The following is a 55,948-nucleotide window of genomic DNA, read 5'->3' as shown; positions in this document are numbered from 1 at the left end:
GTGTATGTAGCAGAGTTACTGGCCGACTTCCGTCGCGCTAGTCTGTAAGGGGTATCAATGGCTAAGCAAACGATCCTCGTTCCGGACATTGGCGATTATTCAGATGTGCCAGTGATTGAAGTATTGGTCAAAGTGGGTGATGTTATTGAAAAAGAGCAGCCCTTATTAGTTTTGGAGTCTGATAAAGCAACTATGGAAGTTCCTGCTGATAGAGCGGGAACGATTACTAGCATTGCTGTAAAACTAGGTGACAAAGTTGGTAAAGGTACTGTGATTGCCGAGATTGAGGCAAGTGGTGAAGTAACTAAAGTTGCCCCTACCAGCGCCCCAGCTGTAGCTCCCGTAGCAACTGCTATTGCACCTGCTCCTCAAGCAGGGCAGTTCATCGGTAAAGTTGATCATGAGTGCGAGCTACTAGTTTTAGGTGCAGGTCCTGGGGGATATAGCGCTGCCTTTAGAAGCGCTGATTTAGGAATGAGCACCATTCTCATTGAGCGTTACCCAACTTTGGGTGGTGTTTGTTTGAACGTGGGTTGTATTCCCTCAAAAGCGCTTTTGCATACCGCCTCAGTCATGGAGGAGGTAAAGACTATGGCCCAGCATGGCATTTCATTTGGTGAGCCAAAGATTGAGATTGATCAATTACGAGGATATAAAGAATCTGTCATCGCAAAGTTAACTGGCGGTTTGGCTGGCATGGCTAAAGCACGCAAAGTTAAGGTAGTGCGTGGCTTAGGAAAATTCTTAGACGCAAACCATGTTGAAGTTGAGTTAACTAATGGCACTGGTCAAGATTTAACTGGTCAAAAAGAAGTAGTGCGCTTTCAGAAAGCCATTATTGCAGCGGGTAGTCAGCCTGTGAAGTTGCCATTTCTTCCTGATGATCCTCGTATTGTCGATAGTACGGGCGCATTATTGTTAAAGAATATTCCAAAGCGGATGCTCGTGATTGGTGGCGGCATTATTGGTTTAGAGATGGCCACAGTCTATAGCGCTCTAGGTTCACGGATTGATATTGCTGAGATGATGGATGGTCTCATGGCTGGTGCTGATCGTGATTTAGAAAAAGTCTGGGAGAAATTTAATGCCGGACGTTTTGAAAAAGTCATGCTGAAGACTCGCGCAGCTAAAGCAGAAGTAAAGCCGGATGGTATTCAAGTCACTTTTGAAGGTGAGAATGCCCCTGCAGAACCACAAACCTATGATTTGGTATTGGTTGCTGTGGGTCGTACGCCAAATGGTAAAAAGATTGACGCTGGACTGGCTGGTGTACAGGTTGATGAGCGCGGCTTTATTCCAGTGGACAACCAAATGCGCACCAATGTGCCAAACATTTTTGCGATTGGCGATCTCGTTGGTCAACCGATGCTGGCCCATAAGGCAGTTCACGAAGGTCACGTAGCAGCTGAGGTGGCTTCTGGAGAGAAGTCTTTCTTTGATGCGAAGCAAATCCCATCAGTCGCGTATACCGATCCTGAGGTAGCTTGGGCTGGTTTGACAGAAGAGCAGTGTAAGGCACAAGGGATTGCTTATGAAAAGGGTCTCTTTCCATGGGCGGCAAGTGGACGGGCGATTGCGAATGGACGCGATGAAGGTTTTACCAAGCTCATTTTTGATGCAACTACTCATCGTATTATTGGTGGTGGAATTGTGGGCACACATGCTGGTGATTTAATCGGCGAAGTGTGTTTGGCTATTGAAATGGGGGCTGATGCAGTCGATATAGGCAAAACTATTCATCCACATCCAACCTTAGGCGAATCTGTTGGTCTAGCTGCAGAAGCGGTGCATGGCCATTGCACAGACTTACCACCAGTAAAGAAGAAGTCTTAAGTAGATCTCATCGTATTAGTTTAAATAAAAAACCCCGATTAGTCGGGGCTTTTTATTTAACAACAAATGTAAATTACTTCTTCTTGGCAGCCTTACTTGCAGTGCTAGCACTTTTCATTGCAGCGTCTGTAGCACTACTTAAGTTGGTTTGGGTAACCTCAACAGCATGCTTTACAGCCTTTTGGCTGGTTTCAAAAACAGTATTAGCAGAGGCTATGGCTTGCTTCATTACTTGAACGGCAGTATCTGAGCCTGCTGGAGCATTTTTAGTCCAGTCTTCAACTAAAGCATTGACTTTCTTTTGCCCCGCTTGGAATTCTTTTTCGGCTGATTGGGTAAAGCTTGCTTGAGTTTCATGGGCTAAGTCATATAAGTGGCGGCTATAAGCCATGATCTTTTCTGCCATCGGTTGAACTGCTTCGGCTTGATGGGCAAGAAGTTGTTGAATATCTTTTACTTCGAGGGCTTTCTTAGCGCTATTCATACTGTCGCTCAAGCTTTGTTTGGCGATATGCATATTTAACTCAACTAATTTTTCAATGCTTTGAAGTGCTTGGTTGGTGAGACCGCTCAAGGTTTCTAAATTTGCTTTTTGAGCAGCTGCAATTTGTTCAGGCGTTAAGTTCATATCAATCCCTTTCGATTGGATCTAATGCTTGTTTGTACTCTTACTAGGTAAGGGTGTAAATAGCATGCAAAATATTTTAAGGCTCTAAAATAATGCATCGCATCATTAATAATCCCCCTAAAGCCAATATCGCTACTTTCTTTATAAGGGGGATTATCAAAATCAGCCTAAAATCAATGATCCCAGAAAAAATCTCAATAATTTCAGTAAGTTATCCATGACGCTCCCCCTAGACAAGGTTATTGCACCCATATTTGTATTGATATGGAGTACAGGGTTTGTGATTGCCCGACTTGCAATGCCTTATGTAGAGCCAGCTACCTTCTTATTTTGGCGGTTTGCAGGCGTTCTAGCGGCAATGGCAGCTCTGAGCTTGATTTGGAAAATTACCTGGCCTAGCTGGCCTCAGATGAAGCACATTGCAATAGCGGGAATTTTGCTGCAATTTGGATATTTACTGGGCGTATGGTTTGCAGTTCGCTTAGGTATGACGGCAGGCCTGGCAGCCATTATTGTTGGATTGCAACCGATTTTGACTGCGTGGTTTGCTGCCTGGGTATCTGAAAAGGTAACCCCACGTCAATGGATTGGCTTGGGCTTTGGGTTTGCTGGCGTAGCCCTAGTGGTGGCTGAAAAAATAAGCTTTGCCCATATTCCTTTCGTGAGTTACGTATTGGCATTTATAGCTTTGCTATCGATTACCTTTGGCACGCTTTACCAGAAGAAGTATTGCCCTGTATTTGATTTACGCGCAGGATCTTCAATTCAATTTGGGGTATCGGCCATTCTGTGTTTCATGTGTATGTACTTCTTTGAAACCGGTGTCATGGTTTGGAATGCTTCTGTCACTGTAGCTTTATTGTGGGCAATCTTTCCCCTCTCTATAGGTTCAATCAGTTTGTTATTTATGATGATTCGCAAGGGTGCTGCAACTAAGGTCACTAGCTTGCTATATCTCACGCCACCGACTACTGCGCTGATGGCATGGCTCTTATTTGATGAGCCTTTTACTGCAATGATGGCAATGGGCTTGGCATTGACGATGACTGGTGTAGTGTTAGTTAACTCCCGTCAAGCCAATACTGTGGCAACGATTGCTGAATAGGATGAGGTGGAATATCCAGGATAAGGTGAATAAATCGCCTTGTTCACCAGAAATTAATTATCATCTCGTATGTTGAAAGTTTTGGAAGGTATTTTTAGGATGTATTTGAATCGACTTTGGATTTGTCTTTGTGCAGCACTATTCACCAGCGGTGTCTTTGTCAATACACCTGTGTTTGCTGCTAGCAAGGACAAACAGAGTAAAACCACCAAAGTTGTCATCAAATCAGTAAAGAAGCCTAAATCCGTTCGAGTGACTGTTACTCGTCCAACTGAGCCTGTTGTAGCCGCAAGACCATCACTCGCTTCAGCACTAGGTATGCGGGGTCAACACGATGACTTGAGTTTGAAATCAAGCGTGGCTATGGTAGTGAATCAAGATACTAAAGAGGTGTACTTTGAAAAGAACTCTTCAGTCAGCTTACCAATCGCTTCAATCACAAAACTCATGACAGCAATGGTAGTGCTAGACTCTAAATTGCCATTAGACGAGTCGCTTGTGATCAATGCTGATGATGTGCATATTTACCGCACTTCACGTCTTTCTGGCGGAACCGTATTGACACGAGAAGAAGCACTTTTGCTGGCACTAATGTCCTCTGAAAACCGTGCTGCATATACCTTAGGTAGAAATTATCCAGGCGGTGTACCGGCATTTGTGGATGCCATGAATCGTAAGGCAAAAGAATTAGGTATGGAGCACTCGCGTTTTGCAGATCCCACAGGATTGCTCAGTGAAAATGTTGCTACAGCAGAAGACCTTACCCGGATGTTAAGCGCTGCATACCAATACAAAATGATTCGTGAGTTTTCCACATGGCCTGATCTCACGATGGTGATCGCAAAACGTCCACAAAAATTCTTGAACACTAATCGCTTGGTGCGTGCTGGCGATATGAATATTGGTTTGCAAAAAACAGGATTTATTAATGCCGCAGGTAAATGCTTGGTAATGCAAGCAAGGGTTAATAACACACCATTACTGTTAGTTTTCTTAGACTCGGTTGGAACGCAATCCCGTTTTGCTGATGCTGTACGTGTGCGTGACTGGTATGAGCGTATGCCTTCAGGTGCTCAGCCGATTAGACGCTTAATGTAACGCGTCTCGTTAAGTAGCAGTACCTGGTTCTACTAATTTAGGCTTATAGCCCATTCCCTTGGAAATTTGCAGAGCAGTTTCTTGTAAGGCTCTTAACCAGTCTGCTTGAATACGATCAGTTGGCGCGCTCAGTGAAAGTCCAGCCGCCAATTTTCCAGTGTCGTCTAAAATGGCTGCAGCAAGACAACTCACACCAAGTTCTAGCTCTTCATTATCACGAGCATTGCCAACTTTTCTCACTTGATTTAGTTCTGTTTCCAGTTTGTTTAAATCCGTAATGCTATTTCGAGTGTGGCCTGAGAGTCCAGTACGGGTGACATAGGCACGAACTTGATTCGTATCATCGCTTGCTAAAAAGAGTTTTCCAACGGATGTGAGATGCAAAGGGGCTCTACCCCCAATCGCACGGACTACTTGCATACCAGAGCGTTCGCTGTAGGCGCGGTCAATGTAGACAATCTCATCACCTTGACGAACCGATAGATTCACTGTTTCACCAGTTAGCTTATGTAGGGTACGCATTGGAACCTGAGCAGCTTCTCGCACAGAGAGGCGAGCTTTGACTAGATTGCCTAGTTCTAAAAGCTTCAGTCCTAAGCGATAGGTGCCGCCATCGCCACGTTCAACTAAGCGGCAAGCAACCATGTCATTTAATATGCGGTGAGCTGTAGAGGGGTGTAAACCCGTTTCCTCAGCCAAGAACTTGAGACCACTCGATTCTTCTTGCTCAGCCAAGGCTTCTAGTAAATTCATCATGCGCTCCACCACCTGGATTGCGGTTTTACCAACTTCACCAGTACTTTTGGAGGATTTGACGATTTTGCTATTGCTCATGGGGTTTATTGTAGCGATTCCCGCGGCAATTGCATATTATGAAACGGGATTTTATAGATTCCCAGGAAAAAACTGGTTTAAATCTAACGTCTTAGAGCCTTAGCGCAATCGTTGACTAGCTCGGGTCCGCGATAAATGAGGCCGCTGTAAAGCTGAACCAGGCTAGCTCCAGCCATGATCTTTTCACGGGCATCTGCACCTGACATAATCCCGCCGACGCCAATAATGGGCAAATCATTTCCTAGTCTGGCTTTGAGTGTTTTGATAACCCAGTTTGAGGCTTTTCGTACGGGGGCGCCCGAGAGACCACCAGCTTCATTACCGTGATCCATCCCTTGTACAGCTTCACGCGAGATAGTGGTGTTGGTGGCTATCACAGCATCGATCCCAAATTCTAATAAGAGGTCTGCAATCAGGTGAAGGTCGCCTTGATCGAGATCAGGAGCAATTTTTAAGAAAAGAGGCTTGTGAACGCCGTAACGATCACTGAGTTTTTTTCGCTCTTCACTCAGTTCTCGTAAGAGCTCTCGCAGCATTTCCTCGCTTTGTAGTGAGCGCAGATGCTGGGTATTCGGAGAAGAGATATTGACGGTGATGTAAGAAGCAATTTCATATACAGCCTCCATTGCAAAAACGTAATCTTTTGAAGCTTCCTCAATGGGGGTACTAGCATTTTTGCCAATATTCATTCCCAGTACACCACCACTTTGCCAAAATTTCGAGTGACGGACCCTGGCTATACATGCCTCTACACCGTCATTATTAAATCCCATGCGATTGATAATCGCTTGGGCCTCAGATAGTCTAAACATTCGAGGCTTAGGATTGCCAGGCTGGGGGCGCGGCGTCACTGTGCCGATTTCTAAAAAGCCAAAGCCTAATGCAGCTAAGGCATCAATATGTTTGCCATCCTTATCAAGGCCAGCTGCAAGACCTACTGGATTGGGAAACTGTATACCGCAAAGAGTATGAGGATCGGCAATAGGTTTTGTGATGAAGCGTTGCAAGAGACCCCAACGCTGTGCTCGATCTAAGTTGCTTAGTGTGAGATCGTGCGCTTTCTCAGGATCAAGGCAGAACAGCCAAGGGCGTAAAAGGGAATAACTATCCGTCATGGGTAGATATTATGAACCAGGCAGCAATTGCCAATGGTCATCAACCAGTCCTTCCATGGGCTGATACTTGATCTTATAAGCCATCTTTTCGCTCTCTTGAATGTAATAACCAAGATAGAGATAGGGCAAGTTCAGATCGAGACATTGTTGAATTTGCCAAAGAATGCTGTAACTGCCATAGCTTGCATTGCTCATGCTGGTATCAAAGAAGGTATATACCGAAGAAATACCTTGTTCCAATATGTCAATCATACTAACCATGCGCAGGCGACCCGGATGAGGGTCATGAGGACCATCCCGAAACTCCACAATGCGTGAGTTCACGCGGCTTTGCAGTAAAAACTGCATATATTGATCCTGATCATCCCGATCCATCTCTCCACCAGCATGTCTTTCATTTTGATAACATTGATAGAGTTGGTAATGCTCATCTTTGTAACCAAGGTTCAATACATGCGCTTCCAATCCCATATGTTTTTTCTGGGCTCGTCGTTGGCTGCGAGTCGGAACAAATTGATTTACCAAAATACGAGTAGCAGTGCATGCTCTACAGCTGTCACAATAAGGGCGGTAAGTATAAAGACCGCTTCTACGAAATCCCGCATTCAGAAGTTCGCCATAAATATCCGCATGTATCAGATGCGAAGGGGTTGCTACCTGCGAACGTGCCATCCGATTAGGAAGATAGCTACATTCATAGGGTGCAGTGGCATAAAACTGCAGAGTGGTGAGTGGGAGTTCTTTGAGTTGGGTCATATCCAGCAAGCCAAGATATTTTTATTAAAGGTCCAAGGTCTCTCAATATTAGATTGATTTATAGATGTTTGCAGTTTTTCTAGAAATTCCTTTCGGGGGATGGGCGCAGCTCCTAGCGAGCGAAGATGCGCAGTTTCTTGCTGGCAATCAATCATCTCCACTTGACTTTGTAGGCACCAAGCACTTAAAGCGGCTAAAGCAAGCTTAGAAGCATTGGTTTCATAACTGAACATAGATTCACCAAAGACCATCGCTCCAAATGCAACACAGTAGAGCCCGCCAATGAGTTGGCCTTGATGTGTAACGGAAATACTATGGGCATGACCTTGCTCATGAAGGGCGGTATAGGCATCCATGATTTCATGGGTAATCCATGTGCCATCCTGATCTTTGCGTTTACTCGTAGCACAGGCCCGAACGACTGCACTAAAGTCTGCATCAACGTGTATTTCTGATTGGGCGTCTTGGCAAAAATGACGTAGATGCTTCTTAAGAGAATCACTACACTTAAAGTTTGCTGGATTTAGAACCATACGAGGATCTGGTGACCACCACAACACAGGCTGATTATCGGAGTACCAAGGAAATATTCCTGTTTGATAAGCTCGCGCTAATTGACCTGGATAAATACCTTCACTGACAGCAATTAAACCGGGAACGCTAGGGTCAAGGTCAGCTTGAGTCAGCGGGTTTGGAAAGGGGTCTTTTGGGCCTAGCCAAGTAATCTGACTCATCATGCACTAATTAAATCTTTTCAGAAGGTAAAACATCACGGCTACGAACATGAAATTCTTTATCCGCATCAAAAAGCCCAGCAGTACGATCTGCAAAAAACCATTCTAAAGTTTGTTTGACAGTGGGAAAGGCCAATTCTTCCCAGGGAATTTCGTGCTCATGAAAGAGTGCTACTTCTAAACTCTCTTCGCCTGCAGAAAATGTACTGTTAGTCATGTTTGCTAAATAAAAGAGATGCACCTGTTCTGCATGGAGCACGTTCAGTAAGGAGTAAAGCGGGCCGATTTCTACTATTGCTCCAGCCTCCTCAAGGGTCTCGCGAGCAGCCCCTGCGCTAGTACTTTCGCCAAGCTCCATAAAACCGGCAGGTAAAGTCCAGTAACCATGGCGAGGGGCAATAGCGCGGCGACAGAGTAAGACTTGCTTGCCATATATGGGAATAGTACCAACGACATTTCGGGGATTTTGATAGTGAATAGTCCCGCAGGTATCGCAAACATAACGTTCACGAGAGTCATCTGCCGGGATTTTGAAGGACAGGGTGTTGGCGCAGTTAGGGCAGAACTTCATGACAGCTTTCTAAAAATGAGCCTTGATCGCTCCGCGAATGGCATTACTAAGAATAATCTCATCTGCCATTGAAACATCATTAATAGTCAGGTTGGCTTCGCGGGCATTCATGTGGGGATCGGCTAATAAGGAGGCTCGCATGACACCCGGAAGTATGCCCGCAGAAATGGGTGGTGTTAACCATTGCGTACCACCTTTGGGTTTAATAAAGATGCTGCTTCTGCCTCCTTCAGTTACAAAGCCTTGCTCGTTGATAAATAAGGCATCAAAGCCCCCTAACTCAACGGATTTTTGCCAAGCCTGGTCGTATAAGTTGCGCTTGCTTACCTTATGTCGCAGTAAAGGGTCACCAGAGAACATGATGCAATCAGCCTGCAAAATATCCTGTGCCCAAAATATTCGCACTGACTTACTGAGTTCATCCAGTATTCCAGTAGCGCAAGACAATTGTCCATCAGTAGAAAGATCTAGCCTTAATCGATACTGTTTACTCGCATCCAAATTAGCGCAAGAATCTAAAACACAGGTGCTTGCATGATCTCTATTAAATGGAATGCCTAAGGATTTTGCCGATGATTGCATACGGTCAAGGTGAGCAGATAAATCTTGAGGGCTAGCTTGCTTTACGGCAATCGTTTCAAATAAGCCAACGGTACTGGGAAGCCCCATTAAAAAAGCAGACTTAACACGGCATTCTTCCCATTCTTGCTTTGCATCGGAGTCGATGGTGATACCTGCACCAATACCTAATGTAAAAGTATTATTGTGGGAGATCGGATCCTCTTCAATTTCAATGGTACGAATAGGTACGCTAAAAGCAAAGTCACCATTGGGATCCAGCCAGCCAAGTGCACCACAGTAATATCCACGGTCTTGAGGCTCGAGTTCTTGAATAATTTGCATGCTACGTTTCTTGGGCGCCCCAGTAACAGACCCACAGGGAAAAACAGCTTGCAAAATTTGGGCTAAGGTGATGTTCGGTTTCATCTGCCCTTGAACAGTGGATGTCATCTGCAATACATCACCATGTCTTGCCACTTCAAACAGCTTAGGAACTACAACGCTTCCTGGTTGAGAGATGCGGCTCAAATCATTGCGCAGAAGATCTACGATCATGACATTTTCTGCTTGATTTTTTGGATCCTCAGAAAGCGCATTCGCACCAGAAGATAGTGCATTTGCAGTACCTTTCATGGGCATTGCTTTGAGGATTTCTCCTTGCTTTTGAATGAATAGCTCAGGGGATTGGGAGAGTAGGTAATGCTTACCCTTGTGATTCTGGTGCTCAATAAAAGCACCAAATCTTCCTGGCTGACGTTCCCGAAGCCTGCTGTAGAGCGCCAAAGGAGACCCATAAACCCTACCAGTAATTCGGAAAGTATGATTAATCTGATAAGAATCACCATTGCGGATATATTCCAAAATACGATCGATATCCTTAGCAAATGCCTCTGGCGTAATCGATTCAGCTACATCAATGACGCCAGTGCTTTTATCTTCATCTGTCAGATTCTTTAATTGCTGGGATAGTAATTCATCTACTTGTTCTTTGGAGAGTGTTTGATGGCTTTCAAAAGACCATGCCTCAATAAGAGGGTGGAGTGTTGTAATTTCTCGCTGGGATAGTTTATGCATCAATCTACCAAGCTCATAAGCAAAAGCGGCTACAACAAACTTTCCTTCATTAAGAGTCTTTGAAATATCCTCTAAACAGCGGTCTACTGCGCGTTGATCCTCAGTAAGGTTTCCGCTGGGCAGGATGCGCCAAGATTGCAAAGGCGAATCATAAAAGCGACTAGATGGCTTAGCTGCGCTGCTTTGTGCATCGTCGAGCAGGATCATTGCAGCTAGCCTAGGTATTTTTATTTTAGGATAGTGGCAGATTCGATAGTGACCGTTTTGGCAGGTACATCAGCCATCCGGCCCATACGAGGCGCACTGGCAACCATCGTTGGTACTTTGCGTATGGCATCGATGGTTTGTGTTCCAGAAATAACTTTTCCAAAAACGGTATAACCATTGCCCATGGCATTTGGATAATCTAATGCTTGATTGTCTTTAACGTTGATAAAGAATTGGGCGGTAGCAGAGTCGGGATCGGAAGTGCGCGCCATAGCAATCGTATAGTTATTGTTCTTGAGACCATTTTGCGCCTCAGAGACAACCGGTGCATCGGTTGATTTTTGGGTGAGGTCAGCGGTAAATCCACCACCCTGAATCATGAAGCCATCAATCACTCGATGAAAAATGGTTCCGTTATAAAAGCCACTTTTCACATAGTTCAAAAAGTTTGCTGTTGTCTTAGGGGCTTTATCGCCATCCAATTCCACTACAAAATTACCGAGGGTAGTTTTGAATTCGACTTTTGGACCTGCAAAGGCTGCTTGAGCAGTCAAGCTGGCGATACAGAAGATAAAACCGGTTAAAAGCTTACGCATAAATACTCCTTGAATAAATGAGGATGAATGATTGTATTGTGCAACACACTACTGCAAGAACTTTCAAGCTAATCCATTGGGGACTTTTCCAGCGTATGCATAGGAAGCTTCCTCAAACATTCCGGGTCTAGCAAGATAATCCAAGGTCCAGTCAATAGTATCGACGCCCCAGAAACAGTGCTGATTGACAATCAGGGCTGGTATTCCAAAGGCACCATCTTGTTTGGCTTGGTTGGTATTGGCAATCAGTTGTGCTTTCACATCCGGATTTTCTGGCCTCTGGGTATCTACAGGTAAACCTAGGTAGCTGCAAAATTCTGACCAAGCAAGATTAGGATCTTTACCTTCAACCCAAACGTAGTCAAAAGCGCGTTCAAGCATTGGCCAATCTGCTTTTTCTTGCGTTAGAAGGCGTTGGGCTGCTACCGTCATAAAAGGATGGTGCTCTGGAAAGCGAAATGGTATTCCCAGTTTTTCAGCTTGCCATACACAGAACTGATAAGTGTGTGGCCGTTTGGCAGCAATTTCGCCGGGACCTTTGTTATCAGTTGATCTTAATAAAACTCCCAAGAGAATTGGAACTGGCTTGATGTCTAATATCGATTCCAGGCGATGACGTTGCTTAATATATAAATAGGCAAATGGAGAAATAATGTCGTAATAAAAAGTAGCCCCTACTTTTGAACTCATTTCTTCTTAGCCTCTAGATCGAGATTGCGTAAAAAAGCCATCTTCTCCCCAATTTGGGTTTCGAGTCCACGTGCTACTGGCTCATACCAATGGGGTTCTGGCATTCCATCCGGAAGATAAGTTTCTCCAGCAGCATATCCATGCAGCTCGTCATGTGCATAGCGATATTCCTTGCCGTGCCCGAGATCTTTCATAAGCTTAGTGGGAGCATTACGCAAATGATTGGGAACGGGCTTAGTTTGATCTTTAGCAACGTATGCTCGCGCAGCATTGAAGGCTTTGTAGCTCGCATTGCTTTTGGAAGCCACAGCTAAATACACTACAGCCTGACCTAAAGCCAGCTCACCTTCAGGAGAACCCAGTCTTTCATAAGTCTGTGCGGCATCATTGGCCAATTGCATTGCTCTTGGATCAGCCAAACCAATATCTTCCCAGGCCATTCGAATAATGCGCCGTGATAAATAGCGAGGATCAACTCCACCATCAAGCATGCGACAAAGCCAATATAGTGCAGCATCTGGATTAGATCCGCGTACGGATTTGTGCAGTGCTGAAATTTGGTCGTAAAACTGATCTCCACCTTTATCAAAGCGACGTGCCTGAGTAGTCAGTGCATTCTCAATAAAGAGTTGATCGATTACCTGAATGGGATTGCTGGGGTTTGAGGAAGCATTCCGAATCTGTTCTACCAAGTTGAGTAAGCGTCTTGCATCACCATCGGCATTATTGATTAGCGTATCCACGGCACTATCTTCAAACTGGATCTTTGGCATCGCAAATGTCTGCGCACGAACAAAGAGTTGCCTGAGCTCAGTAGCCTCGAGAGACTTCAGAACATAGACTTGTGCACGAGAGAGTAGGGCTGAGTTCACCTCAAAAGAGGGATTCTCAGTGGTAGCGCCAATAAATGTAAACAGACCCGATTCCACATGGGGAAGTAAAGCATCTTGCTGACTTTTATTAAAGCGATGAATCTCATCTACAAATAAGATGGTTTGTTTGCCGTATTGAGCCATGCTTTGCTGTGCTTGTTCAATTGCTTCACGAATTTCCTTTACCCCTGCCAATACTGCTGAGATGGCAATGAACTCACGATCAAAAGCTTTTGCAGAAAGGCGTGCCAAAGTTGTTTTGCCAACCCCTGGCGGCCCCCACAAAATCATTGAATGAGGTTTGCCTGAAGCAAATGCCAGATTGAGGGGTTTACCAGGTGCCAATAGATGTGTTTGACCAATCACCTCATCGATCGTCTTAGGGCGCAGCGCTTCCGCTAAAGGCGGCGGCGGGGTACTATCAAAAAGACTACTCATAAATAGGATTAAGCCTGAATAAACAGGATGACCAATGCAGCCCAGGCAAGGCAGGCTGCAGCAACATAGGTCAAGCGAGTTCGCATCGTCATAAATGCAGCGCGAGCCTCATCACTCGAGAAATAATATTGATAGGTGCTTTGATCAATATTGCGTTGAATAATCAGGGTCGACGCTAAGATCAAAAGGCCTACAGGAATATAGATGTTCAAGGCCAACCAGGCTACGAGAGCAGGAATAACCCCCCAAATCCAGGCATTACGATCCTCCCATCTATCGCCGGGTGGGACCTTTCCTAAAGTATGCAAGTTAGCGCCCCAATGCAAGGCCCCCATAAAAGAGGTGATCACTGCTCCATAGCCTGCCAAAGATTCTGCACTTAAATAATTGATGGGTGTTGGAGCCAGTTGAACTAGTAAAGCAAGTCCCACAAAAGGAATTAATCCGGCATAAGCTAATTTACGTACAAGCGGTGGTAGTGGGTTCACGAAAGATCTATTCTGTAATGAATTATTCAATTTGAAAAATATTATTTATCGTAGGTATAGATGCCACGGCCTGTCTTACGACCAAGATAACCTGCAGCTACCATTTCACGAAGCAATGGGCAAGGACGGTATTTAGAATCACTAAAGTTTTCAAAATACACTTCCATCACTGCTAGGCAGGTATCTAAACCAATGAGGTCTGCCAATGCCAATGGACCAATAGGTTGATTGCAACCCAACTTCATGCCGGCATCAATATCTTCAGGACTAGCTAATCCTTCTGAGAGTACAAAGAAAGCCTCATTAATCATCGGCAGCAAGATGCGATTGACGACAAAACCAGGGGAGTTCTTGACGGTAATGGGCTCTTTACCAACGCGCTTTGCCATTTCGATAATGGCAGCATGAGTGGCATCACTAGTTTGAAGGCCTCGAATCACTTCCACTAATGCCATCAACGGGGGTGGATTAAAAAAGTGCATTCCAATAAAGCGTGCAGGATTGGAGTCCAGTGCAGCAAGCTTGGTAATCGAGAGGGACGAGGTATTTGTGGCAATGATCGTTTCCTTACTCACAATCTGATCTACTTGATGCAAGATCTTTTCTTTGATTGCTTGATTTTCAGTGGCAGCCTCAATGACCAAACCAAGGCCTTTGAAATCTTCATAGGAAATACTGCCTTTAATACGTTTTAGGGCAGCGTCTTTTGCCACAAGCGTTAAAGTCTCTTTTTTAACTAAGCGATCGAGGCTCTTGCCGATTTGTTCTATGCCACGAGCAACCGCTGCTTCATTAATATCAACCATCACGACGTCAAGACCAGCAACGGCACACACTTGCGCAATACCATTACCCATAGTGCCTGCGCCGATCACACCGACTGATTGAATCTTCATTTCATTTCCTTTTTTGATACTGAGTTGAACCAAATAATTGTTCTCTTGCTTTGTCATCATGCAAAGGTTTACGGAACGCTGTTAATACTGCGCATCCACGCTGTACTGCAGGGCGCTCCCCAATCTTCTCAAACCATTTTTTGAAATGGGGATAATCTTTCAAATCCATTCCCTGATTTTTCCAATTTCGAGTCCAGGGATAAATTGCCATGTCAGCTATGGAATATGTTTTACCAGCAATATAGGGATTATCTTTCAGTTGGCGATCTAAAACACCATATAAACGCTTTGCTTCATTGGTATAGCGATTGACTGCGTAATCGATTTTTTCAGGCGCATAAAGGCGGAAGTGATGATTTTGCCCAAGCATGGGGCCTAATCCGCCCATTTGGAACATGAGCCATTGCAGGACTTCATATTTCCCACGGGTTGATTGAGGTAAAAACTTACCTGTTTTGCCTGCCAGGTATAACAAAATTGCGCCAGATTCAAAGATGCTAATCGGCTTTCCATCTGGCCCATTGGGATCAAATAAGGCGGGGATCTTATTGTTGGGGCTGATTTTTAAAAACTGAGCAGCAAATTGATCGCCGGCACCAATATCGATGGGATGGGCAATCCAATCCTGATCGAGTTTATAACCACATTCTTCAAGCATGATGTGCACTTTGTGGCCATTGGGTGTGGGCCAGCTATAGACATCAATCAGATTTTGTTTAGATTTGTTCATAAGTTCTCCGAGTTTTCTTGACTACTTTTTTCTATAAATTGTGTAAACGCTCTAATGCATTCGATAAGGTTTGCGCTTGTTTAGCAAAGCAAAAACGAATAACACTTGATTCAGTGGACTCTTCATAAAAAGCAGAAACTGGAATCGCTGCCACACCAATTTCTGTAGTGAGCCATTGGCAAAAGTTTGATTCATTCAATTTTGCTTGTGGAATATTGAGTTTGGAATAGTCAACGCACTGAAAATAAGTTCCGGGGGTAGGCAGTAACTTCAATTGAGTAGATGCTAAGCCGGCTCTAAAAAAATCACGCTTGGCTTGATAAAACTTTGGAAGATTGAGGTAATGACTTTCATCCTGGAGATAAGAAGCGAATCCATACTGCATAGGCGTGTTGACGGTGAAAACATTGAATTGATGTACTTTTCGAAACTCTTTTGTGAGGCGGGATGGAGCTGCAACATAACCTACTTTCCAGCCCGTTACATGATAGGTTTTACCAAAGCTTGAGATCAAAAAGCTTCTTGCTGCTAGTTCAGGATGGGCAGCGACGCTGTGATGCTCAGCACCATCGTAGACCATATGTTCATACACTTCATCACTCAAAATTAATGCAGATGTATTTTTGACTAATTGCGCAAGGCGTTCTAGATCAGCGCTTTGCCACACCATGCCAGTTGGATTATGGGGCGTATTGATCATGATGAGTCGAGTTTTTGGATTAATCGCTTTTGCTAAAGTATCCCAAGGAATTTCATAAGAGCTGACTTGATCGTTTTCATCGCGAATGGTTTGCAAAGAAACGGCTATGACTTTTCCACCGGCCAATTCGATAGAGGGTCTATAGCTGTCATAAGCGGGTTCAATGATGATGACTTCATCTGCAGGGCTTACGCAACAGAGTATTGCTGTCAAAATTCCTTGCGTACCACCGGCTGTGATTGTGATTTCAGATTCTGGATCATATTGATGACTGTAAAGCTTAGATATCTTGTGAGCTATGCCATTGCGTAAATCAGCAATACCAATCATCGGAGGATATTGGTTGTGATTCGCGAGCATTGCTTCATTAACCTTTGCAATCAATTTTGGATCACAAGGAAAATCTGGAAAGCCTTGTCCTAAATTAATCGCCTGATGCTTAGCAGCAAGAGCAGACATTACTGTGAAGACCGTAGTCCCAACTGTGGGGAGGCGGCTTGGAAACGACGGAGTAGGGTCCTGAATTTGGCTCATGGAAAGGCTGCGTGGGGATTTAAGGCAGAGTAATCTTGTAGTCGCTAGAATGGAAGTAATACATAAACAAATTGTGCCATGCTGATCGTACTTTCCCCCGCTAAATCCCTTGATTACAAGACCCCTGTGAAGGTCAAGGCACCCACTTTGCCTGAGTTTGTCTCGGAATCAGCAAAGTTAATCGCTGATCTCAAAAAGCTCGCACCCCAAGATGTGGCCAAATTAATGGGCTTATCCGATCCATTAGCCACCTTAAACGTAGGCCGTTATCGGGATTGGTCTAAAACATTTACCGAGATCAATAGCAAACCAGCGATCTATGCCTTTGATGGGGATGTTTACGATGGCTTTGATGTCAAATCACTGAATGCCAAAGCCATTGATTTTGCTCAAGATCACATTCGAATCTTATCGGGTCTATATGGCGCCTTAAGACCATTGGATTTAATGCAGGCCTATCGTTTAGAGATGGGAACCTCCTTTAAGAATGCGCGAGGTAAGGATCTCTATGCTTTTTGGGGTAATAGGGTGACAAACTCCTTGAAAAAGATCTTGGATAAAGAGAAGAAGCCGGTATTGCTCAATTTAGCCTCTGAGGAGTACTTCAAGGTTTTGCAGGCAAAAGATCTAGCTTGCCCCGTCGTTGCGCCTGTATTTCAGGATGCAAAAGAGGGTAAGTACAAGATTATTTCCTTTTACGCTAAGCGCGCTCGTGGCTTGATGGCACGATATGTAGTGGAGAATCGAATTAGCGATCCAATTGACCTAAAAGGTTTTAATTTGGATGGTTACAAATATTGTGCTGCAGAATCAACAGTAGATAAGCCAGTTTTTAGGCGTGCAGAAAGAAAATAATGGCCGTACATCGAATCAAGTCCTCGCAGCGTACGTCTCCTGATGTCGAGCGCCTAGTGGCAGATGCTATTTCTTTGGCTGCCTCTGGAAGCCAGGTAGAAGATCGTTTTTGGGAAGAGCGTTTAAACGTTCGTCTCATGCGCTTGCTCAAAAGCCAGAATCAAAATGTAATTGATGCCGCCCTAGATCAAACGTTTCGCATCAATACCGTGGCTTTTGAAGTGTTGGCAGATAGTGCTGAAACTTTAGCTGAATCTCTTAGGATGGAGCACGAAGATCAAGAGTGGGATGTACTTTTGCTCGCATTACCAATCGTGGCTCATACCCGTTATCAAATCCCTTCCGGCCCATTACCAGTCAACATGATTGAGGCAACAGCCCAAGCCTTACATTCTGCAATTGCTGCTAGTGATACCCGCTTAGCAATTGTTCCTTGGCTATACAGTATTGATCAAATGCCTCATTCACATAGTCAAACACGTGTATTAACTGAGGCCTTGGCAAATGCAGCGATTTCCGCTAAAGAGGTAAAGCTAGAGTTGCGGGATATGACTGAAACTATTGCAGTGCTAGCAGACCCCCGTTTCATCATTGCTGCCTTATGTGCTCCTAGTGGTTCACCGATATTTCGTTGGCAAGCCGAGCCACCAATACGCCAAGAGCGTGGGGTAAGTTTGATTGCTTGGCAAAACGCAATGCATGACCCGATTGCTTCATTGCTTCCTGGTTGCGAATTTGAACTCCTTTTACCGGAGTCCTATTTCACGAATTGCCGCTTGGCAGACAAGCATGTGCGCCCATTAAGTATTCGTGCCGCAGTCAATTTTTTGGAGAGTGCTGTAGGTATTTTGCCAGCAGGTCTATCTTGCGTTGTGGGGGCTTTTGGAGAAGAGCAGGCTGATGAATACCGTATTTCCTTTAGTGCAAAAGGTTCCTCAGAAATTATGTATGGGGTGATCTGGCCCTTATATGATCGGGAGAGTGTCAGTAATGATGCTTTGAATGATTTATCGGATGATGAAAGCCCCATCAAAAAGATTTGTGATGCCTTGCATGATGCAGGGGTAGAGGACGTATTTCGTCACGCCATGCTATTTGACCCCGAGTTATGTGATGATTGTGGTGCGCCTTTATTTCCGGACCGCTCTGGTGAAGCTGAACATGCAGAGATGCCGGAAGATGCTCCAACACAGCAGCCATTGTTTCATTGAAGGCTGAGCTTGTCATCGCTGAAGTACTGAATGGGTAAATAAAAAAGCCGAGGGTCGCTCGGCTTTTTTATTGAAATGCTTGATTACTTAATTTGGTACAAAAGCCTCTGCACCTGCAAATAAGTAGGGTAATTTGCCGGACTTCATTTCTGCTGTTTGGCAGAAATCAGCCAGACGAACGCCTGCCTTAATATTAAAGAGCATTGCCTTATTGCCTAATACGACAAGATCATGACCTGAATCAGTGTTCTTGTAACGCAAGCTACCTGGTAATGAAGTTTGACGGGCTAATTCATAAGATTTGGCTTCCCAAATAATGCGAATTTTTTCAGTATTGCCTGCAGTCTTGAATTGCTTGCTTTCGCTACAAGTCCATACTACTTCTTCATTCGCAATTGCTGTTGTAGTAAGCCCAAGGCTGGCAATCGCAATGCTTACAGCAAGAAAAGTTTTCTTCATAAAGTAATTTCCTTAAGAGAGCAAATGCTTAACACCAGCTTGCTCTTCGAGTAATTCATTGAGGGTGTGATTCATGCGCTCACGGGAAAACTCATCGATCTCAAGTCCTTCGATCATTTTGTATTCACCGTTTTCGCACACTACTGGGAATCCATAAATGACTTCTGCGGGAATACCATACTCACCCTTAGAAGGGATGCCCATGGTAACCCATTTGCCATTGGTGCCGAGCACCCAATCATGCATGTGATCGATTGCCGCATTGGCTGCAGAAGCTGCAGATGACAGGCCGCGAGCATCAATAATGGCAGCGCCGCGCTTACCAACGGTTGGAATGAAAACCTCTTTATTCCACGCCTCATCATTAATAGAATCTTTTACCGATTTGCCGTTAATCGTAGCGAAGCGATGGTCAGGGTACATAGTTGGGCTATGGTTACCCCAAACAACTAATTTCTCAATATCAGCAACGGGTTTATTCAATTTATTAGCCAATTGTGAGAGTGCGCGGTTGTGATCAAGACGTAACATTGCTGTGAAATTCTTCGCAGGAATATCTGGAGCAGATTTCATGGCGATGTAAGCGTTAGTGTTAGCTGGGTTGCCAACGACTAATACCTTGACCGTTTTCTTAGCCACTGCATTTAAGGCCTTGCCTTGCGCTGTGAAAATTTGCGCATTAGCGGAAAGTAAATCTTTGCGCTCCATTCCTGGACCGCGTGGGCGGGCGCCAACCAAGAGAGCTATATCAATGTCTTTAAACGCGGTCATTGGATCGGAATGAGCGCTCATGCCAGCCAAAAGGGGGAAGGCACAGTCTTCGAGTTCCATCATGACACCAGCCAATGCTTTTTGCGCTTTTTCGTCTGGAATTTCAAGTAATTGGAGTATTACAGGCTGATCTTTTCCCAAAAGGTCGCCATTGGCGATGCGGAATAAGAGGGAATAACCGATTTGACCGGCTGCACCGGTTACGGCGACACGCATTGGGGCTTTTGCCATTACTAATAACTCCAGATGAAGGTTAATTAACGAAAACTTTTCTATTATCCATCCCAGTGTAGGGACTTTCGATTTACACTGTCAATGATGTCTTATATAAGACCAAGAATAAGCCTGAATTTTATCCAATTGATGATGTCATGGAGTTCATTTGCCAGAAATAAGCCCGACTACCCCATCATTTAGCCCTCTATACCAGCAGATTAAGGCAATGATTTTGGCTAGCCTACAAGCATCAGAATGGCTGCCTGGGGCCGCTATTCCAAGTGAAATGGAGCTCGCGGCGCGGTATGCAGTAAGCCAGGGCACTGTTCGCAAGGCGATTGACGAGCTGGCGGCTGACAATCTCTTGGTCAGGCGTCAAGGCAAGGGAACTTTTGTTGCTACCCATCAGGAAGACGACTGGCAATTTCGTTTTCTGCGCTTAGCCCCTGATTCTGGAGATAAATTTCACCACACTAACCACTTTTTGGCCTGCGAGAAGGTGCCTGCAATTTCCTATATTGCCAGTTTGCTTAAATTAAAGGTAGGCGATCCCGTGATTCATATAGATCGAGTCCAGAGTTTTGCTGGAAAACCGACTGTTTTTGAAGAGATCTGGCTTCCTGGAAATCGTTTCAAAGATTTAAGTCTGGAGGTAATTCAAGAGTGGCATGGTCCTATGTATGCCTTTTATGAGAGTGAATGCGCTACCCATATGGTTCGCGCGGAAGAAAAGATTAAGGCAGTAGTCGCGGATGAAAAGTTGGCTGCTCACCTCCAATTACCATTAGGCAGCCCATTGCTCTCTGTCGAGAGGGTTTCATTTACCTATGGGAATAAGCCAGTAGAAATACGGCACGCTCGGTATGACACTAGTGAGCAGCATTATGAGAACAAATTAAACTGATCTTATCCGTATAAATTGAAGCCACTGAATCAGTAAAAACCATTATTTAGACCCTAATAACCCTATAAAATCACCAAGGACCCCAAGGTTTCCAATAGAATATGTTGCAATACAACAATGTCACACTGAACCTCCACCCAACGATTGAGATTGCCCATGGTTGATGCACAGCAAGATGTAAAAAAAGATAGACCCAATTACCGAAACATCGGTCTGGCCCAATTGATTCACTATCGCCTTCCTTGGGCCGGGAAAGTTTCCATTCTTCACCGCATTAGTGGAGCAGTATTGTTTCTCTTGTTGCCATTTATTTTGTATCTTTTTGACCAGAGCCTTGCCTCTGAGTTGAGTTATCAAAAATTCCAGGCTTTCACTAGCAATATCTTGGTGAAAATTATTTGCCTTGGCTTGATCTGGTGTTTCTTGCACCACTTCTGTGCTGGTATCCGCTACCTTTTACTCGATTTAGAAATTGGTGTAGACAAGTCAGAAGCAAATCGTTCAGCGATATTTGTGCTGTTCCTTGGCCTAGCTTTGACTGCAGTAGTTGGCCTCAAATTATTCGGCTTGTACTAAGCGCACCTCATTTAAGGAAATTTCATGCCTATTTATCAAATTGGACCAAAGCGCTTAGTAGTAGGCGCTCATTACGGCCTCAAAGAGTGGATTATTCAGCGCGTCACCGCTATTGTGATGGTGGCCTTCACGGTTGTTTTGTTAGTGGACTATTGCATCACCGGGAGTGCTACCTACGAAGGCTGGGCTGGCTTATTTAGTAACCAGTTTATGAAGTTACTCACGCTATTGGCTTTTATTAGTCTGTTCTATCACGCCTGGATTGGTGTGCGTGATATCTGGATGGATTACATCAAGCCCGTCAGTATTCGTTTAACGCTTCAAGTGTTAACGGTTTTGTATCTTGTAGCGTGTGCGGCTTATGCCGTTCAAATTTTGTGGAAAGTGTAATTCGATGACTGCAATAAAAAAATCATTGCCACGCCGCCGTTTTGATGCGGTGATTGTTGGAGCGGGCGGTTCAGGTATGCGTGCTTCTTTGCAATTGGCTGAAGCCGGCTTGAACGTTGCTGTATTAACTAAGGTATTCCCAACACGTTCACATACCGTTGCAGCGCAAGGTGGTATCGGCGCTTCTCTAGGTAACATGAGTGAAGACAATTGGCATTATCACTTTTATGACACCATCAAAGGTTCTGACTGGTTAGGCGATCAAGATGTTATCGAGTTTATGTGTCGTGAAGCGCCTAAAGTTGTATACGAATTAGAACATTTCGGCATGCCATTTGATCGCAATCCTGATGGCACTATTTATCAGCGTCCATTCGGTGGTCACACTGCTAACTACGGTGAGAAACCAGTGCAACGCGCTTGCGCTGCTGCTGACCGTACTGGTCACGCAATGCTGCACACTTTGTATCAACGTAACGTGCGCGCTAAAACCAATTTCTTTGTGGAATGGTTAGCCTTAGATTTGATTCGAGATGATGCAGGCGATGTCGTTGGCGTTACTGCTCTCGAAATGGAAACAGGCCAGGTATATATTTTGGAAGCGAAGATTGTGATGTTGGCAACTGGTGGTGCAGGCCGTATTTGGGATGCGTCTACCAATGCATTTATTAATACTGGTGACGGAATGGGTCTTGCTGCTCGCGCTGGTATTCCATTGGAAGATATGGAGTTCTGGCAATTTCACCCAACCGGCGTAGCTGGTGCGGGGGTTTTGCTGACTGAAGGTTGCCGCGGTGAAGGTGGTATCTTGCGCAATAAAGATGGTGAGCGTTTCATGGAGCGCTATGCACCTAATTATAAAGATTTAGCGCCACGTGATTTCGTTTCTCGCTGCATGGATCAAGAAATTAAAGAAGGGCGCGGCTGCGGTCCTAATGGTGACTATGTGGTTCTGGATTTGACCCATATTGGCGCTGAGACCATCATGAAGCGTTTACCTTCGGTATATGAAATTGGTATTAACTTTGCGAACGTTGACGTGACTAAAGAGCCAATTCCTGTGGTGCCAACGATTCACTATCAGATGGGCGGCATCCCTACCAATATTAATGGTCAGGTAGTGGTGCCAGGTAACGGCATACCCAATGAAATCGTCAATGGTCTTTATGCTATTGGAGAGTGTTCATGTGTTTCAGTGCACGGCGCTAACCGTTTGGGTACCAACTCATTGCTTGATCTCTTGGTGTTTGGTCGTGCTGCAGGTAATCATATCGTTAACTTGGATCTGAAGAATCGTGAGTTCAAGCCATTGCCTGCGAATGCTGGTGAGAAGACTTTGGAGCGGATTGCTGCCCTTGATAACTCCAGCTCTGGTGAGTATGCGCAAGATGTTGCAAACGAGATTCGCAAGACGATGCAGAAATACGCTGGCGTCTTCCGCAACCAAGAGTTGATGGATGAAGGTGTTCGTCAAATGGCTAAATTGACTGAGCGAGCTAAGCATTTATGGGTCAAAGATAAGTCCGAGATTTTCAATACCGCACGGATTGAGGCTTTGGAAGTGGCCAACTTGGTTGAAACTGCAAACGCAACCATGATCTCTGCGGCTGCTCGCAAAGAGAGTCGTGGAGCCCACTCGCATGATGACCATCAAGCGCGCGATGACGAAAATTGGATGAAGCATACCCTTTGGTATAGCGAAGGTAACAAGCTGTCTTACAAGCCAGTGGTGTTAAAGCCTTTGACAGTTGAGTCTTTCCCTCCTAAAGAACGTACTTTCTAAGCAAAAGAGATAGAAGATGAGTGATATTCGTATATTTGAAATTTACCGCTACGATCCAGATGTCGATGCAGCACCTCGCATGGAGCGTTATGAACTAGAGCTTACTGGTGAGCGGATGTTGTTAGATGCTTTGATTTCCCTGAAGAGGCAAGATGAAACTATTTCATATCGTCGTTCATGCCGTGAAGGTGTATGCGGGTCAGATGCCATGAACATTAACGGCAAAAATGGTTTGGCCTGTTTGACCAATATGTTGACTTTGCCTAAGGTCATCACTTTGCGTCCATTACCTGGCTTACCAGTCGTGCGCGATTTGATTGTGGATATGACTTTGTTCTTTAAGCAATATTTGTCTATCAAGCCCTACTTGGTGAATGACAATCCACCCCCAGAAAAAGAGCGTCTTCAGAGTCCTGAAGAGCGTGAAGAATTAAATGGCTTGTATGAGTGCATCTTGTGCGCATCATGTTCAACTGCATGCCCATCATTCTGGTGGAACCCTGATAAGTTCGTTGGGCCAGCGGGTCTCTTACAGGCTTATCGCTTTATTGCCGATAGTCGTGACGAGGAAACTGCTCAGCGTTTAGACAACCTAGAAGATCCGTACCGCTTGTTCCGTTGCCATACCATCATGAACTGCGTGGATGTATGCCCTAAACATCTAAATCCAACGAAAGCCATTGGTAAGATCAAGGAGTTAATGGTTCGTAGGGCAGTATGACCCTTAGTAATGCAGATTTATATCGCCTCAAGAGTGACGCCCGTAGGGGATTACTAGAGAATGATTTAATTCTGCAACGTTTCTTTGAGCGCTATGGCGCTCAGTTAAGCGTAGAAGATGGGCAAGTTTTAAGTCAGTTGCTGGCTCTAGATGATAACGATCTGATGGATTTATTGATTGGACGTAAAGATACTGTTGCAATCCTGGAAAAGGAGATAGCATTAGACTCCTTCAAAGCGGTTTTACAAAGGCTGAGGGAGAAATAATTCAGCGTTTGGGTGCAGTAGAAGTGAACGAATAGTGTATTAATCTTAATTTTGAATGACTAAGGATTAGAAATGATTGAATCGGACATCAAGGCAAAACTCTCGTTCTCGGATGGCACTCCAGATATTGATCTGCCAATTTACAAAGGATCCGTTGGTCCTGACGTGATTGACATTCGCAAGCTATATGGCCAAACTGGTAAGTTCACCTATGACTCAGGCTTTCTCTCTACTGCGTCATGTAATAGCAAAATTACCTATATCGATGGCGATAAAGGAGAGCTTCTGTATCGCGGCTATCCGATTGAGCAACTGGCTGGCGACTGCGATTTCTTGGAAGTTTGCTACCTTTTGATTAACGGCGACTTGCCAAATGCGAAGCAGAAGAAAGATTTTGATCAAATGGTCATCCATCACACGATGGTTCATGAGCAGATGCAATTTTTCTTGCGAGGCTTCCGCCGCGATGCGCATCCAATGTCTGTGCTTACTGGTTTGGTTGGCGCAATGGCTGCCTTCTATCATGATGAAATTGATTACAGCGACCCATATGCACGTGAGGTTGCACAAATTCGTTTGATTGCTAAGATGCCTACGTTGGTAGCAATGTCCTATAAGTATTCAGTAGGTCAACCATTCATCTATCCAGATAATTCACTGTCTTACACCGCTAACTTCATGCGCATGATGTTTGCAACGCCATGTGAAGAATACAAAGTAAACCCAATTTTAGTCCGTGCCTTAGATCGTATTTTCATATTGCATGCAGACCATGAGCAAAACGCTTCCACCTCTACAGTGCGTTTGTGCGGATCTTCGGGCACCAATCCATTCGCAGCAATTTCTGCTGGTATTGCCTGCCTCTGGGGTCCTGCGCATGGTGGTGCTAACGAAGCCTGCCTCCAAATGTTGAATGAAATTCAAGCTAATGGTGGTGTTGATAAGATTCATGAGTTTATTGCTCAAGTGAAAGACAAAAACTCTAGCGTACGTTTAATGGGCTTTGGACATCGTGTTTATAAAAACTTTGATCCACGCGCAAAACTCATGCGTGAAACTTGCCACGAGGTATTGAATGAATTAGGCCTACAAGATGACCCATTGTTCAAACTGGCCATGACACTTGAGAAAATTGCTTTGGAAGATGAATATTTCGTTAGCCGCAAGCTGTATCCAAACGTCGACTTTTACTCAGGTATCGTTCAACGTGCTCTTGGCATCCCAACAGAGATGTTCACCTGTATTTTTGCTTTAGCAAGAACAGTGGGATGGATTGCGCAGTGGGAAGAAATGATTACCGATCCTGAATTTAAGATTGGTCGTCCACGCCAGTTATATGTTGGCGAAACTGCCCGCCAGGTGCCAAACATTTCTGTTCGTAAATAAAGGTTTAAGGTCTCTCATGTCCCGTACGCTTTATGACAAATTGTGGGATGACCACGTTGTTTACTCAGAAGAGGATGGCACTGCCACAATCTATATAGACCGTCAGTTATTGCATGAGGTGACTAGCCCTCAGGCGTTTGAAGGTTTGCATTTGTCTGGCCGTCCGGTTTGGCGTATTTCAGCCAATTTGGCAGTATCTGATCACAACGTCCCAACCACTGATCGCTCAGAAGGTATTGCCGATCCAATCTCTAAGTTGCAGGTAGATACCTTGGATCAGAACTGCGATGCACTTGGTATTACCCAATACAAAATGAACGATACCCGTCAAGGGATTGTTCACGTCATTGGACCTGAGCAGGGTGCTACTCTGCCTGGTATGACAGTAGTCTGCGGTGATTCTCATACCAGCACACATGGTGCTTTTGGCGCCTTAGCTTTTGGTATTGGTACCTCTGAAGTTGAACACGTATTAGCCACTCAAACCTTGCTAATGAAAAAGAGCAAGAATATGTTGGTGAAAGTGGATGGTCGTTTACAACCAGGATCTACCGCTAAAGATATTGTCTTATCAATCATTGGCAAGATTGGCACTGCAGGTGGTACGGGCTACACGATTGAATTTGCTGGTGAAGCGATTCGCAATTTATCGATGGAAGGTCGTATGACCCTTTGTAATATGGCCATTGAAGCTGGTGCTCGCGCTGGATTAGTTGCTGTAGATGAAACAACCATTGAGTATGTGCAGGGTCGCCCTTACGCACCAAAAGGACCTGAAATGCTTCAGGCTGCGCAGTATTGGAGAACTTTGCATTCTGATCCAGATGCCAAATTTGATGCAGTCGTCGAATTGCGTGCAGAAGAGATCGCCCCTCAAGTAACTTGGGGTACTTCACCAGAAATGGTTTTGCCAATTAGTGAGCGTGTGCCAGATCCAGAAAAAGAGCGGGATCCCAATAAGCGGGCTGCCATGGAACGCGCCTTGGAGTACATGAATCTCATTCCTAATACACCGCTGAGTAATATTAGTATTGATAAAGTGTTTATTGGATCTTGCACCAATAGTCGCATTGAAGATATTCGTGCTGCCGCTAAAGTAGTTGATCGCCTGGGCAAGAAAGTATCGCCGAATGTGAAACTGGCTTTAGTAGTTCCTGGCTCTGGCCTAGTAAAAGCCCAAGCGGAACGTGAGGGACTTGATCGTATTTTTAAGGCAGCTGGTTTTGAATGGCGTGAGCCTGGTTGTTCAATGTGTTTAGCGATGAATGCTGATCGCTTGGAGCCGGGTGAGCGCTGTGCGTCTACTTCGAATCGTAACTTTGAGGGTCGTCAAGGCAATGGTGGCAGAACACATCTAGTAAGTCCTGCAATGGCTGCCGCCGCTGCAATTGAAGGTCACTTTGTTGATATTCGAAAAATTTCATAGGAGTATTACTGTGCGCAATTTTTTTTTCTTCACTTTAATTACACGCCTCACATTGATTGGTCTTGCAGGCATGTTGATTTCTGCTTGTAGTAGCACCATGGAGGGTATGGGTAAAGATTTACAAACCATGGGAAATGCCATGGGTGGCAATCAAAGTAACAATCCATCTCAAACTAAGGGTAAGGATGTTGTAGTTACTCCAGTTAAATAAGTCTCACTCATTCAGAATCAAAGTCAGAATCATGGAAAAATTTACGATATACAAAGGTTTGGTTGCTCCGCTTAATCGCGAGAACGTGGATACTGATGCCATTATTCCAAAGCAATTTCTCAAATCAATCAAGAAAACGGGCTTTGGACAAAATCTGTTTGATGAGTGGCGCTACCTTGATCATGGAGAGCCCGGACAAGACTGCAGCACAAGACCCATTAATCCTGACTTTGTACTGAATCAAGCTCGCTACAAAGATCCCGGCATTTTGTTGGCACGTAAAAACTTTGGTTGCGGTAGCTCAAGAGAGCATGCGCCTTGGGCGTTGGATCAGTATGGCTTTAGGGCAGTGATTGCCCCTAGCTTTGCCGATATCTTTTTCAATAACTGCTTTAAAAATGGTCTCTTACCGATCGTCTTAACTGAGCAGCAGGTAGATCATCTTTTTAACGAAACCATGGCATTTAATGGCTATCAGCTCACGATTGACCTCGAAGCCCAGCAAGTCATCGCCCCCGATGGAACCGCCTATAGCTTTGATGTAACGCCTTTTAGAAAGTTCTGTCTACTCAATGGCTTGGACGATATTGGCTTAACCCTGCGCCATGCAGATAAAATCAAGGCTTATGAAGCCGAGCGCATCCTGAAGATGCCTTGGCTCACGACACAATTGCCGTAATTTTATAGAGTTAAGGGTCTTTCATGAAAATTGCAGTTCTCCCGGGCGATGGAATCGGCCCGGAAATCGTCGCTCAAGCGGTTCGTATTCTTAAAGCACTTGGTCCTCAGTTTGATCTAGAGGAAGCTCCTGTTGGAGGGGCTGCCTATGATATCTCTGGCCATCCATTGCCGCCTGCAACTTTAGAGCTGGCTAAAAAAGCCGACGCTATTTTATTTGGCGCAGTAGGTGATTGGAAATATGACACCTTGGCGCGTGAACTGCGTCCTGAGCAGGCCATCTTAGGTTTGCGTAAACACTTAGCGCTATTTGCAAACTTTAGACCAGCTATTTGCTATCCAGAATTAACTGCTGCTTCTAGCTTGAAGTCAGAAATTATTGGCGGATTAGATATTTTGATTGTGCGCGAACTCAATGGTGATATTTATTTTGGCCAACCCCGAGGCATTCGTACATCTGAGCTTCCTTTATTTAAGGGTGCTCGTGAAGGCTTTGACACCATGCACTATAGCGAGCCTGAAGTAGAGCGTATTGGACACGTCGCTTTTGAGGCTGCTCGTAAACGTGGCAAAAAGGTGTGTAGTGTTGATAAGGCTAATGTCTTAGAAACATCGCAGTTATGGCGTGAAGTTATGATTCGGGTTTCTAAAGACTATCCTGATGTCGAGCTGTCCCATATGTATGTAGATAACGCTGCGATGCAGTTAGTAAAAGCGCCCAAAGCTTTTGACGTAGTGGTAACAGGTAATCTCTTTGGCGATATTCTGTCTGATGAAGCTGCTATGTTGACGGGCTCGATCGGCATGTTGCCTTCAGCTTCGTTGGATAAGAACAATAAGGGTCTTTATGAGCCGAGTCATGGTTCTGCTCCCGACATTGCTGGCAAGGGTGTAGCCAATCCCTTAGCAACGATTCTGTCTGCCGCCATGATGTTGCGTTACTCCTTAGGAATGCCTACTGAAGCCGATCGAATTGAGAAAGCTGTTCAAAAAGTATTGGCACAAGGCTTGCGCACTGCTGATATCTATACCGAAGGCACAAAAAAAGTTTCCACTGTTGAGATGGGTGATGCGGTTGTGGCAGCACTCTGATAATCGTTCAAGCAACTTTTAAATTAGCAAAACAAAAAATATTTATTAGATCGTTAATCATGGCAAATACAAAAACTCCTTTAGTAGGTCTAGTCGGCTGGCGCGGTATGGTCGGTAGCGTGCTCATGGAAAGGATGCTGGCTGAGAACGATTTTGATTTTATTGAGCCTGTATTTTTTAGTACTAGCCAAGCAGGTGAAGAAGTGCCCTTAATCAATGGTCAAAAAGTGACTAAGAGTGAAAACACCTTGCTAGATGCAAATGACATTAAAGCCTTATCTCGCTGCGACATTATCTTGACCTGTCAGGGCGGCGATTACACCAATGAAATATTTCCAAAGCTACGTGCAGCAAAATGGAATGGGCATTGGATTGATGCGGCCAGCGCTTTGCGTATGAACGATGATGCAGTATTGGTTTTAGATCCAGTAAACCGTTCAGTGATTGATAAGGCTCTAGCTGAAGGCGGTAAGAATTGGATTGGTAGCAACTGTACCGTTAGCTTAATGATGATGGCCATGGGCGGCTTAGTGAAGGCTGATATGGTTGAATGGATTAGTGCCATGACCTATCAGGCTGCATCAGGGGCGGGTGCTCAGAATATGCGTGAACTCCTTTTGCAAATGGGTGCTTTGCATGACAGCGTTGCTACTGAATTAGCTGATCCATCTTCATGGATTTTAGATATTGACCGTAAAGTAACTGATACTTTGCGTTCTGTTGATTTTCCAAAGAAAAATTTCCGCAATACTGCACTAGCTGGAAGTCTGATTCCTTGGATTGATGTTCCTTTAGAGAATGGTCAAACTAAAGAAGAGTGGAAAGGGGGCGCAGAGTTCAATAAGATTTTGGGTCGCCCAGCATTCCGCACGCCTGGAAGTATTCCGGTTGATGGTATATGTGTGCGGGTTGGGGCTATGCGCTGCCATTCGCAAGGACTGACTGTCAAGCTAAAGAAAGATATTCCTCTTAAAGAAATTGAGTCTATTTTGGCTAATGATAATCAGTGGGTAAAAGTGGTGCCTAATGATCGCGACACTACTGAGCGTGACTTATCTCCTGCTGCAGTTAGTGGCACTATGACTGTGCCGATTGGTCGCTTGCATAAGCTAGCAATGGGCCCTGAATATTTAGCCGTATTTACAGTGGGCGATCAATTATTGTGGGGTGCTGCGGAACCCTTGCGTCGCATGCTCCGCATACTGCTTGAGCATTAATGTCGCGAACTAGTCAACTTAGATTTCTTAGAGCACTTTGCTTTGTTTGGCTTAGCTGGACTGGTGCTGCCTGGGCAGTATCTTTGGGATCACCTCAGCTCCTCTCTCGCTCAGGAGAGCCCTTACGCGCTGAAATCCCGATTCGTATAGCTGCTGATGAGGAAGGAGCGCTATCAAGTCTGAAAGTGGTGATGCCGAATAAAGCAGCCTTTGAGCGTCTAGGTATTTCTCAAAAGATTTTAGAACTCAATCCTCAGGCGATGGTATATCGCAATCGTCAGAATCAGTTGATGGTTTTGCTTGAGACTGTGGAGCCTGTTCCTATCAGTGATGATCCGTTTGTTGATGTGATCATTAATCTGAGCTGGGCAAGCGGTAACATCACAAAAACATATACCTTGCTCATCGGCGATGTACAAAAGGTCCTAGTAAAACCAGGTCAGACTTTATCGGAAATTGCTGCCTTGATGGCGCCTCAATTAGAGGGCGCCACCTTAGATCAAACTATGATGGCTTTGTTTAAAGCGAATCCTGATGCATTTGCGAGTGGCAGCATAAATCGTTTGGCTGCTGGCGCAGAGCTCAATAAACCTAGCCAAGCGCTCCTACGATCTATTAGTCCTGCTGAAGCAAATCAATTTGTAGCGGATGCTAACGAGCAATGGCGCGAAGGCAAGGATGCAAGTAAATCCCAAGAAGCATCAAAAGCAGGGTCAAGTCAAACTGCTGATGCAGCTCAAAAAGATCGTCTCAAGATTGGCTCTAGTACAGATGGTAGCAATGACGAGAAACGTTTTACTGAAGAGCTCGTCGCACAAGAGAAAGCGCTCGAGCAAGCCAAGGCTCGCGTTGCTGAACTAGAAAAAAATGTGGCAGACTTGCAGCGCCTACTGGATAAGTCAAAAGAGAAAAAAGCAGTTGAAAATAATTTTGGACTAGGTGGATTTGGGCCAGCTATTTTGGCGCTTGGCTTGATCCTACTAACAGGATTATTGCTATGGGCTCTGGCTCGAAATGCACGTCGCACAGAGCTTACTGCATATGGAGCATCCTCTAGTCATTCAGCGGATGATAAGCAGGAACCACAATTACCTCGAGCAATGCCGGAACGTGCCAAGGCCTTATTTGCAGGAATCGATCTGGATTTAACGAAATCATCTGAACAAACGACACCCATCCCATCTGAGTCAAATCCACTCCTCGATACACTGCGTGTCAAACTGAATCTGGCACGCGCCTACATCACAATCGAAGATTTTTCTGCAGCAAAAAAATCACTTGAAGAAATTTTAAGTATCAGTAGCTCAGTAGATCTTGCATTGACGATTGAAGCCCAGGGATTATTGAACGAACTTAATAGTCCCAAGGCCTAGGGCTTGATATGCGAATAGCGCTTGGTCTCCAGTATGACGGGAGTACTTACTCGGGATGGCAAACGCAATCTAATGGCAATACAGTCCAGGATGAATTAGAGAAAGCCATTTCTGCTTTTATTGGCGACCAAGCAAGTAAAGATCACCCAGTAAGCACCATTACAGCGGGTAGGACCGATGCAGGAGTCCATGCATTAGGCCAGGTAGTTCACTTTGATGGCAATGTAGAGCGCGATGCTTTCTCTTGGGTGAGGGGGATTAATTCCTTTTTACCTAAGTCCATCGTCGTCAATTGGGCCAAGGAAGTTTCTAATGAATTTAGTGCGCGCTTTTCTGCATTTGAGCGGACCTATATTTATGCACTTCACGCTGGACCATGTCGCGCGCCTCTTGTGCACTCTCGTGCTGGGTATTTATTGCTGCCTCCTCATCAATGGTTTGACATTGAGGCTATGCAACAGTCTGTTGGATGTTTAATTGGGGAACATGATTTTTCTGCCTTTAGATCTTCAGAATGTCAAAGCAAAACGCCTATAAAAACGCTGTACTCCATCGATATCATTTCTCAAGAACCTTGGTTATATTTCCGGATTCGGGGTAATGCTTTTTTGCATCACATGGTAAGAAATTTAGTAGGTTCTTTTTTGCAAATAGGAACTGGTAGACAAGCCCCAGGGTGGATGGCAGAGTTATTGCTAGCCAAGGATCGTCGTTTAGCGGCGCCCACCTTTATGGCTGACGGCCTATATTTAGCGAAAATTGCTTATCCTGAGCATTTTGATATCCCAGAGCCATGCTTAGAAAACTCCTGGCTACCAGTTGAACTTAGAGGCACTTAAGCCCTTATCATTCATTTATGGGCTTACTGACTTATTCTCCGACCCGTACCCGGGTAAAAATTTGCGGATTGCGCACTCCAGCCGATATCGATGCTGCTGTAGCCGCTGGCGTAGATGCGGTGGGCTTTGTGTTCTACCCACCTAGCCCACGTGCCGTCAGTCCCAATATCGCCGCTCAGTTGATTTCCAGGCTTCCTGCTGGCATAGATGCGGTGGGATTGCTGGTGAATGCGACAGATGCTGATTTTGCTGCGATCAAGGCTATTGCACCTATTACTTTATGGCAGTTTCATGGGGATGAGACCCCAGAGCGTTGTTTGGCACTAGCGAATGGGCAACCCTGGATGAAAGCCGCCAGGGTGGGGCAAGACTTCGCGTTTGACGAATTTTCCCTACAATATATGCAAGCAAACGCTTTTCTGCTAGATGCCCTCGTTGAGGGTTATGGTGGAGGAGGCGTTCCTTTTGATTGGCAAGGAATTCCACAAACATGGGTAAGCGAAAACGCGCCTCGGGTCGTTTTGAGTGGTGGATTGAACACGCACAACGTGGGCGAGGCAATTGCACGCCTGCATCCTTGCGCGGTTGACGTCTCGAGTGGCGTAGAAAGCAGCAGGGGTGTTAAAGATCCTGCACTCATGGCTGACTTTGTTAAAGCGGTGCGTGCAGCAGACACTAAAACATCATCCCAATAATTTGCTGTAAATAAATCAAAAGAGGTAGCTATGTACGATAAGCCAGATGCACGAGGACACTTTGGTCCTTACGGTGGCGTGTTTGTATCTGAGACATTGATGTATGCATTAGATGAGCTCAAAGAAGCCTATGCAAAATATCAATACGATCCAGAATTTGTTGAAGAGTTTCATTACGAACTCAAGCATTTTGTGGGTAGACCATCACCCGTATATCACGCAAAGCGTTGGAGTGAGATGCTCGGTGGCGCACAGATTTATTTAAAGCGCGAAGACTTAAATCACACAGGTGCACACAAAATTAATAACGTGATTGGCCAAGCAATGTTAGCCAAGCGCATGGGCAAGCCACGCATCATTGCCGAGACAGGTGCAGGACAGCATGGAGTTGCTACCGCAACAATTTGCGCCCGCTTTGGTTTGGATTGCACGGTGTATCAAGGTTCAGTAGACGTTGCTCGTCAAGCGCAAAACGTTTTTAGGATGAAATTACTGGGCGCTAAGGTCGTTCCAGTTGAGTCTGGGACTAAAACTTTAAAAGACGCGTTAAATGAAGCGATGCGTGATTGGGTTACCAATGTAGAAAATACCTTCTACATTATTGGCACTGTGGCTGGACCACATCCTTACCCGATGATGGTACGAGATTTTCAAAGTGTGATTGGTGAAGAATGCAAAGTGCAGATGCCGGAGATGACAGGTCGTCAACCCGATTATGTCTTGGCATGTGTTGGCGGCGGCTCTAATGCAATGGGTATCTTCTATCCTTACATCGACTTTCCGGAAGTGAAATTGATTGGTGTGGAGGCTGCAGGCCACGGCCTTGGCAGTGGATTGCATTCAGCAGCACTATGCGTTGGTAAGCCAGGCGTATTACACGGCAATCGTACTTACTTATTGCAAGATGAAAACGGTCAAATTGCTGAAACACATTCTGTTTCAGCAGGTATGGACTATCCAGGCGTTGGGCCTGAGCACGCCTGGCTTAAAGATTCTGGACGTGCTGATTATGTGGCGATTACAGATGAAGAAGCACTTCAAGCATTCCATGATTGCTGCCGCATTGAAGGCATCATTCCTGCTCTTGAATCCGCACATGCCATTGCTTATGCCTGCAAGCTAGCCAAGACCTTACCTAAAGATAAAACGATTTTGATCAATCTCTCAGGTCGGGGCGATAAGGATATGCATACCGTTGCGCAGGCAACGGGATCAGAGGGTTAAAAGAGTATGTCAAAAATTACTGCAATCTTTAAAGAGTTAAAAGCTACGGGTAAAAAAGGGCTCATCCCTTTTATTACGGCGGGTGATCCTGATCCTAAACTTACCATTGAATTAATGCATGCCTTAGTGCGTGGTGGATCAAGTGTGATTGAGTTAGGGGTTCCATTTTCTGACCCAATGGCCGATGGCCCTGTGATTCAAAGATCATCCGAGCGCGCATTGACTCAAGGCGTTACCTTGCATAGCTGTTTGGAAATGGTCAAAGCGTTTCGCAAACAAGATGTTCATACTCCCGTAGTGTTGATGGGTTATGCAAACCCTGTTGAGCAAATGGGAGCAGAGCGATTTGCAATAGAAGCTAAGGCTGCAGGTGTTGATGGTGTTTTGATTGTTGACTATCCTCCAGAAGAGTGCGTAGATTTTGCTGCGCGCATGCGGATTGCTGGAATTGACCCTATCTTCTTATTGGCCCCTACTTCATCACATGAGCGCATTAAAGAAGCCGCCAAAATAGCTTCTGGTTATATCTATTACGTTTCTATGCGCGGTGTTACAGGCGCTTCTCATCTCAACACTCAAGATGTTGCCAGCATCATCCCTAAAATTCGTGAAGAGACCGACATTCCAATCGCAGTGGGCTTTGGTATTAGCGATGCAGCTAGTGCCAAAGCGGTATCTGCAAGTGCTGATGCCGTCGTTATCGGTAGTCGAATTATTCGTCTTTTAGAGGATGCGCCCCCAGGTCAGGCAGTACAATCACTAGAAACCTTTATTCGCGAAATTCGCGATGCCTTGGACAGTTAGATACACATGAGTTGGATAGATAAGTTACTCCCACCACAAATTCAACATACCGATCCCGTTAATCGTAAGTCGGTTCCTGAGGGATTGTGGGTAAAGTGTCCAGATTGCGCAACCGTTCTTTATAGCACTGACCTAGCAGCTAATCTTTCTGTTTGTCCAAAATGTAGTCATCACATGCGCATTGGCGCTCGCCAGCGTTTAGATAGTCTTTTGGATACAAAAGGCCGCTATGAAATTGGTGCTGACATTTATCCGATTGATCCTCTGAAGTTTAAAGATTCGAAAAAATACCCTGATCGCATTAAAGAGGCGAATGATGCTTCGGGTGAGACTGAAGCATTGATAGCCATGGGTGGAAAAATAGAAGGTATTCCAGTGGTTGCTGCTTGCTTTGAATTTCAGTATATGGGCGGCTCTATGGGTTCTGTTGTCGGAGAGCGATTTGCTCGCGGTGTGCAAGAAGCTATTGATAAAAAATGCGCTTTCATTTGCGTTACTGCTACTGGCGGTGCCCGGATGCAAGAATCTTTATTGTCTTTATTTCAGATGGCAAAGACCAACTCAATGTTGACGCTATTGTCTAAAAAAGGTTTACCTTACATTAGTGTCTTAACTGACCCAACGATGGGTGGCATTTCAGCAAGCTTTGCTTTCATGGGTGATGTAGTGATGGCAGAGCCAAAGGCTTTAATTGGTTTTGCAGGCCCACGTGTGATTGAGCAAACCGTTCGTGAAAAATTACCTGAAGGTTTTCAGCGCTCGGAATTTTTGATGCAAAAGGGTGGTATCGATATGATTGTCGATCGCCGTAACCTGCGCAATGAAATAGCGCGCTTACTCGCTTTGCTGCAACAGCTTCCTGAGCCTGCGATCGCGGGTAGCGCAGCTGTCTAAGCGCTTGACTACCGCTCATCAATCCCCCACATTATTTCCTAGCCTGGAGGCTTGGCTAAGCCACCTTGAAACTGCTCACCCCGTTGGCATTGATATGGGTCTTGAGCGTATAAATCGTGTAAAGGCAGCCCTTGAACTGCATTTTGATTGCCCTGTCATCACGGTTGCAGGAACAAACGGAAAAGGCTCCACCTGTGCTTATCTGGAGAGTATTTTGTTAGCATCCGGTTATCGCGTCGGTTGCCATATGTCACCCCATTTACTGAAATTTAATGAGCGTGCACGCATCAATGGACAAGACGTTAGCGATGCATTCTTGTTAGAAAGTTTTGCTGAGATTGAAAAGGCACGTGTAAGTTTGGTTGATGCGCCAACACTCACTTATTTTGAATTCACAACCTTAGCAATCATGTATTTGTTTTCCAAATCTAATCTTGATGCAGTTGTATTAGAGGTAGGTATGGGTGGACGCTTAGATGCCGTCAATATTGTGGATGCTGATTGTGCAATTGTGACTAGCATTGACATTGATCACATTGAGTATTTGGGCGGGACTAGAGAAGCTATTGGATTGGAGAAGGCGGGGATTTTTAGACCTGGGCATATTGCCATCTGCGGCGACCCTGTTCCACCACAATCTTTGATTGAGTATGCAGAAAAGTTAGGCTGTGACTTATGGCTTCAAGGACGCGACTATAACTTTCAAGGTGATAAACAGCAGTGGGGTTGGGCAGGGCGTAAGAAGCGTTTTAGCGGTCTTGGGTATCCTGCTTTACGTGGAGCCAATCAGATTCTCAATGCATCTGCAGTGATTGCCGCCTTGATGGCTCTTCACCAGCGTCTGCCGGTCAGCGCACAAGATATTCGCAATGGATTTGCCTTGGTGGAGTTGCCTGGGAGATTTCAGGTCTTGCCTGGCCAGCCTATGGTGGTTTTGGATGTTGCTCATAACCCTCACGCAGCTGCAACCCTAGGGCAGAGCCTAGAAAGAATGGGCTACCACCCCTATACCTTTGCTATTTTTGGCGCTATGGCAGATAAAGATATCGATGGGGTTATTAAATCCTTGTTAGGAATTGTGGATTTTTGGTTTTGCACCGATTTACCCACTCAAAGGGCTGCTAGTGCCCTTGATTTGGCAAATAGGCTTGAGGCATTGGGCGTAAAGCCTAAAAATGGGAAAGATGGCGGAATTGAGTGCTTTTCTGATCCTGCTGCAGCGTATCAAAAAGCCTTATCTCAGGCAGGTGAGGGTGATAGAATTGTGATCTTCGGATCCTTCTATACCGTTGCAGGCGTAATGGCTTATCGAAACAACCAGGCGCATTGATCCATGATTCGTTTACCGAAGCTTTTTAAGCGAAAAACACAGGCTGATGACCTTGACTTAGGTTCAGTGAGGGGTCGTCGCACCACTAAGAACCCAACCCCCCGCAGTTACCAGCGCGCTGCTGAAGCAGAAGAGCTGGCCTTGACCGAAGATCCAGAACAACAACGTGCACGCCATCGATTGATTGGTGCTGCTGTATTGGTCTTCTTTGCGGTTGTCGGTTTACCTCGGCTTTTGGATAACAAACCCAAATCAGTAACAAACGATATTGCCGTCAATATCGTTACTAGTTTGCCAATTCCCTCATTAGATAGTAAACCGAGTGATAAGCCAAAAGACACCTACATCGATAAAGTCTCCAAAGATCCAGTACCTGAATCTAAGGTAGAGGTGAAGCCTGAGCCAAAAGTAGAGGCAAAGGCTGAAATAAAATCAGTAGCTCCGGCACCAGCTAAATCGACTGGGTTAGGACTTGCTGCGGGAGAAGAAGTTGTGGGCACCCCTGCAAAACCAAAGCCTGAAGATGCTACGCAAAATTCTGCTTCTGCACCAGCGACATCTGCCATAACTGGAAAATTTGTTATTCAGATTGGCGCCTTTGCTTCCGAGGAGCGCGCTAAGGGGTGGATTACAAAACTAAAAGAGCAGAAGATTCCGAACTATGTTCTAAATAAAAATGGTACCGACGGTACAAAGTTATATGTTTTGCGCGCAGGACCTTATACCGATAAAGATACTGCAGAAGCAGCAGAGAAAAAAATTAAGGCGATGGGTCTTTCTCCAAGACTTGTCGAGACTGGTAAGCAGTAATGGAATATATATCCACCCTAAAATTTACAACGGTGGATTATTTCACCCTCGTAGTTTTGCTGGTATCAGCATTGATTGGAATTTCGCGTGGCCTATTCAAGGAAGTGCTTGCACTTGCCTCTTGGTTTGTTGCTGCCTGGGTTGCCTACCATTACAGCAACTATTTATCGACTGAGTGGCTCTCAACATTCCATCTAGATGAGTTCTTGAGTTTGGGCATTAGTTTTTTAATTTTATTTATCTTAACCCTCATCGCTTGTGGAATTTTTGGTGGCTTAATACAAAAGATTATTCTCTCTGCAGGATTGAGTTTGACAGATCGATTCTTGGGATTGATATTTGGTTTAATGCGCGGCGGATTGATTGTGGTTGTTTTGGCAACCTTAGCAGCATTAACACCTATCCCTCAGAGTGTGGCGTGGCAAAAGGCCCTCACCCGTCCTGCTATTGATATGGCCACGGGATTAATTAAAAGTTGGCTACCACCCGATTGGGCAAAACAATTAGGCGATGCAATGCCTAAGGTAACTCCAAGCATTACTCCAAAATTAACTATAGGGATATAGACATATGTGCGGCGTCGTAGGAACAGTTTCCCACTCCCCAGTTAATCAACTTCTTTATGATGCATTGTTGCTGCTGCAACATCGTGGTCAGGATGCTGCGGGCATTGCCACCATGAACGGTAATTCATTTACCATGCATAAAGCCAATGGCTTAGTTCGAGATGTATTTAGAACCCGCAATATGCGTAGCTTGGTTGGTAATGCTGGTATTGGTCAGGTGCGCTACCCAACTGCTGGATCTGCTAGTAGCGAGGAAGAGGCTCAACCATTTTATGTGAGTGCCCCATACGGTATTATTCTGGCCCATAACGGAAACTTGACCAATGCGCCTAGCTTGCGGGTTGAAATGGCTTATCGCGATCGTCGGCATATTAATACCAGCTCAGATACTGAAGTGCTTTTGAATGTACTTGCTGACGAATTACAAAAAGAAACCAATAGCGCTGCCTTAGATGAGGGTGCTATGTTTAATGCGGTAACTGGTGTTACTCAGCGTGTCAAAGGTTCTTATGCAGTCGTTTCCTTAATTGCTGGATATGGTTTGTTGGCATTTCGCGACCCCTATGGTATTCGCCCTTTATGTATTGGCCGTGTCGATACCGAAAAAGGTCCCGAGTGGATGATTGCTTCAGAATCTGTCGCCTTGGAAGGTCTGGGCTTTACCTTTGTGCGCGATGTTAATCCTGGGGAAGCAATATATATTGATTTGGATGGTAATTTCTATTCACGCCAATGCGTACCGAATGCAATTCTCACTCCCTGTATTTTTGAGTATGTCTATATGGCGCGTCCAGATTCAACCATTGATGGCGTTATTGTCTATAACGTCCGGATGCGCATGGGTGACTATCTGGCGGAAAAGATTCGCAAAGAAACCAATGTTGACGAAATTGACGTCGTAATGCCAATTCCAGACTCTAGTCGTCCTGCAGCAATGCAAGTTGCTAAGCGTTTGGGAGTCGATTATCGCGAAGGATTTTTCAAGAACCGCTACATTGGTAGAACCTTCATCATGCCTGGACAGGCTGTACGTAAGAAGTCAGTGCGCCAAAAGCTAAATGCGATGCGTATTGAATTTAAAGATAAAACGGTATTGATTGTGGATGACTCAATCGTGCGCGGGACTACTTCTTTCGAGATTGTGCAAATGGCTCGTGAGTCTGGTGCAAAGAAAGTGATCTTCGCCTCAGCAGCACCCCCAGTACGCTTTCCTAACGTCTATGGCATCGATATGCCCACTCGCAGTGAATTGGTTGCTTATGGGCGTACTGATGAAGAAATTAATGCATTGATTGGTGCGGATCAATTGATCTATCAAGATGTTGAGGACATGAAGCAGGCCGTTCGAGACATCAATCCCAATATTCAAAACTTTGAAGCCTCTTGCTTTGATGGTAATTACGTTACCGGTGATATTACTGAGTCCTATCTAGATGCCTTAGAGGCAGCAAGAAACACATCTGCAGCAAAGGCTGATCGGCAACTTGATTCTAGTGATTTTGCCCGCTCACAACTGCATCTCCATTTGGCTACTGAAGACTAAAAACGACAAGAATTTGCCTTTGGCAGGGCAATTCCTCGATTCAGTGTCAAAATAGCAGTATGAAGAGCAAAACTATCCGCAAATCCCCCGATTTTTCTCAGCTTGCGCCAGAGACATTAGCTGTCCGCGCTGGTACTCGTCGTACCGCTGAATACCAAGAGCATTCTGAGGCCTTATTTCTGACCTCCAGTTTTTGCTTTGATAGTGCCGAGTTGGCTGAAGATGGTTTTGCCCATGCGGATCAAGGCTTCATCTATTCACGCTTTACCAATCCTACTGTTAGCATGTTCCAAGATCGCTTGGCTGCCCTAGAGGGTGGTGAAGCTTGTATCGCTACAGCTTCTGGAATGTCTGCCATCTTGACGATGGCAATGGCGCATTTGCAGTCTGGCGACCACGTTGTTTGCTCACGTTCTGTTTTTGGTGCAACGATTCAGCTGTTTACCAATATCTTGGGTCGTTTTGGAATTACGACTACTTATGTTGACTTGGCGGATACCAAGTCATGGCAGGCTGCAGTCCAGCCAAACACAAAACTCTTTTATTTGGAGACCCCTTCTAATCCTTTGACTGAAATTGCTGATATCAAAGCGATTTCAAGGATTGCCAAAAAAGCAGGAGCCCTTTTTGCAGTGGATAATTGTTTCTGTACTCCAGCATTGCAAAAGCCTTTGGCTCTTGGTGCTGATGTTGTGATTCACTCGGCGACTAAATACTTAGACGGTCAAGGCAGGGTAGTGGGCGGTGCTATTGTTGGCAGTAAAGATTTTGTCATGGGCAAAGTATTTCCTTACGTACGCACTGCAGGACCAACTCTTTCTGCGTTTAATGCATGGGTATTTTTAAAGGGTCTTGAGACACTAGATCTACGTATGAAGCAGCAGAGTCAGAATGCATTGGCATTGGCGCAGTGGCTAGAAAAGCAGCCTGGTATCGAGCGTGTTTATCACCCGGGCCTCAAATCCCATCCTCAGTATGCTTTGGCAATGCGTCAGCAAAAAGCAGGCGGCGCTATTGTTTCCTTTGTTCTCAAAGGCGGAAAAAAAGCAGCTTTTAAACTCATCAACCAAACCAAGCTTTGCTCCATTACCGCAAATTTAGGTGACACCCGCACCACTATTACCAATCCAGCTACTACGACACATTGCCGTGTAAGTCCTGAGGCTCGTAAAGCTGCAGGCATTACGGATGGCTTAGTGAGGATCGCAGTGGGCCTTGAGAATATTAATGACCTCAAGAATGATCTCATTGGTGGACTCAAAAAATAATCAAGTACATCAGAGCAAACCTATGGGCTTTTCTGATGCTACTCAATTCTGGAACGAACGCTTTGATAAGGAGGAGTTCATTTTCGGAAAAGAGCCCAATGAATACTTGGTTGAGCAAACCCAAAAGTATTTAAAGCCAGGCAATAAAGTGCTCTGTATTGCAGATGGTGAAGGGCGCAATGGCGTATGGTTAGCCAAGCAGGCTATGCAAGTGATTGGTTTTGATGCATCCGATATTGCGCTAGCCAAAGCCAAGCAGTTTGCTAAAGATAATCAGGTAGAAGTCGAATATTCATTTTCCGATACTGATAGCTTTATATGGCATTCCAATATTTATGATGCAGTCATCGGGATATTTATTCAGTTTGCCGATCCAGCCATGCGTGAGCGGATCTTTCAAAAAACCTATGAGGCCCTAAAACCGGGCGGCTTATTTATCTTGCAGGGTTATACCCCTAAGCAACTCGAATATAAAACCGGCGGCCCCTCATTAATAGAGCATCTTTACACAGAAGAGATGATTCGAGATCTCGCTACAGACTTTGAAATACTCGAGCTTGTGAGTTATGAGAAAGCGCTTTCTGAAGGACCAAGACATACTGGTATGTCGGCTCTACTCGGCTTAGTCGCTAAAAAGTAACTAGCGCTATCTATGTAGTAAATCTCCTTGGATCATTAATTGACCTTAACGGCATGATGTGAATTTTGCTGCTATCAATTTCGATTTGAGCAGTTGCGCCTACCTCTAAAGCAAGTCTTCTAACTTCAGCAGCTGAGGCTTGCCAAGTGATGGTATGGGCATCTTCATTGAGCTTGAGCTGAATCACAGCAATTTGTCCTAATGAACTAATATGCATCACTTTTGCCGGAATACTCAAGCTTGTTTGTTGCGCATGAAGGCTGAGACCATCAGCGGGGATGACCCACGCTACAGGAGTGTTCGGCGGAATTTTGCCCTTATCGATAACATTAAATAGGAGCGCAGAATCATTCCAACTCAGTTTGCCAGTATTGAATATCCCTTCAAACATATTATTGATACCTACTAGCTCTGCAACACGTGAGTTTCGCGGTTTTTGAAATAGCACTTGTGGCGCTGCAGTCTGTAATCCAATCCCTTGATCAATGACGGTAATACGATCAGCTAATAAATCTGCTTCATGCAAGTCATGGGTAACTAAAACGATGGGGATATTTAAATCTTGACGAAGATCTGCAAGGGTTTTGTAAAGGCTTTGGCGGGTAGGGGCGTCAATTGCGGAGAAGGGTTCATCTAGAAGTAATACCTTGGGCTGCCTCGCCAACGCTCTTGCTAAGGCAACGCGTTGCTGTTGTCCGCCAGACAGTTGGTGTGGCATACGCTGGGATAGTTCGCCAATGCCCATGCGTATTAACCAATCTTGAGCAATTTTTTTACGCTCTGCTATTGCTAGTCCAGAGTTTTCTAAGGGGATGCAGACATTATCTAATGCTGATAAGTGTGGAAAGAGAGCATATTGCTGAAATAAAAAGCCACAAGAACGTGCTGTTGGTGCAAGAGCCTTTGTGACTCCATGTAATTCATCACCCTCGAACCAGAGTTCCTTATCGCACTCAATTCTTCCGGTATCAGGGTTGTTTAAGCCAGCAATAGTTCGTAGGACTGAAGTTTTCCCACTCCCAGATGGCCCAACCAGTGCATGTAATTCTCCGGGGGCACATTCCAAATGAATTTGCAACGGATTGGGAGAAATTTGAATGGCATTAACTTTAAGCATTAAACCCTCCTACCTTTATCGCGCGAGGGAGTACGACCAAAAACTCCATAGGAGAGCGCTATTGTAATTAGGGAGACGCCTAAGAGCAGAAGAGAGAGTGCACCTGCTCCTGTGGTATCAAAGCTTTGCACCTTGTCATAGATGGCGATTGAAACAGTTTTTGTTTCACCTGGAATTGCGCCACCTACCATGAGGACGACGCCAAATTCGCCCAGAGTATGAGCAAATGTAAGGACAGCAGCACTGGTAATGCCTCGCCATGCTAATGGGAGCTCAATCAAGCGAAAGATCTGCCAATTCGATAATCCACTCACCTGGGCCGCTTCACGAATTTCGGGGTTAATAGATTCAAAAGCACGCTGTATTGGCTGTATGGCAAAGGGAAGGTTAACAATCAGTGAAGCAATCAAAATCCCTGTGAAAGAAAAGACCAAAGGGATACCAAAAATGCTTTTGCCACTAAATCCTACCAGTAGGTAATAGCCCAATACCGTTGGAGGTAAAACTAGGGGGAGAGCTAAAGCTGCCTCTATCCAAGGCCTGCTTTTACCTAATTTTTGCAAGGAATGCGCTACCCAGACCCCAAATGGCAGTATTAACGCAAGCGTCCATAGCGCTAGCTTTAATGAGAGAAGGATGGCTTCCATATCCATGAGTGGATTGTATCGTCACATTGAATAAGGGTATCTCACTATATAAGTAATTCGGTTGCCGGGGTTAAATATACATATATACATATATACATATATACGAATATATACAACTAGATAGATCTATATGAAAGCCCGAGTTCAAAAAGCCACTAAGAATTTATCTCCAAAGCAGATGGAGAGGGTCTTTTCAAAAGTAGCTGAATACTTCAGCATACTTTCTGATCCTTCGCGTCTTCGTATTATGTATGCAGTGTGTAGTGGAGAAAAATCGGTATCTGAGGTGGTAGTGCTCTGTGGTTCTAGTCAAGCTAATGTCTCACGTCATTTGATGGCACTTCATAAATCCGGTATCTTATTAAGACGCAAAGAGGGTGTCACGGTTTATTACTCTATTGCAGATAGTGCAACGGTAGATATGTGCCAGTCTGTCTGCGCGAAGATTGCCGAAAGTATGCATTGAGTTCTACCATCTCTTTTATAGATTAGAGGTTAAATGACGAAGAAGCAAATCGAATTAAGTGCCCAGGATATTTCTGCTGTAGAGAAACCTGCCAATAGAGCGCGCTTAGTAAAGGCTCCTGAACACTTCATTTCTCAAGACTTCATTGCTGATGTCAATGCTCATGGTCTGGATGAAAATCGCCGTGGCTTCTTGCGTAAGGGCTTTTTATCTGCCATTGGTGGAGCTGCTGCAAGCCTTTCTGCGCCAATGGTATTTGGTGCTGGTGAAGGCGATCCAGCCATCCTAGAAAAGCAGGAGTGGCAGACCACACTTGGTAAAAATGTTGCTACGATGCCTTATGGTGTGCCATCCATTTATGAGGCCAATTTAATTCGCCGTGAATCACCAGGCTTAACCCGTGTATCGGCAGCTTCAGTTGCCTTCACACCTTTACAAGGCCTATTTGGAACGATCACTCCAAATGGTTTGCATTTTGAGCGGCATCACCAAGGTTGGTACAACCTGAATCCAGAAACACATCGTCTGATGGTCAATGGGATGGTGAAAAATGCACGCGTCTTTACGATGAATGACTTAATGAGATTGCCTTCAGTCTCACGTACCCATTTTATTGAGTGCGGTGCAAATACAGGTCTAGAATGGGGCAACGTTGCCGTGCCGACAGTGCAATACACCCATGGGATGTTATCTTGCTGTGAATTTACTGGTGTGCCCCTGAAGATCTTGCTTGAAGAATGCGGCGCCGATTTAAAGAAAGGCAAGTTTTTGCTTGTTGAAGGCGGCGATGGTTCTGGGATGACGCGGACGATCAATTTAGAGAGCTGCTTAGACGATACGATTGTTGCTTGGAGCATGATAGAGAGCTGCTTAGACGATACGATTGTTGCTTGGAGCATGAACGGCGAGATGCTACGTCCAGAAAACGGTTTTCCATTACGCTTAGTGGTGCCTGGAGTGCAAGGTGTTAGTTGGGTGAAATGGCTGCGTCGCTTAGAAGTAGGTGATATGCCTTGGAACACTAAGGATGAGGCGGTTCACTATATTGAACTGATGCCAGATGGAATGCATCGTCAATATGCATCGATTCAAGAATGCAAGTCTGTTATCACTACTCCATCTGGTGGTCAGCAATTATTGGACAAAGGCTTTTATAACGTCAGTGGTATGGCATGGTCTGGTCGCGGCAAAATTAAGCGCGTTGATGTTTCATTCGATGGTGGGAATAACTGGCGTACGGCACGCTTAGAGACCCCAATTTTGACTAAGTCCATCACCCGTTTCAATATTGAATGGGTATGGGATGGCTCACCTGCCATTTTGCAGTCTAGAGCCATTGATGACACTGGTTATGTTCAGCCTTCTATCAAGATGTTACGCGACGTCCGTGGTAATCGCTCCATCTATCACAACAATGCAATTCAGTCCTGGAAATTAGATTCAAACGGTGAGGTGAGCAATGTGCAAGTTGGCTAAAGTGTTTGCTCGCCTAGGGCTCTTCAGCCTCACTGTGTTGATTACTCAGATTACCTTCGCGCAATCCCAGCAAAGCACCGTAAAGTTTCCTGGTATTGGGCGTAATGCCACTCCAGCTGAAGTGCTCGCTTGGGATATTGATGTGCGTCCGGATTTTAAGGGCTTACCAAAAGGGTCTGGCTCAGTTCAGCAGGGACAAGTCATTTGGGAATCAAAATGCGCTAGCTGTCATGGAGTATTTGGCGAGTCCAACGAGATCTTCACTCCAATTGCAGGGGGTACTACGTTAGAGGATATCAAGACCGGTAAGGTTGCTTCCTTAGGCGACCGTAAACAACCCCAACGCACAACACTCATGAAGGTACCAACGGTTTCAACCTTATGGGACTATATTTATCGCGCCATGCCTTGGAATGCGCCAAGATCGCTCACGCCAGATGACACTTATGCACTAGTTGCTTTTATCTTGAGTCTTGGAGAAATCGTTCCCGATGATTTTGTTTTGAGTAATACCAATATCGCAGACGTACAAAAGAAAATGCCTAACCGTAATGGCATGACACGGAATCATGGATTTTGGAGTGTGAGCGGAAAACCTGATGTTAACTCCACAGCTTGTATGAGCAATTGCGTTAAGTTTGTACAGATCGGTTCAACTCTGCCTGACTTTGCAAGAAATGCCCATGGCAACATTGCAGAGCAAAACCGTTTATATGGTCCTTATCGAGGTTCAGATTCAACTAAGCCACCGCTTGAGAAGCTACCAGGTTCAACTGGGGAGGGTCTAGCTCATGCTGCTGATACGCATGCTGCAATGACTAAGGGCCCGGCTGCCTTATTCAAAAATGAAAATTGCTCTGCCTGTCATGCTCCTAATGCCAAGTTAGTTGGTCCATCCATAGCAGATATCGCGGCGAAATATAAAGGTCAAAGCGGAGCTCAGGAAAAGCTCATGGCAAAGGTAAAGAATGGCGGTTCTGGCGTATGGGGCGCCATTCCCATGCCACCCCAATCCCAATTATCGGAGGATGATAGGGCAAGCCTTGTGCGATGGGTATTAACTGGACAGTAGATTTTAGGAAGATTTTTAGAAATACCGCTATATTTGACGGTAAGAGTAGATTAATAAAGGAGTTTTTATGAATCAGCAGCGACGCAGTATATTGAAATATTCAGCCGTTTTTGGCTTGATGGCTTCTGCGGGCCTCATTAGCATAGCCCAAGCGCAAGAATGGAATAAAGCCGCTTTTGAAGGTAAGAGCCTTGATGAGGTATTCAAAATTTTAGGTGCTAATAGCCCAGATAAATCTGCTGCTGTAACTTTGAATGCACCTGACATTGCAGAAAACGGTGCTGTAGTCCCTGTGGGCATTACAACCAGTCTTAAAGCAGAGCAAATGGCTATTTTGGTTGAGAAAAACCCAAGCGCATTGGCTGCCCAATTCTTTATTCCTGCTGGAACAGAACCATTTGTTACTACGCGTATCAAAATGGGTCAAACCTCCAATGTATACGCCTTGGTAAAAGCGGATGGCAAGTGGAGCATGGCAGTTAAAGAAGTGAAAGTGACATTAGGTGGTTGCGGCGGTTAATTGCCTGTAACGCAAACTATACAAATAATTAAATACTAGATTACAAGAGGAAAACATGGCTGATCCAATGCGCGTTAGAGCTGCCGAGAACGGTGGAATTGTGGATGTAAAGATATTGATGAAACATGATATGGAGTCCGGTCAGCGTAAAGATGCGGCTGGTAAAACGATTCCTGCGTGGCACATTACCACTCTGAATGTAAAAGCAAATGGTAAAGATGTATTAAATGGTCAGTTTGGTCCAGCAGTTTCAAAGGATCCATTCTTGAACTTTAAATATAAGGGTGCCAAAGGCGATAAGATTGTTGTGAGCTGGGTAGATAGTAAGGGTGATAAGCGCACCGATGAAGCAACCGCTTCTTAATACTAATGATCTTCACCGCCTCTATGGTTTTGAAAGGGTAATAAATGCAGCGTAAATTAAGCTTAGGCTTAGCTTCTGGACTATTGGCAACCTTGTTGTCAATGTCATCATCGTCTTTTGCGCAAAGTGCTACTGACGATATCGCAAAGTATCGCGAGATGATTGCAGACGGAAATCCTTCAGAGTTATATGAGGCTGCAGGTGAAGAGCTTTGGAAAAAACCTGCTGGCCCCAAAAATGTCACTCTTGAAAAGTGTGACTTAGGCTTAGGCCCTGGGGTGGTAAAGGGTGCCGCTGCACAGTTACCACGTTATTTTAAAGATACCAATCAAGTGCAAGACTTGGAGTCGCGCTTAATGACTTGCATGCAAAAGCTACAAGGTCGCGATCCACAGGAGATGATAGATGCGCCGTTTCAGAAAGGCCCTAAGAAAGATATGGAGGCGATCGTTGCTTATGTCGTCACTCTATCTAAGGGCGATAAGATCAATGTCAGCACTAATCATCCCAAAGAAAAAGAAATGTATGAGCTAGGTAAGCGCGCATTCTTTTTCCAAGGTGGACCAATGGACTTCTCTTGCGCGTCTTGCCATGGTGAAGATGGTAAGCGAATTCGTTTGCAAGATCTACCTAATATCACCACTCAGAAGGGTGCTGCCTCAGGATGGGGTTACTGGCCAGCCTATCGCGTATCAAGTGGGCAGTTCTGGACTATGCAACAACGTTTAAATGATTGCTATCGTCAGCAACGCTTCCCATTCCCTATTTACGGTTCAGATGTCACAATTGCTTTATCTATGTATATGGCAAAGAACGCTAATGGCGGTACCGTTGAAACCCCTGGCTTAAAGCGTTAATGGATAAGAGCATATGAAAATGAAGAACATCAAATCCCTCTTGGCCATTACAAGCCTAGCCTTAGCCACAGTCCTGATACAGGGCTCTGCAATGGCCCAGCAAAAAAATGATCCTAAGTTTAATAAGATGATGAAGGATGGGTTTAAGGCTGACGGTATTGCGGGTCTAGATCGCATTGATCAAGATGAAACACAAAAGTTTTGTTCTGATCCCGTATTTGCCTCTAGTAAGCAGGGCGAGAAAATGCGTGAAAAGATTCAGAAAATAAATATGAATGGTATTAAGCAGCCTTCTGATGGTAAGTACATCGGGGATTGGAAAAAGGGAGAAGCGATTGCGCAAAGTGGTCGTGGTGCAACTTGGACTGATACTGCAGCTACACCTATTGGTGGCGGTTGTTATAACTGTCACCAAATTGATAAGAAAGAAATTTCTTATGGAACGATTGGGCCAACGCTTTGGAACTACGGCAAGCTTCGCGGTTACACCAATGATGTAGTTACCTACACCTGGAATCGAGTGAATAACTCTAAGGCATATAACGCTTGCAGCAATATGCCCAGATTTGCGCATTTCAAACTCTTAAATGAGCAGCAAATTCAGGATGTAATGGCCTTGCTCCTTGATCCAGCTTCACCTGTAAATCAATAAAGCACTTAAGAACAGGCCGATAGGCCTGTTTTCATAAGGGAAGAATCCTATGTCTTTAAATCGCCGCGATTTTCTTCAGGCTTTAGCCATTGCCTCTGCAGGTGGACTGAGTTTGCAGTCGAATTTTGTGAATGCACAAAGTACTGCACAAAAATTTTATGATTTACCAAAATTTGGTAATGTCCACTTTTTACATTTCACGGACTGTCATGCACAGTTGATGCCAATTTACTTCCGCGAACCAAATGTTAATTTGGGTATCGGGACACAAGAAGGTAAGACACCACACTTAGTTGGGGAATATTTTCTGAAGGCCAATGGTATTAAAGCGGGTACGCGTGATGCACATGCCTTTACCTATTTAGATTATGTAGCTGCTGCCCAGAACTACGGCAAGATGGGTGGCTTCGCACATATGGCGACGTTAATTAAACAGATGAAAGCAAATCGCCCTGGTGCACTATTGCTTGATGGTGGCGATACCTGGCAGGGCTCTGGCACAGCTTTATGGACGAATGGCCAGGATATGGTTGACGCTGCACTCGCTTTAGGTGTTGATGTCATGACACCGCACTGGGAGATGACGCTTGGTGAGAAGCGTGTGATGGAAATTGTAAATGGGGACTTTAAAGGTAAGGTCTCTTTCATTGCGCAAAATATTAAGACCGCTGACTTTGGTGATGCGGTATTTAATCCTTATGTTATGAAGGTGCAGAATGGTATTCAAGTAGCCATCATTGGTCAAGCATTCCCCTATACGCCGATTGCAAACCCACGTTATTTCACGCCAGATTGGACCTTTGGTATTCAGGAAGAGAGTATGCAAAAGACCATTGAGGAGGTGAGATCGAAAGGGGCAAAGGTAGTTGTGCTTCTATCTCACAATGGCATGGATGTCGATTTGAAGATGGCATCTAGGGTGCGTGGTTTGGATGCCATCCTAGGTGGGCATACGCATGATGGAGTTCCTATTCCTGTCAAGGTAAAAAATGCTGGTGGTATGACCCTAGTAACAAATGCAGGCTCTAATAGTAAATTTTTAGGTGTCCTTGATTTTGATGTGAAGGGTGGCAAGCCAGTTGATTTCCGCTATAAGCTTTTCCCAATATTCTCAAACATGATTCCAGCTGACCCAGCTATGAATAAGCTGATTGCGAAGTTCAGGGCTCCTTATGAAGCTAAGCTCAATGAAAAACTCGCTACTACCGAAGGCTTGTTATACCGTCGTGGAAACTTTAATGGCAGCTTTGATCAACTCATTCTCGATGGTTTGATGGCGCAAAAGAATGCTGAGATTGCTTTCTCCCCAGGCTTTCGCTGGGGAACCAGTTTATTGCCTGGCCAAGCAATTACTCGTGAAAACCTCTTGGATCAAACCGCAATTACTTATCCATACACCACCGTCACGAATATGACGGGCGAGACGATTAAAACTATTCTGGAGGACGTTGCGGATAATCTATTTAATCCTGATCCGTATTACCAACAAGGCGGTGATATGGTCCGCGTAGGTGGGATGCAATACACCATCGATCCCGCTCAAACTGCAGGCAAGCGCATTACCGATATGCGTTTGAACGGTAAACCTATCGAAGCAAGTAAGACGTATAAGGTTGCAGGCTGGGCGCCAGTTAGCGAAGAAGCTAAGAATGCTGGAGGCGAAGCTATTTGGGATGTAATGGAGCGTCACTTGCGTGACGTAAAAGTAGTTAAAGCCATTAAGCTTAATGAGCCCATCATTAAAGGTGTTAGTAATAATCCAGGAATGGCTCCAATTTCAAATTAATGAAAGCTATAGCGATGAAAAAACTTCTTCACCTCTTATTTACAGCAATGATTGTCATTGGTTTTACCTCATTCGCAAGTGCTCAGTCATCCGGCTCTACTAAAGTGGTTTATCACATAGATGATGCTGAGATCCAAGGCTTGAAGGGGCTGCGTAATATTCGTAATCACTTAGATACATCACCACAAACCATGATTATTGTTGTTACCCATGCCAATGGCGTTGATTTACTCATGGAAGGTGCAAAGGATAAAAAGAACAATGTGGACTATGCCCCTCTAGTAGGAGCTCTTAAGTCGCGTGGTGTGAAGTTTGAGGTTTGTGAAATTACCTTAAAAAATCGCAATCTTAAGAAAGATCAATTTACTCTTGATGCAGACTTCACGCCATCTGGTGTAGTACGAGTAGCTGATCTGCAATATAAAGATGGCTTTGCTTACATCAAGCCTTAATTTGCTTAAATGAATATTTGTAAGCTTTATATTAGAGATATAACGCTTTCTATAGGGATCCTCATGGGATCCTTTATCTTTTTTGGCTGCGTGTATGGTCAAACCTCAATGCCAGCGGACACCATTGTGCTAAAGCCGATTCAGGTAGCCCCTCATACCTATTTTGTTCAAGGATTTCCTGAAATGGGTAGTAGCGCCAATCAAAACTTTATTTCTAATGCAGGCTTTGTTGTTACGCCAAAAGGAGTGGTAGTTGTTGATGCCCTAGGCTCGCCGACATTAGCAAAAAAGCTCATTGGGGAAATTGCTCGTATTACGCCGCAAAAAGTGGTTGCAGTAGTTGTGAGTCACTATCATGCCGATCATGTTTATGGTCTGCAGGAATTTAAAAGAATTGGCGCAAAAATTTATGCGCAAGGAGAGGGTAGAAATTACTTATCTTCCGAAACGGCAAGACAGCGCCTGATTGCTTCACGCATTGACTTCGCTCCATGGGTCAATGCTAATACGAGTCTAATTTCTGCAGACGTATGGATAGATAAGCAATTTAAACTGAATATTGGCGGGATAGAGTTCTTTATTAGTCGGGTAGGTCCTGCCCACGCTCCCGAGGATTTGATGGTCTATGTGCCGTCAGAAAAAGTCCTTTTTGCAGGAGATCTTGTGTTCCGAGGCCGAATTCCCTTTGTTGGTAATGCCGATAGCAAAGGTTGGTTGGCTGCTTTGAATGAAATTGAGCGCCTAAATCCAGACGTTGTGATTCCTGGACATGGAGATTATTCGGTGAAGCCGGTTCAAGATATTGCTTTTACTAGGGGCTATCTGAAGTATCTTCGGCAGTCTATGTCTAAAGCAGCCCTTGACCTAGATCCTTTTGAGGAGGCCTACCAACAGTCAGATTGGTCTGAATACGAAGGAATGCCCTTGTTTAGGGCTGCTAATCGCATGAATGCCTATAACGTGTATCTTTCGATTCAGGCTGAATAGGGCAGACTTAGCCTTGGGGCTTTAAAATAGAAGATTAATGCTAAATCCTTGATTTTTAATGAAAATGATTTTTGCTCGTTCCCTCTATATCGCAGTCCTTTGGGGTTTGTTTGCCCTCCCTGCTAATGCTGCGCCCGATCTGGACAATGGTAAGAATATTGACCAGCAAAAATGCTATGCCTGTCATGCGAAGAAAACAGGTTTTGGAAATGGCGACATGATTTATACGCGTTCCGATAGCAAGGTTAAATCCGTGGCTAATTTAAAAAAGATGGTCGGGCTATGTAATAGTGAATTACGCCTGGATCTATTTCCAGAAGATGAGACAGATGTAGTGGCTTATCTGAATCAACAGTTTTACAAATTTAAACCTTAATTTTTTTAGAATTTATTCATCATGGAAGTTGTTGATATTGCATCGCTTAGTAAGTCTGTTCTTTGGGCTACTTTTGCGATTACCTTTGCGCTCGGTGTCATCATGCAGAAAACCGGTTTTTGTAGCATGGGCGCTGTTTCAGATATATTTATTATGTCTAGTTGGGATCGATTAAGGCAATGGTTCTTAGCAATCGGTGTAGCAATCCTCGGATTTGCTCTGATGTCTTACTGTGGATTCATTGATCCACTCAAAAGTATTTATACCGGGAATAAATTGCTTTGGCTATCTACCTTGGTAGGTAGTGTTTTGTTTGGGTTTGGAATGGTGCTTTCTTCTGGCTGCGGTAGTAAAACTCTGGTGCGTATAGGTGGCGGCAATCTTAAGTCAATTATTGTTTTTCTGGTCTTAGGTCTAAGTGCCTACATGACTATGCGGGGATTTTTAGGCATTTTACGTATCAACACGCTAGACACCTTTTTTATTGCGTTTAATACACCTCAAGATTTACCTAGTCTCCTGAGTGGACCATTGGGCATTGCTCGAGCAAATTTACATCTTGCTTTAGGCCTTGTCATTGGATTTGCATTTATTGCCTTTGCATTAGCGAAGAAATCGTTTTGGACGGTTGAGAATCTGATAGCTGGCTTTGGTGTTGGCGTAGCGATTTGCGCTGTATGGTGGGTATCTGGTAGCTTGGGTTATGTTGCAGAGGATCCCAATACTTTAGAAGAGGTATATCTGGTTACCAATTCGGGGCGCATGGAGAGCCTCTCCTTTGTGGCGCCATATGCTTATTCATTAGATTGGCTCATGATGTATAGCGATACCTCTAAGATATTGACGGTTGGAATCGTTGCGGTGCTTGGCATGATCTTGGGATCAGCTGCAACTGCGTTATTGACTAAATCATTTCGTTGGGAGTCATTTCGCAATACTGAAGATACTGCAAATCATTTGGTAGGTGCTAGCCTAATGGGCTTTGGCGGAGTTACTGCTTTGGGTTGTACTGTTGGCCAGGGCTTGAGTGGAATTTCTACATTAGCGCTCGGCTCTTTATTGGCCTTGCCAGGATTTATATTTGGTGCATATCTTGGATTGCGATACTTGCAAATACGTCTTGCTCCTAATCCCTGTAGTTAATTTAATTAGATTGGATCTCCATTAATGCAAATCGACTGGTTGTCTTTTACGCCCATTCCATCCTTATTTGGCGGCATGATATTGGGTGTAGCAGCTGCGCTTTATGTCTTATTGCATGGACGTATTTTAGGAATTAGCGGTATTGTTTCTGGCTTGCTTCATCCCAAAGAGGGCGACTGGACCTGGCGCTTGAGCCTTGCTTTGGGCTTATTAAGCGCGCCAATATTTGCAGCCTTATTTTTTGGCCTCCTGCCGGTAATTGAAGTAGATGCTGGATGGGTTGCAGTGATAATTGCAGGGCTGTTAGTGGGTTTTGGTGCTCAGTATGGCTCGGGATGTACAAGTGGCCATGGCATCTGCGGGCTTTCTCGCTTATCTCCAAGATCCTTAGTGGCAACCCTCTCCTTTATGACCGCAGGATTTTTAGTGGTTTTTATAATTCGTCACCTAATCTGAGTACACGATGAAAAAACACTTTAGCCTGATTAGTCAATATGCCATCGGAATTCTTTTTGGATGGGGCTTAATTATTTCCGGTATGAGCAACCCACAAAAGATATTAAGCTTCTTAGACATTGCTGGCTTATGGGACCCTTCATTATTATTTGTAATGGGGGGTGCAGTCCTTGTAGGTCTGGCAGGTTTCTATTTAGCAGGTAAGCGCAGCGAAGCTTTCTTTGGAGGTGCCTTACATATTCCAACTAGGCGTGATATTTCAAGACCATTGGTGATTGGGAGCTTTATTTTTGGAGCAGGCTGGGGAATTGCAGGATTTTGTCCGGGTCCTGCGATTGTGGCTCTTGGTGCTGGCCATCTTAAAGCATTGGTTTTTGTGATTGCTATGTTTGCTGGCATGGCTATTTGTGAGCGTTACTTTACTGCGCATCGCAAACAAGTCTGATTTAGAATCTTTTTGTTTATTAATAATTGTTTGAATTGAGGATCTCATGAGCCTTCCCATCACTTGCCATACCAGCCATTTTGGAACACTGGGTCAAATTGACCCAAGTCATTTGGCCGCTATTGCTGAACAAGGTTATAAGAGTGTGATTAATAATCGCCCAGATGGAGAAGGCGGCCCTGATCAACCTACCAATGCAGAAATTCAAGCTGAAGCAGAAAAGCTCGGCTTAAATTATGTGTATCTTCCCGTTGTGGCCAGTGCAATCACGCAGGCTCAAGTAGTGGAGATGGCTCGTTTACTGAAAACAATGCCCCATCCCATTTTGGCTTTTTGTCGCTCAGGTGCGCGCTCGACTAATTTGTATTACATGGCCTTACAAATAAGCTAACAGATTCAATGCGCATTTCTATTCCCGAAGAAAAGAAGTTTGTCCATGAAATGATCATGCCGATTCGATGGGGTGATATGGATGCCTACGGGCATGTGAATAATACGGTGTACTTTCGGTATATGGAGCAGGC

Annotated in this window: 64 protein-coding genes (2 of these 64 cut by a window edge); 46 read left to right on the top strand and 18 right to left on the bottom strand. The window is 44.8% G+C overall.

The window, feature by feature from the left end:
* A protein-coding gene (gene aceF, locus ICN38_RS05140) for a dihydrolipoyllysine-residue acetyltransferase (protein ID WP_216255848.1) crosses the window boundary here: on the top strand, positions 1-48 show its 3' end. It extends 1,545 nt beyond the left edge of the window; 48 of the gene's 1,593 nt are visible here — the last part of the coding sequence; its start codon lies off the left edge, out of view; its stop codon occupies positions 46-48.
* A gap of 9 nt (positions 49-57) precedes the next feature.
* Positions 58-1,833 (top strand): dihydrolipoyl dehydrogenase, encoded by a 1,776-nt coding sequence (gene lpdA, locus ICN38_RS05135; protein WP_216255846.1) that lies wholly within the window; start codon positions 58-60, stop codon positions 1,831-1,833.
* Between the two features lie 73 nt (positions 1,834-1,906).
* Here lpdA and ICN38_RS05130 read toward each other — a convergent pair whose 3' ends face one another.
* Positions 1,907-2,461: a phasin family protein gene (locus tag ICN38_RS05130; RefSeq protein WP_216255844.1), complete on the bottom strand. Its 555-nt coding sequence runs from the start codon at positions 2,459-2,461 to the stop codon at positions 1,907-1,909.
* A gap of 217 nt (positions 2,462-2,678) precedes the next feature.
* Between ICN38_RS05130 and ICN38_RS05125 the strand changes: the two genes are divergently transcribed.
* Positions 2,679-3,566 (top strand): DMT family transporter, encoded by an 888-nt coding sequence (locus ICN38_RS05125; RefSeq protein WP_216255843.1) that lies wholly within the window; start codon positions 2,679-2,681, stop codon positions 3,564-3,566.
* 69 nt (positions 3,567-3,635) lie between these two features.
* Positions 3,636-4,664, top strand: a complete 1,029-nt coding sequence (locus ICN38_RS05120; RefSeq protein ID WP_255562719.1) for a serine hydrolase — start codon at positions 3,636-3,638, stop codon at positions 4,662-4,664.
* A 9-nt stretch (positions 4,665-4,673) separates the two neighbouring features.
* On the opposite strand, the gene ICN38_RS05115 is transcribed toward ICN38_RS05120, so the two are convergent.
* The 13 genes from ICN38_RS05115 to ICN38_RS05055 all read right to left on the bottom strand — a co-directional run bounded on the left by ICN38_RS05115 (position 4,674) and on the right by ICN38_RS05055 (position 16,460).
* Complete coding sequence (locus tag ICN38_RS05115; protein ID WP_216255841.1) at positions 4,674-5,498, bottom strand: IclR family transcriptional regulator; 825 nt, start codon at positions 5,496-5,498, stop codon at positions 4,674-4,676.
* 83 nt (positions 5,499-5,581) lie between these two features.
* Complete coding sequence (locus tag ICN38_RS05110; protein ID WP_216255838.1) at positions 5,582-6,613, bottom strand: quinone-dependent dihydroorotate dehydrogenase; 1,032 nt, start codon at positions 6,611-6,613, stop codon at positions 5,582-5,584.
* Between the two features lie 9 nt (positions 6,614-6,622).
* Positions 6,623-7,369 carry an arginyltransferase gene (locus tag ICN38_RS05105; protein WP_216255836.1) on the bottom strand — a complete coding sequence of 249 codons (747 nt, stop codon included), beginning with the start codon at positions 7,367-7,369 and terminating at the stop codon, positions 6,623-6,625.
* The gene (gene aat, locus ICN38_RS05100) at positions 7,366-8,103 is read right to left on the bottom strand and encodes a leucyl/phenylalanyl-tRNA--protein transferase (RefSeq protein WP_216255834.1); all 738 of its coding nucleotides are present in this window, start codon (positions 8,101-8,103) and stop codon (positions 7,366-7,368) included. Before aat ends, ICN38_RS05105 begins: the two co-directional genes overlap by 4 nt.
* Positions 8,104-8,113: 10 nt before the next feature.
* Positions 8,114-8,674, bottom strand: coding sequence for an NUDIX hydrolase (locus ICN38_RS05095; RefSeq protein WP_216255832.1), 561 nt, complete (start codon positions 8,672-8,674; stop codon positions 8,114-8,116).
* A gap of 9 nt (positions 8,675-8,683) precedes the next feature.
* Complete coding sequence (locus tag ICN38_RS05090; RefSeq protein WP_216255829.1) at positions 8,684-10,516, bottom strand: bifunctional chorismate-binding protein/class IV aminotransferase; 1,833 nt, start codon at positions 10,514-10,516, stop codon at positions 8,684-8,686.
* A 20-nt stretch (positions 10,517-10,536) separates the two neighbouring features.
* On the bottom strand, positions 10,537-11,112 hold the full coding sequence (locus ICN38_RS05085; RefSeq protein WP_216255826.1) for a peptidylprolyl isomerase: 576 nt from the start codon (positions 11,110-11,112) through the stop codon (positions 10,537-10,539).
* 63 nt (positions 11,113-11,175) lie between these two features.
* A complete protein-coding gene (locus ICN38_RS05080) occupies positions 11,176-11,802 on the bottom strand; it encodes a 2-hydroxychromene-2-carboxylate isomerase (RefSeq protein WP_216255825.1) in 627 nt (208 codons plus the stop codon).
* Complete coding sequence (locus ICN38_RS05075) at positions 11,799-13,112, bottom strand: replication-associated recombination protein A (protein ID WP_216255823.1); 1,314 nt, start codon at positions 13,110-13,112, stop codon at positions 11,799-11,801. The genes ICN38_RS05080 and ICN38_RS05075 overlap by 4 nt, the downstream gene beginning before the upstream one ends.
* An 8-nt stretch (positions 13,113-13,120) precedes the next feature.
* Positions 13,121-13,600 carry a DUF3429 family protein gene (locus ICN38_RS05070; RefSeq protein WP_216255820.1) on the bottom strand — a complete coding sequence of 160 codons (480 nt, stop codon included), beginning with the start codon at positions 13,598-13,600 and terminating at the stop codon, positions 13,121-13,123.
* A gap of 41 nt (positions 13,601-13,641) precedes the next feature.
* Positions 13,642-14,496: a 3-hydroxybutyryl-CoA dehydrogenase gene (locus tag ICN38_RS05065; protein WP_216255818.1), complete on the bottom strand. Its 855-nt coding sequence runs from the start codon at positions 14,494-14,496 to the stop codon at positions 13,642-13,644.
* A gap of 1 nt (position 14,497) precedes the next feature.
* On the bottom strand, positions 14,498-15,205 hold the full coding sequence (locus ICN38_RS05060) for a glutathione binding-like protein (RefSeq protein WP_216256261.1): 708 nt from the start codon (positions 15,203-15,205) through the stop codon (positions 14,498-14,500).
* A gap of 52 nt (positions 15,206-15,257) precedes the next feature.
* On the bottom strand, positions 15,258-16,460 hold the full coding sequence (locus ICN38_RS05055; RefSeq protein ID WP_216255816.1) for a pyridoxal phosphate-dependent aminotransferase: 1,203 nt from the start codon (positions 16,458-16,460) through the stop codon (positions 15,258-15,260).
* 78 nt (positions 16,461-16,538) lie between these two features.
* Between ICN38_RS05055 and yaaA the strand changes: the two genes are divergently transcribed.
* Together yaaA and ICN38_RS05045 are read left to right on the top strand one after the other, a co-directional pair.
* Positions 16,539-17,315, top strand: coding sequence for a peroxide stress protein YaaA (gene yaaA, locus ICN38_RS05050; RefSeq protein WP_216255814.1), 777 nt, complete (start codon positions 16,539-16,541; stop codon positions 17,313-17,315).
* Positions 17,315-18,526, top strand: a complete 1,212-nt coding sequence (locus ICN38_RS05045) for a DUF2863 family protein (protein ID WP_216255812.1) — start codon at positions 17,315-17,317, stop codon at positions 18,524-18,526. Before yaaA ends, ICN38_RS05045 begins: the two co-directional genes overlap by 1 nt.
* 87 nt (positions 18,527-18,613) lie before the next feature.
* Here the strand turns inward: ICN38_RS05045 and ICN38_RS05040 are convergent, their stop codons facing one another.
* Positions 18,614-18,985 (bottom strand): hypothetical protein, encoded by a 372-nt coding sequence (locus ICN38_RS05040; RefSeq protein ID WP_216255811.1) that lies wholly within the window; start codon positions 18,983-18,985, stop codon positions 18,614-18,616.
* Positions 18,986-18,997: 12 nt separating this feature from the next.
* Positions 18,998-19,987, bottom strand: a complete 990-nt coding sequence (locus tag ICN38_RS05035; protein ID WP_216255809.1) for a malate dehydrogenase — start codon at positions 19,985-19,987, stop codon at positions 18,998-19,000.
* A gap of 151 nt (positions 19,988-20,138) precedes the next feature.
* Between ICN38_RS05035 and ICN38_RS05030 the strand changes: the two genes are divergently transcribed.
* The 24 genes from ICN38_RS05030 to ICN38_RS04915 all read left to right on the top strand — a co-directional run bounded on the left by ICN38_RS05030 (position 20,139) and on the right by ICN38_RS04915 (position 42,608).
* Positions 20,139-20,876, top strand: coding sequence for a GntR family transcriptional regulator (locus ICN38_RS05030; protein WP_216255808.1), 738 nt, complete (start codon positions 20,139-20,141; stop codon positions 20,874-20,876).
* Positions 20,877-21,032: 156 nt separating this feature from the next.
* Complete coding sequence (sdhC, locus tag ICN38_RS05025; RefSeq protein ID WP_216255807.1) at positions 21,033-21,452, top strand: succinate dehydrogenase, cytochrome b556 subunit; 420 nt, start codon at positions 21,033-21,035, stop codon at positions 21,450-21,452.
* Positions 21,453-21,476: 24 nt separating this feature from the next.
* On the top strand, positions 21,477-21,842 hold the full coding sequence (gene sdhD, locus ICN38_RS05020; RefSeq protein WP_216255805.1) for a succinate dehydrogenase, hydrophobic membrane anchor protein: 366 nt from the start codon (positions 21,477-21,479) through the stop codon (positions 21,840-21,842).
* A 4-nt stretch (positions 21,843-21,846) separates the two neighbouring features.
* Complete coding sequence (sdhA, locus tag ICN38_RS05015) at positions 21,847-23,625, top strand: succinate dehydrogenase flavoprotein subunit (protein ID WP_216255803.1); 1,779 nt, start codon at positions 21,847-21,849, stop codon at positions 23,623-23,625.
* 16 nt (positions 23,626-23,641) lie between these two features.
* Positions 23,642-24,346: a succinate dehydrogenase iron-sulfur subunit gene (locus ICN38_RS05010; RefSeq protein ID WP_216255801.1), complete on the top strand. Its 705-nt coding sequence runs from the start codon at positions 23,642-23,644 to the stop codon at positions 24,344-24,346.
* A complete protein-coding gene (locus ICN38_RS05005) occupies positions 24,343-24,612 on the top strand; it encodes a succinate dehydrogenase assembly factor 2 (protein WP_216255799.1) in 270 nt (89 codons plus the stop codon). The genes ICN38_RS05010 and ICN38_RS05005 overlap by 4 nt, the downstream gene beginning before the upstream one ends.
* A 72-nt stretch (positions 24,613-24,684) precedes the next feature.
* A complete protein-coding gene (gene gltA / locus ICN38_RS05000; protein ID WP_216255797.1) occupies positions 24,685-25,998 on the top strand; it encodes a citrate synthase in 1,314 nt (437 codons plus the stop codon).
* A gap of 16 nt (positions 25,999-26,014) precedes the next feature.
* Positions 26,015-27,424 carry a 3-isopropylmalate dehydratase large subunit gene (leuC, locus tag ICN38_RS04995; RefSeq protein ID WP_216255795.1) on the top strand — a complete coding sequence of 470 codons (1,410 nt, stop codon included), beginning with the start codon at positions 26,015-26,017 and terminating at the stop codon, positions 27,422-27,424.
* A 10-nt stretch (positions 27,425-27,434) separates the two neighbouring features.
* Complete coding sequence (locus tag ICN38_RS04990) at positions 27,435-27,635, top strand: hypothetical protein (protein WP_216256278.1); 201 nt, start codon at positions 27,435-27,437, stop codon at positions 27,633-27,635.
* A gap of 31 nt (positions 27,636-27,666) precedes the next feature.
* Positions 27,667-28,314, top strand: a complete 648-nt coding sequence (gene leuD, locus ICN38_RS04985; RefSeq protein ID WP_216255793.1) for a 3-isopropylmalate dehydratase small subunit — start codon at positions 27,667-27,669, stop codon at positions 28,312-28,314.
* A gap of 23 nt (positions 28,315-28,337) precedes the next feature.
* Positions 28,338-29,405: a 3-isopropylmalate dehydrogenase gene (gene leuB / locus ICN38_RS04980; protein ID WP_216255791.1), complete on the top strand. Its 1,068-nt coding sequence runs from the start codon at positions 28,338-28,340 to the stop codon at positions 29,403-29,405.
* Positions 29,406-29,464: 59 nt separating this feature from the next.
* On the top strand, positions 29,465-30,622 hold the full coding sequence (gene asd / locus ICN38_RS04975) for an aspartate-semialdehyde dehydrogenase (RefSeq protein WP_216255790.1): 1,158 nt from the start codon (positions 29,465-29,467) through the stop codon (positions 30,620-30,622).
* Entirely contained in the window at positions 30,622-31,995 is a 1,374-nt protein-coding gene (locus ICN38_RS04970) for a FimV/HubP family polar landmark protein (RefSeq protein WP_216255787.1), read from the top strand. The genes asd and ICN38_RS04970 overlap by 1 nt, the downstream gene beginning before the upstream one ends.
* Before the next feature lie 8 nt (positions 31,996-32,003).
* On the top strand, positions 32,004-32,834 hold the full coding sequence (truA, locus tag ICN38_RS04965) for a tRNA pseudouridine(38-40) synthase TruA (protein WP_216255785.1): 831 nt from the start codon (positions 32,004-32,006) through the stop codon (positions 32,832-32,834).
* 17 nt (positions 32,835-32,851) lie between these two features.
* On the top strand, positions 32,852-33,529 hold the full coding sequence (locus tag ICN38_RS04960; RefSeq protein ID WP_216255784.1) for a phosphoribosylanthranilate isomerase: 678 nt from the start codon (positions 32,852-32,854) through the stop codon (positions 33,527-33,529).
* Between the two features lie 30 nt (positions 33,530-33,559).
* Entirely contained in the window at positions 33,560-34,753 is a 1,194-nt protein-coding gene (gene trpB, locus ICN38_RS04955; RefSeq protein ID WP_216255782.1) for a tryptophan synthase subunit beta, read from the top strand.
* A gap of 6 nt (positions 34,754-34,759) precedes the next feature.
* Entirely contained in the window at positions 34,760-35,557 is a 798-nt protein-coding gene (gene trpA / locus ICN38_RS04950) for a tryptophan synthase subunit alpha (RefSeq protein WP_216255780.1), read from the top strand.
* Between the two features lie 6 nt (positions 35,558-35,563).
* A complete protein-coding gene (gene accD / locus ICN38_RS04945) occupies positions 35,564-36,451 on the top strand; it encodes an acetyl-CoA carboxylase, carboxyltransferase subunit beta (protein ID WP_216255777.1) in 888 nt (295 codons plus the stop codon).
* Between the two features lie 4 nt (positions 36,452-36,455).
* Positions 36,456-37,781, top strand: a complete 1,326-nt coding sequence (gene folC / locus ICN38_RS04940) for a bifunctional tetrahydrofolate synthase/dihydrofolate synthase (protein WP_216255775.1) — start codon at positions 36,456-36,458, stop codon at positions 37,779-37,781.
* Between the two features lie 3 nt (positions 37,782-37,784).
* The gene (locus ICN38_RS04935; protein WP_216255773.1) at positions 37,785-38,591 is read left to right on the top strand and encodes an SPOR domain-containing protein; all 807 of its coding nucleotides are present in this window, start codon (positions 37,785-37,787) and stop codon (positions 38,589-38,591) included.
* Positions 38,591-39,157: a CvpA family protein gene (locus ICN38_RS04930; RefSeq protein WP_216255771.1), complete on the top strand. Its 567-nt coding sequence runs from the start codon at positions 38,591-38,593 to the stop codon at positions 39,155-39,157. The genes ICN38_RS04935 and ICN38_RS04930 overlap by 1 nt, the downstream gene beginning before the upstream one ends.
* Before the next feature lie 4 nt (positions 39,158-39,161).
* Entirely contained in the window at positions 39,162-40,700 is a 1,539-nt protein-coding gene (gene purF / locus ICN38_RS04925; RefSeq protein ID WP_216255769.1) for an amidophosphoribosyltransferase, read from the top strand.
* A 59-nt stretch (positions 40,701-40,759) separates the two neighbouring features.
* Positions 40,760-41,968 carry an O-succinylhomoserine sulfhydrylase gene (locus tag ICN38_RS04920; RefSeq protein ID WP_216255767.1) on the top strand — a complete coding sequence of 403 codons (1,209 nt, stop codon included), beginning with the start codon at positions 40,760-40,762 and terminating at the stop codon, positions 41,966-41,968.
* Positions 41,969-41,990: 22 nt separating this feature from the next.
* Entirely contained in the window at positions 41,991-42,608 is a 618-nt protein-coding gene (locus ICN38_RS04915) for a bifunctional 2-polyprenyl-6-hydroxyphenol methylase/3-demethylubiquinol 3-O-methyltransferase UbiG (protein WP_216255766.1), read from the top strand.
* 10 nt (positions 42,609-42,618) lie between these two features.
* On the opposite strand, the gene ICN38_RS04910 is transcribed toward ICN38_RS04915, so the two are convergent.
* Both ICN38_RS04910 and modB read right to left on the bottom strand, forming a co-directional pair.
* Positions 42,619-43,725: an ABC transporter ATP-binding protein gene (locus ICN38_RS04910; RefSeq protein ID WP_216255764.1), complete on the bottom strand. Its 1,107-nt coding sequence runs from the start codon at positions 43,723-43,725 to the stop codon at positions 42,619-42,621.
* On the bottom strand, positions 43,725-44,378 hold the full coding sequence (gene modB, locus ICN38_RS04905) for a molybdate ABC transporter permease subunit (RefSeq protein WP_216255762.1): 654 nt from the start codon (positions 44,376-44,378) through the stop codon (positions 43,725-43,727). Before modB ends, ICN38_RS04910 begins: the two co-directional genes overlap by 1 nt.
* Positions 44,379-44,502: 124 nt before the next feature.
* Between modB and ICN38_RS04900 the strand changes: the two genes are divergently transcribed.
* From ICN38_RS04900 to ICN38_RS04825, 16 genes are all read left to right on the top strand, one after another.
* Complete coding sequence (locus tag ICN38_RS04900) at positions 44,503-44,838, top strand: metalloregulator ArsR/SmtB family transcription factor (RefSeq protein WP_216255760.1); 336 nt, start codon at positions 44,503-44,505, stop codon at positions 44,836-44,838.
* Between the two features lie 33 nt (positions 44,839-44,871).
* On the top strand, positions 44,872-46,314 hold the full coding sequence (locus ICN38_RS04895) for a sulfite dehydrogenase (RefSeq protein ID WP_216255756.1): 1,443 nt from the start codon (positions 44,872-44,874) through the stop codon (positions 46,312-46,314).
* Entirely contained in the window at positions 46,298-47,386 is a 1,089-nt protein-coding gene (locus tag ICN38_RS04890; protein WP_216255754.1) for a c-type cytochrome, read from the top strand. Before ICN38_RS04895 ends, ICN38_RS04890 begins: the two co-directional genes overlap by 17 nt.
* A 67-nt stretch (positions 47,387-47,453) precedes the next feature.
* Complete coding sequence (gene soxY, locus ICN38_RS04885; protein WP_216255752.1) at positions 47,454-47,906, top strand: thiosulfate oxidation carrier protein SoxY; 453 nt, start codon at positions 47,454-47,456, stop codon at positions 47,904-47,906.
* Between the two features lie 55 nt (positions 47,907-47,961).
* The gene (gene soxZ / locus ICN38_RS04880; RefSeq protein WP_216218166.1) at positions 47,962-48,270 is read left to right on the top strand and encodes a thiosulfate oxidation carrier complex protein SoxZ; all 309 of its coding nucleotides are present in this window, start codon (positions 47,962-47,964) and stop codon (positions 48,268-48,270) included.
* 44 nt (positions 48,271-48,314) lie between these two features.
* Positions 48,315-49,127 carry a sulfur oxidation c-type cytochrome SoxA gene (soxA, locus tag ICN38_RS04875; protein WP_216255750.1) on the top strand — a complete coding sequence of 271 codons (813 nt, stop codon included), beginning with the start codon at positions 48,315-48,317 and terminating at the stop codon, positions 49,125-49,127.
* A gap of 13 nt (positions 49,128-49,140) precedes the next feature.
* Complete coding sequence (gene soxX / locus ICN38_RS04870) at positions 49,141-49,779, top strand: sulfur oxidation c-type cytochrome SoxX (RefSeq protein ID WP_216255749.1); 639 nt, start codon at positions 49,141-49,143, stop codon at positions 49,777-49,779.
* Positions 49,780-49,828: 49 nt separating this feature from the next.
* Positions 49,829-51,565, top strand: a complete 1,737-nt coding sequence (gene soxB, locus ICN38_RS04865; protein ID WP_216255747.1) for a thiosulfohydrolase SoxB — start codon at positions 49,829-49,831, stop codon at positions 51,563-51,565.
* 14 nt (positions 51,566-51,579) lie between these two features.
* Complete coding sequence (locus ICN38_RS04860; protein WP_216255745.1) at positions 51,580-52,017, top strand: DsrE family protein; 438 nt, start codon at positions 51,580-51,582, stop codon at positions 52,015-52,017.
* A 63-nt stretch (positions 52,018-52,080) separates the two neighbouring features.
* Complete coding sequence (locus ICN38_RS04855; RefSeq protein WP_255562718.1) at positions 52,081-53,004, top strand: MBL fold metallo-hydrolase; 924 nt, start codon at positions 52,081-52,083, stop codon at positions 53,002-53,004.
* Between the two features lie 64 nt (positions 53,005-53,068).
* Positions 53,069-53,380: a hypothetical protein gene (locus ICN38_RS04850; RefSeq protein ID WP_255562717.1), complete on the top strand. Its 312-nt coding sequence runs from the start codon at positions 53,069-53,071 to the stop codon at positions 53,378-53,380.
* A gap of 21 nt (positions 53,381-53,401) precedes the next feature.
* On the top strand, positions 53,402-54,523 hold the full coding sequence (locus ICN38_RS04845) for a YeeE/YedE family protein (RefSeq protein WP_216255740.1): 1,122 nt from the start codon (positions 53,402-53,404) through the stop codon (positions 54,521-54,523).
* Between the two features lie 24 nt (positions 54,524-54,547).
* Positions 54,548-54,979 carry a YeeE/YedE family protein gene (locus ICN38_RS04840; RefSeq protein ID WP_216255738.1) on the top strand — a complete coding sequence of 144 codons (432 nt, stop codon included), beginning with the start codon at positions 54,548-54,550 and terminating at the stop codon, positions 54,977-54,979.
* A gap of 7 nt (positions 54,980-54,986) precedes the next feature.
* A complete protein-coding gene (locus ICN38_RS04835; RefSeq protein ID WP_216255736.1) occupies positions 54,987-55,424 on the top strand; it encodes a YeeE/YedE family protein in 438 nt (145 codons plus the stop codon).
* A gap of 46 nt (positions 55,425-55,470) precedes the next feature.
* Entirely contained in the window at positions 55,471-55,815 is a 345-nt protein-coding gene (locus tag ICN38_RS04830; RefSeq protein WP_216255734.1) for a TIGR01244 family sulfur transferase, read from the top strand.
* A gap of 8 nt (positions 55,816-55,823) precedes the next feature.
* Positions 55,824-55,948 carry the beginning of a thioesterase family protein gene (locus ICN38_RS04825; protein ID WP_216255732.1) on the top strand. 295 nt of this gene lie beyond the right edge of the window, so the window shows 125 of its 420 coding nt (coding positions 1-125); its start codon is at positions 55,824-55,826; the stop codon falls past the right edge of the window.

The sequence above is a fragment of the Polynucleobacter sp. AP-Melu-500A-A1 genome (assembly GCF_018882125.1).
Taxonomy (GTDB): domain Bacteria; phylum Pseudomonadota; class Gammaproteobacteria; order Burkholderiales; family Burkholderiaceae; genus Polynucleobacter.
The sequence above is the reverse complement of the archived record's forward strand: the minus strand, read 5'-3'. Positions and strand labels throughout refer to the sequence as shown.

Excerpts from the sequence above, each read along its gene's own strand:
- ICN38_RS04895 (WP_216255756.1), top strand. The coding sequence starts at position 44,872 with ATGACGAAGAAGCAAATCGAATTAAGTGCCCAGGATATTTCTGCTGTA.
- soxY (WP_216255752.1), top strand. The coding sequence starts at position 47,454 with ATGAATCAGCAGCGACGCAGTATATTGAAATATTCAGCCGTTTTTGGC.
- ICN38_RS04840 (WP_216255738.1), top strand. The coding sequence starts at position 54,548 with ATGCAAATCGACTGGTTGTCTTTTACGCCCATTCCATCCTTATTTGGC.
- trpA (WP_216255780.1), top strand. The coding sequence starts at position 34,760 with ATGTCAAAAATTACTGCAATCTTTAAAGAGTTAAAAGCTACGGGTAAA.
- leuD (WP_216255793.1), top strand. The coding sequence starts at position 27,667 with ATGGAAAAATTTACGATATACAAAGGTTTGGTTGCTCCGCTTAATCGC.
- ICN38_RS04845 (WP_216255740.1), top strand. The coding sequence starts at position 53,402 with ATGGAAGTTGTTGATATTGCATCGCTTAGTAAGTCTGTTCTTTGGGCT.
- ICN38_RS05010 (WP_216255801.1), top strand. The coding sequence starts at position 23,642 with ATGAGTGATATTCGTATATTTGAAATTTACCGCTACGATCCAGATGTC.
- ICN38_RS04830 (WP_216255734.1), top strand. The coding sequence starts at position 55,471 with ATGAGCCTTCCCATCACTTGCCATACCAGCCATTTTGGAACACTGGGT.
- ICN38_RS04835 (WP_216255736.1), top strand. The coding sequence starts at position 54,987 with ATGAAAAAACACTTTAGCCTGATTAGTCAATATGCCATCGGAATTCTT.
- ICN38_RS05120 (WP_255562719.1), top strand. The coding sequence starts at position 3,636 with ATGTTGAAAGTTTTGGAAGGTATTTTTAGGATGTATTTGAATCGACTT.
- modB (WP_216255762.1), bottom strand. The coding sequence starts at position 44,378 with ATGGATATGGAAGCCATCCTTCTCTCATTAAAGCTAGCGCTATGGACG.
- soxZ (WP_216218166.1), top strand. The coding sequence starts at position 47,962 with ATGGCTGATCCAATGCGCGTTAGAGCTGCCGAGAACGGTGGAATTGTG.
- soxA (WP_216255750.1), top strand. The coding sequence starts at position 48,315 with ATGCAGCGTAAATTAAGCTTAGGCTTAGCTTCTGGACTATTGGCAACC.
- ICN38_RS04930 (WP_216255771.1), top strand. The coding sequence starts at position 38,591 with ATGGAATATATATCCACCCTAAAATTTACAACGGTGGATTATTTCACC.
- ICN38_RS05075 (WP_216255823.1), bottom strand. The coding sequence starts at position 13,112 with ATGAGTAGTCTTTTTGATAGTACCCCGCCGCCGCCTTTAGCGGAAGCG.
- ICN38_RS05090 (WP_216255829.1), bottom strand. The coding sequence starts at position 10,516 with ATGATCCTGCTCGACGATGCACAAAGCAGCGCAGCTAAGCCATCTAGT.
- trpB (WP_216255782.1), top strand. The coding sequence starts at position 33,560 with ATGTACGATAAGCCAGATGCACGAGGACACTTTGGTCCTTACGGTGGC.
- sdhA (WP_216255803.1), top strand. The coding sequence starts at position 21,847 with ATGACTGCAATAAAAAAATCATTGCCACGCCGCCGTTTTGATGCGGTG.
- ICN38_RS05085 (WP_216255826.1), bottom strand. The coding sequence starts at position 11,112 with ATGCGTAAGCTTTTAACCGGTTTTATCTTCTGTATCGCCAGCTTGACT.
- ICN38_RS05125 (WP_216255843.1), top strand. The coding sequence starts at position 2,679 with ATGACGCTCCCCCTAGACAAGGTTATTGCACCCATATTTGTATTGATA.
- leuB (WP_216255791.1), top strand. The coding sequence starts at position 28,338 with ATGAAAATTGCAGTTCTCCCGGGCGATGGAATCGGCCCGGAAATCGTC.
- sdhC (WP_216255807.1), top strand. The coding sequence starts at position 21,033 with ATGGTTGATGCACAGCAAGATGTAAAAAAAGATAGACCCAATTACCGA.
- ICN38_RS04970 (WP_216255787.1), top strand. The coding sequence starts at position 30,622 with ATGTCGCGAACTAGTCAACTTAGATTTCTTAGAGCACTTTGCTTTGTT.
- ICN38_RS04860 (WP_216255745.1), top strand. The coding sequence starts at position 51,580 with ATGAAAAAACTTCTTCACCTCTTATTTACAGCAATGATTGTCATTGGT.
- ICN38_RS05130 (WP_216255844.1), bottom strand. The coding sequence starts at position 2,461 with ATGAACTTAACGCCTGAACAAATTGCAGCTGCTCAAAAAGCAAATTTA.
- ICN38_RS05045 (WP_216255812.1), top strand. The coding sequence starts at position 17,315 with ATGGCCGTACATCGAATCAAGTCCTCGCAGCGTACGTCTCCTGATGTC.
- ICN38_RS05105 (WP_216255836.1), bottom strand. The coding sequence starts at position 7,369 with ATGACCCAACTCAAAGAACTCCCACTCACCACTCTGCAGTTTTATGCC.
- gltA (WP_216255797.1), top strand. The coding sequence starts at position 24,685 with ATGATTGAATCGGACATCAAGGCAAAACTCTCGTTCTCGGATGGCACT.
- ICN38_RS04850 (WP_255562717.1), top strand. The coding sequence starts at position 53,069 with ATGATTTTTGCTCGTTCCCTCTATATCGCAGTCCTTTGGGGTTTGTTT.
- lpdA (WP_216255846.1), top strand. The coding sequence starts at position 58 with ATGGCTAAGCAAACGATCCTCGTTCCGGACATTGGCGATTATTCAGAT.
- leuC (WP_216255795.1), top strand. The coding sequence starts at position 26,015 with ATGTCCCGTACGCTTTATGACAAATTGTGGGATGACCACGTTGTTTAC.
- ICN38_RS04915 (WP_216255766.1), top strand. The coding sequence starts at position 41,991 with ATGGGCTTTTCTGATGCTACTCAATTCTGGAACGAACGCTTTGATAAG.
- asd (WP_216255790.1), top strand. The coding sequence starts at position 29,465 with ATGGCAAATACAAAAACTCCTTTAGTAGGTCTAGTCGGCTGGCGCGGT.
- ICN38_RS05040 (WP_216255811.1), bottom strand. The coding sequence starts at position 18,985 with ATGAAGAAAACTTTTCTTGCTGTAAGCATTGCGATTGCCAGCCTTGGG.
- ICN38_RS05095 (WP_216255832.1), bottom strand. The coding sequence starts at position 8,674 with ATGAAGTTCTGCCCTAACTGCGCCAACACCCTGTCCTTCAAAATCCCG.
- ICN38_RS04890 (WP_216255754.1), top strand. The coding sequence starts at position 46,298 with ATGTGCAAGTTGGCTAAAGTGTTTGCTCGCCTAGGGCTCTTCAGCCTC.
- ICN38_RS04900 (WP_216255760.1), top strand. The coding sequence starts at position 44,503 with ATGAAAGCCCGAGTTCAAAAAGCCACTAAGAATTTATCTCCAAAGCAG.
- ICN38_RS04855 (WP_255562718.1), top strand. The coding sequence starts at position 52,081 with ATGGGATCCTTTATCTTTTTTGGCTGCGTGTATGGTCAAACCTCAATG.
- ICN38_RS05080 (WP_216255825.1), bottom strand. The coding sequence starts at position 11,802 with ATGAGTTCAAAAGTAGGGGCTACTTTTTATTACGACATTATTTCTCCA.
- ICN38_RS04920 (WP_216255767.1), top strand. The coding sequence starts at position 40,760 with ATGAAGAGCAAAACTATCCGCAAATCCCCCGATTTTTCTCAGCTTGCG.
- ICN38_RS05065 (WP_216255818.1), bottom strand. The coding sequence starts at position 14,496 with ATGAAGATTCAATCAGTCGGTGTGATCGGCGCAGGCACTATGGGTAAT.
- ICN38_RS05110 (WP_216255838.1), bottom strand. The coding sequence starts at position 6,613 with ATGACGGATAGTTATTCCCTTTTACGCCCTTGGCTGTTCTGCCTTGAT.
- truA (WP_216255785.1), top strand. The coding sequence starts at position 32,004 with ATGCGAATAGCGCTTGGTCTCCAGTATGACGGGAGTACTTACTCGGGA.
- ICN38_RS05005 (WP_216255799.1), top strand. The coding sequence starts at position 24,343 with ATGACCCTTAGTAATGCAGATTTATATCGCCTCAAGAGTGACGCCCGT.
- yaaA (WP_216255814.1), top strand. The coding sequence starts at position 16,539 with ATGCTGATCGTACTTTCCCCCGCTAAATCCCTTGATTACAAGACCCCT.
- ICN38_RS05055 (WP_216255816.1), bottom strand. The coding sequence starts at position 16,460 with ATGAGCCAAATTCAGGACCCTACTCCGTCGTTTCCAAGCCGCCTCCCC.
- sdhD (WP_216255805.1), top strand. The coding sequence starts at position 21,477 with ATGCCTATTTATCAAATTGGACCAAAGCGCTTAGTAGTAGGCGCTCAT.
- soxX (WP_216255749.1), top strand. The coding sequence starts at position 49,141 with ATGAAAATGAAGAACATCAAATCCCTCTTGGCCATTACAAGCCTAGCC.
- ICN38_RS05115 (WP_216255841.1), bottom strand. The coding sequence starts at position 5,498 with ATGAGCAATAGCAAAATCGTCAAATCCTCCAAAAGTACTGGTGAAGTT.
- ICN38_RS04935 (WP_216255773.1), top strand. The coding sequence starts at position 37,785 with ATGATTCGTTTACCGAAGCTTTTTAAGCGAAAAACACAGGCTGATGAC.
- accD (WP_216255777.1), top strand. The coding sequence starts at position 35,564 with ATGAGTTGGATAGATAAGTTACTCCCACCACAAATTCAACATACCGAT.
- aat (WP_216255834.1), bottom strand. The coding sequence starts at position 8,103 with ATGAGTCAGATTACTTGGCTAGGCCCAAAAGACCCCTTTCCAAACCCG.
- ICN38_RS04960 (WP_216255784.1), top strand. The coding sequence starts at position 32,852 with ATGGGCTTACTGACTTATTCTCCGACCCGTACCCGGGTAAAAATTTGC.
- soxB (WP_216255747.1), top strand. The coding sequence starts at position 49,829 with ATGTCTTTAAATCGCCGCGATTTTCTTCAGGCTTTAGCCATTGCCTCT.
- ICN38_RS05035 (WP_216255809.1), bottom strand. The coding sequence starts at position 19,987 with ATGGCAAAAGCCCCAATGCGTGTCGCCGTAACCGGTGCAGCCGGTCAA.
- ICN38_RS04910 (WP_216255764.1), bottom strand. The coding sequence starts at position 43,725 with ATGCTTAAAGTTAATGCCATTCAAATTTCTCCCAATCCGTTGCAAATT.
- purF (WP_216255769.1), top strand. The coding sequence starts at position 39,162 with ATGTGCGGCGTCGTAGGAACAGTTTCCCACTCCCCAGTTAATCAACTT.